Genomic DNA, 57671 nt, shown 5'->3' with positions numbered 1-57671 from the left:
AGGCATTGATTTTTGCGGCAAATAGGAATAGAGTAAAGATAAGTTAATAAATTGCTGTGGAGACCGTGGAGACAGCCAGTATCAAAAGGGCAATGGACAATTTTTCGTTGCTTCTTTTGGATATTGGCTGTTTTTTGTTTTTTCTTTAAAGAAAAGAAAGGATGAACACAACGATGAACGATCAACGAACATTGTCAGCAAGAACGCGTCAGGCATGTTTGGAAGAAATGGCGGGCAAGCGCTTCGATCTTTTGATTATCGGCGGCGGTGTGACAGGAGCGGGCATCGCGCTGGACGCCGCTTCGCGCGGTTTGAGTGTAGGGCTGGTGGAAAAGCAGGACTTCGCCGCAGGCACGAGCAGCCGCTCGACGAAGCTCGTCCACGGAGGCCTGCGCTATTTGAAGCAGGGCGACGTACAGCTCGTGCGGGAAGTCGGCAGGGAGCGGGCGATTTTGTACCGCAACGCTCCGCACATCGTCATTCCGGAAAAAATGATTTTGCCGATTGTGGAAAAAGGCACGTACGGCAAGCTCGCTACCTCCATCGGGTTGTACATTTACGACGTGCTGGCCGGAGTCGAGCGCAAGGAACGCCGCATCATGCTGAACAAAAAGCAGACGATGGAGGCAGAGCCGCTGCTGCGCACGGATATTTTGAAGGGGGGCGGCCTCTACTTCGAATACCGGACGGACGATGCACGCCTGACCATCGAAGTGATGAAGACAGCCCGCGCGCACGGCGCCTTGTGCGTGAACTACACCGAGGCGACGGAGTTTTTGTATGAAAACGGCAAAGTGACAGGGATTCGCGCGAAAGACTTGCTCACAGGCACCGAGTACGCCATGCACGCAAAAAAAATCGTCAACGCTGCAGGTCCTTGGGTCGATCAGCTCAGGGAAAAAGACAAGTCGCTGTACGGCAAAAGACTCCATTTGACAAAAGGCGTCCACCTGGTCGTTCCGTACAATCGCCTGCCGCTCAAGCAGTCTGTGTACTTCGACGTATCCGACGGGCGCATGCTGTTTGCGATTCCGCGAAATAACAGCACGTATATCGGCACGACCGACACGAACTACCACGGTGTGCTGGAGCGTCCGACCGTGACGCGCGAAGATATGGAATACGTGCTGCGGGCCGCCAACGAAATGTTCCCGACAGCAAAGCTGACCGAACAGGATGTCAGCTCAAGCTGGGCAGGACTCAGGCCGCTCATTCACGAGGACGGCAAATCCCCGTCCGAACTGTCGCGCAAGGATGAGATTTTTTACTCGAAAAGCGGACTGATTACGATTGCGGGCGGCAAACTGACAGGCTTCCGCAAGATGGCGGAGCGCATCGTCGACGTCGTGGTCAAACAACTGACAGAAGAAGAAGGCAGATCGTTTTCGCCTTGCCAGACAGACAAGATCGTGCTTGCCGGCGGCAACTTCGCCTCTGCGAGCATGATCCCTGCCTATGTGAAAAAGCAGGCGGAGCGGCTGAGCGCAGCGGGCATTTCCGAGGAACAAATTCGCGTGCTTGTAGGAAAGTTTGGCAGCAATAGCGAAAAGATAGTAACGATGTGTCTGGAATATATGGAGCAAGACCGGACGAAGACGGCGGCAGAGGCGCTGCTTTTGGCGGAGCTGCATTACACATTGGATGAAGAAATGGTCATGACCGCGAGCGACTTTTTGATTCGCCGCACCGGCAGACTGTTTTTTGAACGAGACTCGCTGGAAGCCGTGTATCCGCAGGTGATTAATGAGCTTGCCAAAGAGCTGCATTGGGATAATGAGCGCAAAGACCGTGAATGGAAAGCTTTTGCCGAGGAATACCATCTTGCCAAAACATTTCTATAGGGGTGAGTCCTGATTGGCCAACCAGATTAATCAGCCTATTCTTCCGGCTGCGCGAACACTGAAGGAATTTGATGAACTGATGGAGTCGTGCTACGAGCGCATTATTTTGCTGAATGCCCATATCGCCCAAGTGAAACCGCTGGGAAAACGAGCGCGGGCGTTTGGGAAAAAACTGCTGATTCACGCTGATCTCATCGACGGCTTGAAGTCGGATGAGTACGCGATGGAATTTCTCGCACAGGAAGTAAAGCCTGACGGAATCATCACGACGAGAAACAGTGTGATCTTGGCCGCGAAGAAAAAAGGGCTGATTTCCATCCAACGTCTTTTTCTCATCGATACGATGGCGCTGGACAGCAGCCTGACGCAACTGGAACGGACTAAACCGGACTACGTCGAGGTGCTGCCGGGTATCATTCCGCATCTGATCGAGGAGATTACCGAGCGGACGAAAATTCCGGTCATTGCGGGCGGCTTCATCCGTACGAAGGAAGACGTGGATCGGGCTCTGCAGGCAGGTGCGACTTCTGTCACTACCTCGCGCAGGGAACTGTGGGCAAAATCATAGGAAAACCGGGACGAACAACAGCAAAAGCCGGACATTCCATGAAGGGATGCTCCGGCTTTCCGCTTTTTAACAGGCAGGAAACGATGGGTAGACACCTGATTTTCCGGCGGGCAAGATCATCGTCCATGCGGGGAAATACGCCCCTGCATATATACATAGAGTCATCAAAAATCAAGAGGAAAGAAGGCGACAGCATGTACTATCCAAGCTCAAACTGGACGTCATCGTACTCTTCTTCTGCCTATGGACACTCTTCCTATTATCCTTGGCAGCGGGACGGTCAACGCCCGCCAGGCAGGGATCGCGGCAGAGGGCAGGACTGGCGGCAAAGACGGAGATGCCCCGATCACTGTCGGCATTGTCCGCCGCAATGCTGTGGACGCCGGCATTGGTAATCTCTTGATCGTTTGATACAAAAAAGAGGGCGTTTGCCGATGCCACCTCGCATAACGTGAGGTGGTTTCTTCATTTTGCTGTCTGTTGATCTGCACCACGCCAATCCTTTTTTTCGAACAAACTGTAGCTTTTTGATTGTCAAAAACGTCTATAAGTGTATGAAAAAGTCGAATGAGCTGCAAACGAATTGACTATGGAGGTATTGAGCGAATGAAAACGACGAAGTGCAAGCGATGGCTGCTATCCGCGTGTGCGTTCCTCCTGCTGCTGGTGTGGGGACAAGCGCACCCGGCAATCTCCCTGGCAGAAGGTGCGATCCAGCTGGCCGTAAGCGCAGGAATCGACGGAGTGTACCGGGAAGAGGGGCTGGTGCCAGTCGCGGTGACTGTCACAAACGGGGGCGCCGATGTGGAAGGCAACCTGATGGTGGCGACAGGAGAACGGGGGGCGAATCAGTTTTCTGTCGCCTATTACCAGCCTGTGTCGATAGCCAGGGGAACGACCAAGCAGGTGACGATTATGGTCCCAGGCTCGGAGATTACCGGCAGTACATACGTGGCACTCATGGAAAAAGACAATATCGTGGCGCAAGCCCCCTTGGGCGGCAAACCGTACAGCAACCACACGCTGATGATCGGGGTGCTCGCGCAAAACGCAGACACGGCCAATTTTTTGGGGACGCTGCCCAAGGATTCTTTTCCCGACGACGTCAAAACAGTGGCGATGAAGCCGGAGCATATCCCGACATCCGGTGTGCAACTGCAAATGCTCAACATGCTGGTGCTGAACAATTTCGCCCTGGATTCCCTGAATGAACAGCAGATTCAGGCGATACGCGACTGGACAAAAGCGGGCGGCAAACTCGTTCTGGCAGGCGGTGCCCATTACCGGAAAACAGCCGGGGCGCTGGCCGACCTGTCTCCAGTCGAAGTGAATCAGGTGACGAGCGTGAAGACGCTGGCCAGCATGAAGGCCGAGAAAACGAATCCGATCAGCTTGACGGCTCCGTTTACTGTCAGCAGCGGTACGGTAAAGGCAGGCAAAGTGCTGTACAGCGAAGGGGCGATTCCGCTGTTTGCCGTCCACAGCGTCGGGGAAGGCAAGGTGCTGTACGTCGCCTACGACCTGGCAGAAGAGCCTGTCGCAAGCTGGGCGGGGAATGGCCGATTCTGGTCAGACCTTTTGCACAAAGCGTTCGGTTCCTCGCTTTTCGACTCCAAACGTTCAACGATTGATCGTATCTGGCCGCTGCAGGAAGCAGCTGCCATGAATCCTGCCCTGAAAATTCCCGATGTAAGCTGGTTTGTGCTGTTTTTTGTCGTGTACGCCCTGATCGCCGGACCGATCCTGTTTTTCATTTTGCGGGCATGGCGCAAGCAAAGCTACATGTGGGTCATCGTACCGTCGCTGTCGATCATTACGGGAATCGGGATTTTTTCCTTTGGTGCCATGCAGCGCGGCGCAGGCGTGCTGGTTCATCAGACGAGCTTCGTCCAACTGCAAAATGACGGACAAGCAAAGGTAAACGGCGTGACCTCGTTTTTTGTCCCCAACAATGGCGATTACCGTCTGATCGTAAAAGGGCAAGGCCAAGCCCGGCCGCTGCGGGAGCAAGAGCGGGGGGACCAGATCCCGAAAATATGGGCCTCCATGCAAGCCGACCAAACCGAAGTGGAGTTTCGCGACGTAGAGTTCTGGTCGACGCGCAAGGTGGCGACAGAGCATACGATTTTTGACGCGGGCAGCTTCGAATCGAACCTGTCCTATACGGAAGGCGCGTTGAAAGGAACCGTTACGAACAAGACCAGGTTCGCCCTGCGCGATGTGACGATTTTCTCCGGAAGGCAGATGCAGGAAATTCCGGAGCTGGCTCCGGGTGCAACTGTAGAGGTCAATTTGCCCTTCCAGCCGTCCGCACAGGCAAGATACGGGAGTCGACAGTCGTATGCCATGCAGGCGCTGCCTGCGCATCTGCGCTCTCTCCAAGACGAGCAGGTGCGAGAGCAGATTATGATCGAAATGCTGGAAGTGACTGGACGCACAAGCAATCAGTCGGAAATCGTGCGGATCGTAGGCTGGACCGATCAGCCGGTTGTCGATGCCGCCGTGCAAAGTGAAGACGTCAAGACAAACAGTATCGCCCTGGTCACTTCGGGATTGAAGGTTCAGCCGTCCAAGGACGGGCATGTGTACTATCCGACCGGGACGTTTGATGTCACGATGGTGGGCAGCTCAGTTCCTGTAGATGAGGGGGGCGACGGCTACTTCTTGACGGCAGGAGACATCACGTTTGACATCAATCTGAGCCAGGAAGGCAAAAAACTGGAAATTGCCAATGTGTACCTGTACACCTGGTCCGATGACGGTACGTCGTTTGCCAAGGAAGTGTACAACTGGCAGACAAAGACGTATGAGCCGTATGAAAAAGCGTTCAACAACAATGTGATGACAGGCGACAAGGCCGCCCACTATGTATCGGCCGACGGCATGCTGCGGATCAAGTTTTCCCATCAACTGCCTGAGATGCGCCATATCGGGATTCCGAACGTCAGCGTGGAAGGGAAGGTGAGCCAACTGTGATTCAAATTCGCAATTTGTGCAAGAGCTACGGGAAAATGCAGGCGTTGAAGGGCCTGACGATGGATATTGAAAAAGGCACGGTGTTCGGCTTCGTCGGTCCGAACGGGGCGGGAAAATCGACAACGATGTCCATTTTGGCCACCTTGCTTGCCCCGACGAGCGGCAAAGCGTACGTAGGCGGCTACGAGGTGACGAGCCATCCGAAGGAAGTGCGCAAGCTGATCGGCTACATGCCGGACTTTTTCGGCGTCTACGACAATTTGACGGCAGAGGAGTACCTTGATTTTTACGGGGCGAACTACGATATTCCGTCCGCACAGCGAAAGCAGATCATTCCCCAGCTGCTCGATCTGGTCAATCTCAGCCACAAGCGGGATGCTTACGTCGATTCCTTGTCGCGGGGGATGAAGCAGCGGCTCGGACTCGCCCGGTCGCTTGTGCACAACCCGGAGGTGCTGATTTTGGATGAGCCTGCCTCCGGGTTGGACCCGCGGGCGCGGATTGAGCTGCGGGAGATTTTGAAAGAACTGCGCGACATGGGCAAGACGATCATCATCAGCTCGCATATTTTGCCGGAGCTGGCCGAGATGTGCGACGTCATCGGAGTGATTGAGGAAGGCAACCTGGTGGCGTTTGGCCGGGTGGATGAGATTTATGCCAAAATGCAGGAGCAGCGAGTGCTGCGCATCCGTCTGACCGGACGGATCGAGGAAGCGATGACCCGACTGCGCGAAATGCCTGTGATTACGAGCGTGACGCGGGAGGGCAGCTGGGTTGTCGCCAACTTTTCGGGACAAGACGAGCAGCAGGTGGAGCTGTTGCGGGAGCTTGCGGTTGCAGGCTTTCCGGTAGCTGCCTTCAATGAGACGGTTGGCGATCTGGAAGACATCTTTTTGGAAATTACGAAAGGGGTAGGCTCATGAACGTTTTGCGACGATTGCGCAACCCTGTCCTGTTCAACGAGTGGAAAATGCGGATGCGGTCGAACCGCTCGCCGTGGCTCATTCTCTTTTACCTGCTGGTGATGGGAAGTATGACGCTGCTCGCGGTCTTTTTCATGACAAACGGCGGCAGCTACTACAACCCTGGCGAGACGCGGGAGTTGTTCATGCTGCTGTCGATGATGCAGCTTGGCATGATCGGCTTCGTCGTTCCGGGGCTGACGGCGGGTGTGATCTCGGGAGAGCGTGAGCGGCAGACGCTGAGCATCCTGTTGACGACAAACGTGAGCGCCACGCGGTTGATTTTGGGAAAATGGCTGGCCTCGCTCAGCTTCATGACCTTTCTTGTCTTTGCTACGATCCCGCTGTACGCCATCGTGTTTTTGTACGGGGGGGTTTCGCCGCTTCAACTCGTCAAGGTATTCGGCTTTTATGTGGTGACGATGTTTGCTGCGGGCAGCATCGGCGTGCTCATGTCGACGCTCATCAAGCGCACGGGAATTGCCACGGTCGTCACCTATGCGCTGGCGTTCGGAATTGCCATCGGGACCAGTGTGCTGGCGGAAATCATTCGCGAGTTTATTCGCTATCAGAATCGGCTGAACCAGGTCGCTTCTTCACCTATGCCGATCTGGCCTGATCTTTTGCACAGCCTCAATCCGGTGCTGGCCATGCTGAACATTTTTGGCGAGGGGCCATACGGGAGCTTGCGAGGCCTCGTCAACAGACAAAGCCTCTGGGCAAACATTGATCCGTTCTGGTTTTACTGCATCATCTACGGGGCGCTGACGGTCGTGTGCCTGCTGCTGGCGATTTACTTCATCCAGCCTGTGCGGGGCAGGCTGCGCAAGACGGCAGCAGAGGAGCAGTAAACCATGTTTACGCCAAAGGCAGACAACGAACTGAGGTCACTGCTTGAGCCTGTGCGCAGACAACTGCAAAAACGGGTGCTGCTTCAACAGATAACACAGTACGGCTTGTGGGGAGCGGGGGGGAGCGCACTGCTTCTCCTCGCTGCCCGTTTGTGGCCGATCCCCTACTACTCCTGGCTTGCGGCCGCGCTGATTCCGTTGGCCTTGCTTCTTGGCGGACTGGTTGCGCTCCGCAAAAAAGCGACGCTTTTGCAAAGTGCGCAGGCGGCTGATGGAAACGGCCTGGCCCAGCGGGTCGAGACGGCGTGGGAGCATCGTGACAGCACGTCGTCCGTCGCTGTCATGCAACGGGAAGACGCCCTGCGGCATTTGCGCCAAAACTTGCCGTGCATTATCGAGAGCATTCACATCTGGAGTGGTTTGCAAAAAAAGCTGTACGCTGCGGGTGGCCTTCTGTTGGCGAGCCTGCTCTTGATGATTTGGCCGAATCCGCAGGACGGGCGACTCGCCCAGATGGCGCTGGAAAAACAGGCGATTGCCCAGGCGGAAAAAGAAATCGAGGAAATCAAGCAGGAGACAAAAGCGGCCAAAGGCTTGAGCGAAGCACAGAAGAAGCAGCTTGAGGAAATGCTGGAGCAGGCGAAAAAGGCCATGGCAAAAGCAACCGATCCCGCCGAGCGGCTCAATGCGCTGCGGGCAGCGGAAAAACAGCTGGAAAAGTTGCGGGCAGCCGCACAGAACAAGGCGGCGTCTTTGCACAGCTTGCAGCGCAGTCTGGGCAGCCAGCAATCGACCAAATCGCTCGCGGATGCACTGGCAAAAAGCGACCGCGAAGCGTTGACGGCGGCGCTTGCGCAGATGGCAAAAGCGATGGAGAAGATGCCGGAAAAAGAGCGGACCGAGCTGGCCCGTGAACTGGAAAAAGCGGCAGAGCAGTTAAAAAAAGATGCGGCGGCAGCAAACGCAGAGGAACTGAAAAAGGCCGCCGACCAATTGGCACAGGCTGCCCGGGAGATTGCCGCCGGACAAGACCAGCAAGCGCTGGCTGCGCTGCAAGCGAGCATGCTGCAAGCATTGGCAGAAGCGCAGCAGTCACAGCAGGCGATGCTTGCGCTTGCCCAGGCGGCAGCCTCGCTCCATCAGTCGCAGATGACGCTGGCGAGTGCCGGGGCTTTCGGCAATAACGGAGCGGGGAACATTACGCCCGGGGCAGGACAGTCCGTGCCTGCTGCCACGACACCAGGCGGCAGCCCGGCAGCGTCCGGTACGGGCACAACAGCAAATGCGAATCCGAATCCGGCGGGGAACCAGCAAACCCCGCCTGCAAACGGCAACACAGGTGCCGGGCAAGGAAACGGCTCGACGAATGGCACAGGCAACGCGGCAGGAAATGGTTCCATGAGCGGTTTGCCCAATGGCACTGGCAAAGGGACGAGCGGCACGGGAAACGCCAACGGAGGCAATCAGGGCTCGGGCGCAGGACTCGCCGAAGGAAAACACGAGCTTGTCACTGTCCCGTCCGGCCGCATCGGCACAGACAACGGACCAGCCGAAACAGTAGGAGGCCCGCTCGGCGCGGGACCATCCCAGTCGCAGCAAAGCGGCAACACGCAAGTAACCGCGGGAGGAACGCTGCCGTACGAGGAAGTGTTCGGCCAGTACGAGCAATTCGCCCGCGAAAGCATGGAAAAGGGAAGTATTCCGGGCGATTATCAGGATATTGTCAAAGACTATTTCAGCAAAATCGAGCCATAGGAAGGGGAGGACGCGGCTGTGGCACAGCAAACAATCGAGGATTGTCTGGAGCGGGTAGAGCTGGTCAGGCAGGAAATCGGAAAAGTATTGGTGGGACAAAAGGACGTCGTCGAGCAGCTATTGTGGGCGGTGTTCGCAGGCGGGCATGCGCTGTTGGAGGGCGTGCCCGGACTGGGGAAAACGCTGTTGGTGAAAACATTGTCCCAAGCCTTCGAGCTTTCATTTCAGCGCATCCAGTTTACACCTGACCTGATGCCGACCGATATTACCGGGACGAACATTCTTTTGGTAGACGAGACAGGACAGCAGTCGTTCCAGTTCCAGCACGGGCCGATTTTCGCCCATGTCGTGCTCGCCGACGAGATCAACCGGGCCACGCCCAAGACGCAGAGCGCGCTGCTTGAGGCGATGCAGGAGCGCACTGTTTCGGCAGGGGGCGTCACCCGTCCGCTGCCTTCGCCGTTTTTCGTGCTGGCGACGCAAAACCCGCTGGAGCAGGAAGGCACCTATCCGCTGCCGGAAGCGCAGATGGACCGCTTTTTGTTGAAAATCGACGTGCCGTACCCGACCGCAGATGAGCTGAAGGCCATCGTGACCCGGACGACGACCGGGCAGACTGTGCAGGTGGAAAAAGTCGCTTCGGGCGAGCAGATTGCTTACATTCAGCAGGCCGCCCGCGAAGTTCTGGTGGCAGATGCGGTGCTCGATTACGCCGTCAAGCTGCTGCTGGCCACCCATCCGGGGGAGCAGGCCATCGCCTCGGTCAACCAGTACGTGAGAAACGGGGCAGGTCCGCGCGGCGTGCAGGCGATTGTCTCCTTGGCAAAAGTGCGCGCGCTTTTGGCAGGACGCTACAATCTCGCCTACGAGGACGTGGAGGCGGTAGCGCTGCCCGCCCTGCGCCATCGGATTTTTCTCAACTTTGAAGGCGAGGCGAGCGGCGTGCGGGCTGACCAGATCGTCCGCGACATATTGAACGCGCTGGCGAGGGAAAAAGCATGAGCCAGCACTTGCTTGACCCGTCGTGGCTGTCCAGACTGGAGCGGCTGCAGCTCGCGACGCGAAAAGCCGTCAGCGGCCGCTACGCGGGGAAAAGACGGGCGAGACAACTCGGCAGCTCGATGGAATTTGCCGATTTTCGGGCGTACGTGCCGGGCGACGATTTGCGGCAACTGGATTGGAATGCGTATGCGCGTTCCGGGAAGCTGTTTTTGAAAAAGTACCTGGACGAAACCGAACTGCACGTGAGCCTGTATATCGATTGCAGCCGCTCGATGAGCTACGGACAGCCGAGCAAGCTGTCGCGCTCGCTCCAGATTGCCGCAGCCCTTGGCTACCTGTCGCTGTGCCAGCTCGATCACGTCTCTGTCTACGCATTCGACAGCCGCATTGTCGCGTCTTTGCGAGACTTGCAGGGAAAAGGCCAGGCGCACAGGCTGCTGCACTTTTTATCAACCGTCCCGGAAGGCGGGGCGGGTGATCTGCATGCCGCGCTTCGCCAACCCGGTGCCGTGCGGGGCAAAGCGGGCATTTCCATCGTGCTGTCCGACTTTTTGTTTCCCGCAGGCTATGCGGATGGACTGGCCTATTTGCAGGCAGCGCGGCAGGAAGTGACGCTGGTGCAGGTGCTGTCCCGGGAAGAGCTGCTGCCGGATTACACGGGAGAGCTGCGTCTGATTGACGCGGAGACGAGCCAGGCAAAAGAAGTGTCGATGACGGGCCTGTTGCTCGCCGAGTACCAGAAAAGCTTGCAGCAGTATCGGCAGGAACTGGCCGCCTTTGCCTACGGAAGAGGAATCGCTTTTACCGGGATTGAGGCGGAGCAATCATTGGAATCCATCGTCTTTCACGTATTTCGGCAGGCGGGCATGATTCGCTAGAGAGGAGGGAGAGGAACAACTATGCAATGGATGGGTTTGGGCAACTTGTGGTTTGCGCTGATAATCCCGGCCATCATCGTCCTCTACCTGCTCAAGCGAAAAGTAGAGGATCGTGTCGTGCCGAGTACGCTGCTCTGGCAGCGCACCTTGCAAAACTGGGAAGCCGTGCGTCCTTGGGAAAAGCTGCGGCGCAACCTGCTTCTCATCCTGCAGCTTCTGGCGGCATGCTTGCTGGTGCTGGCGCTGACCAGACCCGCGCTGCCGACAGAAGGGATTGCGACCGATCATACGGTGCTCGTCATTGATACGTCCGCAAGCATGCTGGCTAAAGAGGGCGAAGCGACCAGGCTGGCGCGGGCTGTATCTGAGGCCAAGGCGCTGGTAGAAAAGCTCGGCAGCGGGCAGACCATGACCTTGATCGCTGCGGGCAGCGAGCCGAATGTGCTGGTGTCCAGAAGCGCTGACCATAAGGAGCTGCTGGCGGCGCTGGAGAAGCTGACAGCCCATTTGGGGACGTCCGATCCGTTGTCTGCGCTTTCGCTGGCGGGAGCCATCGCCGCGAACGAGCCGGGAAGCGGGGTCATCTGGATCGGGGACGGACATGCGGAGCACAAACTTGCTTTGCAGGCGCTTCCCGCTTCGTCTGTGAGCTTCCGCTTCATGCAGATGGGCCGGTCGCGTGAAAATGCGGGCATTGCAGCCTTCGTGACACAGCCCGGACAAGAAGGAGTAGAGGCGCTTTTGCGCGTCGACAACTACGGCAGCGCGCCGTCGCGGGGAACCGTGACCGTTTTTGACGACCAAGGCAAGCTATTGGACACCGATTCTTTTGCAATCGAAGCGTCCGGTTCCCAGACTTTTTCGTTCAAGGAACTGCCGAAGTCGCCAGCCTATCGCGCCGTGATCGAGCCAGAGCAGGATAGTCTGATGGAAGACAATACGATCTGGAGCGTGCCCTTTTCCACGAGCAAAGGAAAAGCTGTTCTCTACTCCCCGGCGGGCAACCGCTTTCTGCATCAAGTCATGCAGACGGTTGGCAGCATGGAGGTGGAAACCATCCAGAAAGCTCCCGGACCGGACGCGGAAGCACGCGATCTGTGGGTGTTTGATGGCGAAGTGCCAGACAAGCTGCCGCCGGGAAACATTCTCGTCATTGCGCCCGATCGGAAAACCGACTGGCTGCCGCTTTCGGGAGAAAAAGAGCTGGAACAGGGGCCGCAGGCAGTGTCGGCAGATGACCCGCTGCTCAAGTACGTGGACTGGCGCGAGGTGCATATTGCCAAAGCACAGGTGCTGGGCGAGATGCCGGGGATGCGCACAGTGGTTCGCGCAGGCGACGTGGAACTGGTCCGGACAGGCGTGATTGACGGCAGACGGGTGGCGATCATTGCCTTCGATTTGCACGATTCTGATTTTCCGCTGCGGCCCGCTTTTCCCATTTTCATGCGGAATGTCGTGAACTGGCTCTCGCCTGCCCAGGCGACGCCAATCGCCGCAAGCCATCCCGGAGATGTATTGTCCATTCCGCTTACACCGGGCGCTTCCGAGCGGCGAGTGACCTACCCGGACGGACAGCAGCAGCCGATTACGGCAGAAGGTACGGTCTGGACGATGCAAGTGCCGGAGCAGCTTGGGCTGTACCGGATTGACGAGACGCTCGATACGGGGCAAGTGAGCCGGTATTTTTCCGTGCGAATCAGCGACGCCGAGTCGGATATTACGCCAAAAGCGCTCAGTGTCTCCGGCGTTTCGACCGGACAGAGCGAAGGAGACAAGCAAGCGGCAAGCGCGACAGGTACGCAGGAGCTGACGTACTGGCTGGCGGCGCTCGTCCTGCTTGTTTTGCTGGTGGAATGGAGGGTGTACCAGCGTGGGTATTAACTTTACACAGCCGTTGTTTCTGCTGCTTTTGCTGCCCGCGGCATACCTCGTGGCAAGCTGGTGGCGGAAGCAAAAGCAGATGCCTGCAAGCCGCAAAGCCGTCATTTCCACGATCCGCCTTGTCCTGTTTGCGCTGCTCGTTCTCGCTTTGGCAGGAACACAGCTGCTCACGCCTGTTCAGGCGAAAACGGTTGTGTTTGTCGTGGACCGTTCCGCCTCGATGAAGGACGATCCGCGCGTCCTCCCCTTTTTGCGTGAGGCCATCGCGCAAAAGCGCCCGGAGGACAAGTACGCCATCGTGGCTGTCGGAGCGGAAGCGGCGGTCGATCAGCCGCTGACGACGCGCGCGGAGCTTGCGTCGCTCGGCGTCGAAGTAAACCGCCAGGCGACCAATCTGGCGGAAGGGATTCGGCTCGCTGCGGCCATGATCGAAAGCAACGCCCGCGGCAAAGTCGTGCTGCTCACGGATGGCATCGCGACGAGCGGGGACGCAGCCAGACAAACGAAACTGGCTGCAGAGCGGGGAATCGGCGTGGAGGCTGTCTCTTTGCAACAGCCGCAAGGAGACGAGGTCGTGCTGTCCTCCGTGCAGGTTCCGCAGCGGCTGTACGCTGGCGAGGAATACGCGATCACGGTCGATGTGGACAGCACACTCGCCACCGAAGCGACGCTGCGGTTGTACGAAGGCAATCGCCAGGCAGGCGAGCAAACCGTTCAGATTGATAAAGGGCACAATCGCTTCGTCTTTTCGCAAAAGGCGATGGAGCAAGGCTTTCACCGCTACCGCGTCGAAATCGAGCCGCGCCGCGATACCGTCCAGGCGAACAACCAGGCGACTGCTTACACGCAGGTGGCAGGCGCTCCGGTCGTCCTCGTCGTGGAGGGACATCCGGGAGCAGCGACAAATCTCATCCAGGCGCTGCAGGCCGGAAACATGCGGGTGGAGTTGCGAGAGCCAGCTATGCTGCCGAAGGAGCTGGAAGGCTACAAGCAGTACGCGACGATTGTTTTGGCTGATTTGCCTGCCACAGAGGTAAGCGATGCCGACATGGAGCGAATTCGGACGGCTGTGCGCGATCTGGGCATTGGCCTTATCATGACAGGGGGCAGCGACAGCTTCGGGATGGGCGGCTGGTTCCAGACGCCGATTGAGGAGGCGCTGCCCGTGCATATGGATTTGCGCGGCAAAGAACAGCTTCCTTCACTGGGGCTGGAGCTGGTGATCGACAAATCGGGCAGCATGAGCGTCGACGCGAAGGGTGCCGACAAAATGGAGTTGGCGAAGGAAGCGGCGATCCGCGCCACGACGATGATGAATCCGCAAGACTACATCGGGGTGATTGCCTTTGACGGCAGCCCGTGGGAAGTGGTTGCGCCCCAGGCCGTCACGAAACAGGAGACGATCCATCAGCAGATCGGCAGCATCAGCGCCGATGGCGGAACAGATATTTACCCGGCGCTGCAACTGGCGTACGAACGGGTAAAAACGATGAACACGCAGCGAAAGCACGTCATTTTGCTGACAGATGGACAGTCTGGCATGCAGGATGACTACCAGGGGCTTTTGCAGCAGATGACAGCCGAGAATATTACGGTTTCCACGGTCGCGGTCGGCGATGATGCCGATACACAACTGCTGGAAATGATTGCGCAAGCCGGAAATGGCCGCTACTACTTCGCCAATGACGCGGAGTCGATTCCGAAAATTTTCAGCAAGGAAACCGCGCTGGCGAGCCGCACGTTTATTGTGGAAAAGCCGCAAATACCCGAAAAGACGGGAGCCGGGATGTGGCCAAGCCTGCAAGACGCGCTGCCGCCGCTGCGGGCGTACGTCGCGACAACCGCCAAACAGACAGCGGAGACATCGCTTGTGAGCGCGGATGACGACCCGATTTTGACCCGCTGGCAATACGGGCTGGGCCGTTCCGTTGCCTGGACGAGCGATCTCGAAGGCAAATGGGCGCCGGACTGGATCGGCAACGGACGGCTCTGGAACGAAGTGGTCGCCTGGACGTTTCCGCAGGTTGCCGAAGGAAAGTGGAAGACGCAAACAAGCATGGACGGAGCGGTGGGCACTGTCAAAGTGACGATGCCTGCCGGGGAAAGCCTGCCGCAAGAGCTGGAGGCGGTTGTGCTCAATCAAAACATGCAGCGCGAAGTCGTCAAGCTGAAGCCGGTTGCGCCCGGTGTCCTGGAAGGCCAGTTTGAGACGGCAGAGCCGGGCACGTACATGATCCAGATTTCGGAAAAAGCCCAAGGACGGGTACTGGCGAGCCAAACGACGGGGCTGACCGTTTCGTACTCGCCTGAATACGGCATGACGCCGGACGGGGAAAAAGAGCTGCGCACATGGCTGCTCGCGGGTGGCGGCAAGCAGATTGCCAAGCCGGAGGAAGTGTTTGGCGGCGAGCTTCCCGCGAAGTGGGATACGCAGCCGATCAGCGAATGGCTGCTGATGCTTGCGGCCTTGCTGTTGCCGGTAGACGTGGCGGTGCGCCGTTTGCAGCTGCCGGATCAATGGTGGGCCAGGCTGTCGAGTCTGTGGCGCAGGCAGTCTGCCCCAGCATCGGCGAATGGACAGCAAGCCGTACTTGACAGGCTTTCCGACAGGCGCGCTGGGCTGACACGCTCTCGGCCGGATGCTGCTTTGCAGGAGCAGGCGGACAAGGCCAAGCCTGCCTCCCATGTACAGACAGCCATGCAGGAGCCGGCAAACAAGCCGGAAGCGTCGGCGCGAAAACAGCAGCAAGCTCGTGCAGAGGGTAAGGACGCAGACGACACGCTGAACAGGCTGCTTGCCGCCAAGAAGCGGCGAAGCAAGCCGTAAGCACATTGTATCCTGAAACATATAAACATATAGAAAAAGGCAGTCTGCTCGCTGACAGGCTGCCTTTTTTCCTGCGGTTATTCCGGATGATTGCGGGTGGCATGACCGACTTCGTAAGGAGAGGTTACTCCTTCGTACAGAAGGTGCATGCTCATGCCGAGCGAGGCGTGATCCTGATTGTGGCAATGATCCATCCACAGACCAGGATTGTCTGCGCGAAACGCCACTTCATACGTTTCGCCCGGCGCTACATTGAGGGTGTCCGTCCACCATGGACTGCCTGTTACGGGCTTGCCGTTGCGCGTGAGCACCAGCATATGATGGCCGTGCAGGTGCATGGGATGATCCATAAAGCTGCGGTTGACGAAGGTTACTTTCACCAGATCGCCTTCTGCGACCATCATCATCGGCGTATCGGGAAACACCTTGCCGTTGATGGTCCACAGGCCCTCAAAGCGGCCATCGTACATCCCGAAGGCGACGTCAAACAGCATCTCGTATTCGCGATCAAAAGGCGTGCGCAAATCAAAGGGCAGCGTCATCGGTGCGCCGTAACGGGCGGGATCGAAAAGCGGCACCCCTTCTTGCAGGGCGGGTACCTCCCCGCTGCCGTCCGGGCTGAGCAGCAGCCCTTTTTCCGCCGTTTTCCCCTTCCCGGCCGAAGCGAACAACACAGGACGGTCCGGCATGGTGAAGTACAGGTCGTATCTGCCGCCAGCCCCCAACTGCAACGCCTGATTGGCGATCAGATTCGGCTCGTTGACATCGTTCCCGTCAATGGCGACAACCTGAAACGGGGTCCCGCAAAGCTGGTAGGTGATCGGCATATTTTCGGCGTTGATAAAGCGAAGTCTTACAGGTGTGCCAGGCGAAACGGTTTGCATCAAAAGCGTGTCAGCTCCGTTGATCGTCGCTCCTTCGCCTTTTGGCTTATGGTGAATGACGGTGAGATCGCGAATGCTGGACTCCGCGCCTTCTGTGCTTGCCGCAGGCTCGACCACCAGCGTGCCAAACAGTCCTTTTCGCACCTGGACGGACGCTTGCTGGTGCGAATGATACCAAAACGTTCCGGCTTGGTTGGCGTAAAACCGATAGACGTGCGTTTCGCCGGGGAGCACGGCGTCCTGTGTCGCGCCTGCCACGCCGTCTTCGGCATTGGGGACGTTCAGCCCGTGCCAGTGGATGGTGACGCCATCGGCAATATCTTTGTTTTCCAGCACGACTTCAACCAGTTCGCCTTGCTTGATGCGCAGCTCCGGACCCGGATATTGCCCGTTAAAGGTCCACGCCTCCATCGTTTTGCCGGAGGACAGCCGCACGGTGGCTTTTTGGGCTGTCAGCGTAAATTGCCGATCCGCTTCACCTTCGCGCGGTCCGGTCAAGTCTGCTACACTCACCGTCTGGATGGCGGAAGCAGTGCGGTCGTGCCCGGCATGGGCCGATTGCGCGCGGGCAAACAGCCCCGTGTCGTGTCCGGTGTCGATGTTCGTATGATCTGTCATTTTGAATTGCGCAGGCAATTTGCTGGCGAGAAGCGCCTGATTGCCCCAGAAAAAGCTGCCTGCTGCCAGGAGCAACAGAACAGCCGTCCCGCGCAAAAACCGAAAAAGAGGCGCAGGCGGCTTCCATTCTGCAGAGCGGGAGCAGCGCTGTTGCTGCCAGGATTGCATGATCCAAAGCGCAGAGGTGCCTGCAACAAGTACGCCCCAGGCGAACAGGAGAGTGGATGGCTCCAGAGTGACGGCGGGAAAGAAAAGTTGCAGGAAGCAGGCCGTCACACTCCCCAGGACCGTCGCTTGCAGCGGGACGATCAGCTCAGGAGCCGACGCGCTCTTTCGCAAATCCGCATCGACCAGCTCAGACTCAGTCGGCTGTGCGTTGTCTTGGTCCAGCAGCCCTGTGATTTCCAAGGTGGCGGCGTTTTCCGAGAGCAGGGACAGATCGGGATTATCCACGATGTACGACGGCTTCTCCTGGGACTTGCCCGGCTTTGCTCCCAGCTGCCACAAGCGGGGCAGCGAAATGCAGACAACCGTGAGCAAAGGGACGACGATCAGGGGCAGAAAGCCGATCGCTTTGTCCTTTAGGAAAAGCCAACCGAACGATTGAAAATACGCCCAGGTGACAAACAGGTGCCCGGCGAAGGCGAGTATGAACAGCCAGACAAAAAACTGCGTCCAGCGTGCCTTTTTTGCCAGCGCCCGTCTGGTTGGCTGATAGATGAGCGCCTTGGCTTTAAGCGCAGGGATCAGTGCAGCGAACACCAAAATGAGAAAAAAGCCTTGATGAATTCCGGCGAGTATTGCAAAATCTGCCATAGAATAATTCCTCCCCTAATCCTTTCCATCATTCATGATAGAGAGGTTCGCAAGCCAGCCAAACGTACCAGGGCAGTATTTTCCCTCCGACTCAGGGCGGATAACCAAAAGGAAAGGGGAACAGACAGCATGTCTTTTGATTTTGTGGAAACATAACAACGCTCTTTTCGCTGCCGCTCTCCGATTTCAGTGTGGAGCAATACGCAGAAGCGTTACTGGACCTGCAAAAGCGAATGGAGCCGCTCGGTTATGTCGACATTCCCAACTATCGCTTCCTGATCGTGGCCGCGCCCGAAGGAAAATATGTTTACAAATAGGCTGCCATTTGTCGATAAAAATACAGGGAGTTTTGGCAAAAGCGCCCTTTGGGGGTGCTTTTTGTTTGAAAAAGTGTCTTACAGGGAATTATCTATCAAATTTCAGGTAAGGTGAAGGAGAGATGAGCAAGGATGAGCAAGAGCCTAGCCAGTCGTGTAGTTGTGCTCGTGGCCGTAATTGTCGTAGTAATGATGGCAGCCAATCTTTTCATGCTGAAATCAAACAGCGCAACTACCGTTGAACGTACGCTTTCTCACTCAAGCATTGACCTGGCGATGCATATTGCTGCGGGCGTAGATGCTGAAACGCTGGCGAGATTTTTGGCCCAGCCAAAGCCGGAAAAGAACGATGATTACCAGTCCCTTCTGGCTACGTTGAAAGACTATTTGGCGAAGACGGGGGCGCTCTATGTGTACATCGTCCTGGCCGATGGCGAAAAGGTCAAGATGATGGTGGACGGATCGGATGGATCGGGGGTTGACTTCGAGGTTGGCCAGCCTACGAGCTCGACCACATTCGCTGACATTTCGCCTGCGCTGCAGGGAGGAACCAACAGTACGCCAATCGTGCAGGACCCGGTGTACGGAGCGTACCTCAGCGCGTTTGCACCGATTCAGGACAAATCCGGAAAAGTCATCGCGGTGCTCGGTGTCGACACAGCCGCGGCAAAGGTTGAGCAAATAAACGGGCAGGTCCTGGCCGAGACGATGCCGGGCATGATTGTCTCCATGGTTGTCGTCACAGTGATTGCGCTTGTGTGCGTATACATTGTGGTGAAACGGATGCTGCGTCCTTTGGGGGTCGTACAGGAGGCGTCCGCGCGCATTGCCGGCGGAGACCTGACGGAGACGCAAATCGCGGTTACGAACAGAAATGATGAAATTGGCCGCATCGTTGTCGCTTTTCGCGAGATGACGACCCAGTTGCGGCAAATCATCGGCGGTGTCAAGGAGACGACGGTGAGCATTGACAATATGGCGGCTTCCATCTGCGAAGGCGCAGCGTCTGTCCGCGAGCAGAACCAGAACATTGCCATCACGAGTCAGGAAATTGCTTCCGGCAACGAGCAAACCGCAACCGCGATGGAAACCGCCGTGCAAACCGTACAGGAGTTTTTAAGCGAGCTGGCCGAGTTGAACCGCGCGATCGAAGCGATGGACGCCGTGTCCAACCAGGTAGCTGACATCGGACAGAGCAGCTATAAGGTACTGCAAGAGTTTCTCGCGGATGGAACGGAAACGAACAAGCAGTTCCATGACGTTCAACATACGATGACGATTCTGGAAGAAAAATCGGCCCGGATCAATGATGTGATTGAAACGATCCAGCAAATCGCCGCACAGACCAACCTGCTTGCCTTGAACGCCGCCATCGAGAGCGCACGCGCTGGAGAGGCGGGGCGCGGATTTGCGGTAGTCGCAGACGAGGTGCGCAAACTGGCCGAGCAGACGGGAACGGCGACACTGGTCATTCAGGAGAGCATCAGGGACATCCAGGATCAGGTGAAGCAGGCGACAGAAAAAACAAATGTGACATTGAACCGTTACAATGCCGGGACAAAGCGTCTCGATTCGGTGGCCAAAGAAATCACAGAGCTGTCCAACATGACAAACACGCTCAAGGCGTCGCTTTCCAACGTCATGTCCACCGTGGAAACGATGAAGCACGAACAAAACAAGGTGAACGAATCGATATTGACGGTCACGGCCATTTCCGAGCAGACAGCAGCCGCCACGGAAGAAGTATCGGCGACCATCCAGGAAGTCAGCAGCAACGTGGATCGGTTTGTCGTCGAGATTCAGGATGTCACAGAAAGCATCCAGGAGCTGCGCAGAAAAGTGGATACGTTCCACCTGTAAGCCCTGCTCGCCACCCTAACTGGCATGTATGAAAAAACAGCCCTTCGAACAGGCTCCAAGTCCTGGTTCGAAGGGCTGTTTCCGCTACCATAAGCTTACGGTGATGTGCACAGCTGCTTGCAGCAGCAGCAAAACCGAGCGCATCCAGACAAATGCACGTCTCTGCGCAGGTGCAGGAACCGGGAAGAGCAGTTCGTTGCTTCGCTTGCCCTGCTGCCGCCACATGCCGTTCAGTTGGCTTGCTGTCATCAGCATCAAGAGCCCGGCCGCAATCGCCTTCGCCAGCAGGCTTGGCAAAAGCAGCACGAGAACGGCGCCGATTACGACCAGCCGCCCGTAGATCCCGGCCAGCTCGCCGGAGCGGAGGAACGTTTTGACGTACAAATGCCTTGCTGTATGCGCCTGACCGTACGGCAAAAGCTGTGTCAGGCCAGTCAGCCAAAAGCGCGGCTTTACCTGGCGCTGCAAGGCAGGAACGTCCCGCACGTTGTTCATGAATTGATAAAAGCGGTGCCGCAAGCGATTTTCCATCGCAAGCAGGCGGTACCATTGCAGCGGCAGTCCGGTGCATACCTTGCGCATTTGTACGTGGAGCCAGACGATGAGAACCGCGCCGATCACGCCGCCAAAAGGCACATGCCCGAAGCTGAGAAACTGCCCTGCGCTGAGCACCCATGCCAGCACGAGATACGACAGGCCGAACCGGGCGAGCGTGTAAAGCCGCTCCGTTTTTTTCGCGGACAGCCGCAAAAATATCCAGCTGCTGTGTACATTCCAGCCTTTCAGCAGAAAAGGCACCAGCCAGTACAGCCACAGTTGCAGTCCGGTTGCCCCGATCACGCCCGTGTACAGGGGCGAGAGCAAAAGCAGCAGCACGAACAGGCCGACGCTCTGTACGGCAAAGTTGTAGACTTGCGCTTTGCGAAAATAGCCGCCCAGCCGCGTCTCGTGCGGAGTGAGAAAGAGCAGGTCCGCTTCCAGCAAAAAAGTGCGATGAGGGGTGCGCGTGACGAAAAGGGCAAGGACCAGCGCCAGGCCATGCGTCAACGGGAACCAGGCCGGAATCATCGCGATGATGCTGCGATAATAAAAGGAAAGCAATCCGGTCAGAAATACAGCAATAAAAAGTACGCCGCCATTGGCCATATACTGTGCATACCTGATGAATTCCGTGGAAAAGGCATGCAGTCTTTTTCGAAACAATTGATCCGCATCAAACTTCACTGTTTTTCATCCTCTACGATCCGCAAATAGATGTCATCCAGGGAGTGGCCGAACAGCCCTGTGAACTGCCGAAGCTCGTCCAGCGTGCCTTGCGCTTTGATTTCCCCTTTGTGCAAAATGATGAAACGGTCGCAATACTTTTCGGCAGTGGCCAAAATATGCGTCGACATCAGGATGCCTGCGCCCTGTTCCTTGCAGCGCTGCAGCCAGGTCAGCAAAGAGCGAATCCCGAGCGGGTCCAGGCCGAGAATCGGCTCGTCCACGATATAGAGCGGCGGCTGTACGAGCAGCGCCATCATAATCATCAGCTTTTGCCGCATTCCTTTGGAAAACTGCTGAGGAAAACGGTTTTTCATCTCTTCCATGCGAAATTCCCTGAGCAGAAGCTCGGCCCGTTTGGACAGTTCTTCTTTCGTCAAGCCGTGACTCATCGCCATCAGCTCGATGTGCTCCCACAGCGTCAACTCCTCGTAGTAAATGGGAGACTCGGGAATGTAGCCGTAAGAGAGTCGATAGCTGTCCGGAGCGGATTGAAACGATTGGCCCGCAATCTTGATCGAGCCGTCCAGCGGTTGCAAAAGGCCGAGAATATGCTTGATCGTCGTACTTTTCCCCGCGCCGTTCAGTCCGATCAATGCGACGATTTCGCGGGGGTGAACGGCAAACGAAATATTTTTGATGACAGCGTGGCTCGGGGAGTAACCCCCTGTCACGTTGTTTACTTCCAGCAAGGCTGCCATGGTTTCCTCCTTCACACCATAACGAATGGCAATCGGTCATCCTCCTATTGTAGCGCATCAGCAAAGATTTGGAAAAACGCAGCGTGCAGCCTTTTTTGCGCGTCGGGGCAAAGGAAGGGATAACCGTACAAGCAATGGCTCTGTGCCTGACATAAACAAGGTATTACAAGGGACGGAGGAGGTGTGACCTATGTCGCCGGGAAAACAGGACAATCAAAGAGACACCGACATACAGATGCAGCGGCTCTATCAGAAACCGGGCAAATTCGAAGAAAGAATCGACCAGCTTGAGGGACAAGTGACAGTCGTAACAAAGTGGTTGGAACGAATCGAACACAGATTGGAACGCATGGAAGACGTACGCATTGATGTGTTGCAAGCGATTGCGAAGCTAGAGACGGAGCTGAAGTTGCGAGAAGAAAAAGCGAGCAAAGAAAAAGATATTATCATGCAGCTATTGGACAACGACAATCGGGACAAGGAAAATCTGACACAGATCATCGAAGGGGACAAAAGCAGGAGACAGGAGCGATTTTTGCAAATATGGGCGGTTTTGGGTCCCGTCCTTGCCTCCGTCCTCACTTCTTTTTTTGCCCGATTTTTTATGTAGCCGCAAAGACTGGCACATAATGATATACGAATGTGGAAAAGTTGTGTAATCCTCATTCCATTTTTCTACCGTATCTCCTGACTATACTGGGTGGGCAGATAACAGAAAGTGAGGATATCCAAGTGAAGAAGTTCGACGTTTCTATTCTTTCGGTTGCCGTTTTGCTGACCGGACTGGCTGTGCTCGGGGTCTACCAGGCAAATGAGGCAGACAGGGACCCGGTTCTGGTCAAGGCTGGTGATACCTCAATTACACAATATCAACTGTACGATGAAATGAAATCGATGTACGGCAAGCAGATGATCCATGAACTGGTCGCACAGTCGCTGATTTCACAGGAAGCCAAGGTGCAAAACGTCACGGTGACCAAGGAAGAAATAGATAAGGAGATCGCCTCGATGAAAGAGCAGGCCGGCTCGGAGGAAGCGTTCCAAAACTACCTCCAGAGCATGGGCATGACCGAACAAAAGCTGCGTGAGAAGCTGACCGTTCTGATGACGCGGGACAAGCTGCTCGACAAGGCTTTTCCGGTGACAGATGAACAGATCAAAAAGTATTACGAGGAAAACAAGCAGCACATGGGATCGCCGGCACCGGAATTGGAAAAGGTGCGGGAGCAGATTAAAACGTTTTTGACCGATCAAAACCGCAGCGAAAACTACAACGATTGGCTCAATCAGATTCAGCAAACACACAAGGTGGAATGGTACGACCCTTCCTTAGACGATCCGGCCCAGCCCGTTGCGGGGTAAGCCGCAGCATCCTCTCTGCATCAGAAAAGACTTTCCTGCTCGGAAGCGACGAGTGGGGAAGTCTTTTTTTGACTGCGCTTTTGCCAGCTCCTGCTGGCTGCGCGGACAAGTGGGACATGGCGGGGATTGTCGGCCAAAAGAGGGGCATACTGAGAAGAACCCGGTCAAAGGAGTGGGAACACACGTGGACGGTCTTTGGATGAAGCTGCTTGTAACTCCGGTTTTGGTTGTTTTGGCCGACGCTCTCTTTCCCGAGGTGAATTTTGCCAACCTGTACCAGTCTGTCGGAGTGGGGTTTGTGCTCGCTCTCGCAGGTTTTTTCCTGGACAGGGCAATACTTGCGCCCGGCAGTCTCTGGCTTTCGACCGCTATTGATTTGATTGTTGGCTTTCTCATCGTCTACGGCAGTGTCGTCTTTTTGCCAGACGCCCAAATTTCCCCGATGGGAGCAGGATTCGTTGCGATTTTCTACGGGGTGGCCGAATACTTGCAGCATACGTGGCTGCTTCGCGCCATCACGTCGGGAAAGGCATAGAGCCTCGCATGATGCAGGACAGGTTCAACGTCTTTTGGAAGACGGGAAGCTGTCCTTTTTGCTTGCTGTTGGCATGATTGCGATTTTGTCAAGGGGGTCTCTTTTTCCCGACCGTGCCTGAAAGCGATTGCGTAAAATCCGGCCTTGACGAATGCCAGGAAAGCGGACGCTTCAAATCCGCCAGAATCATCCAGAAAACAGAAAAACTGGACTTGCTTTCAAGCAAACCCACTCATTTTTACCTAAATTGGATAAAATTTTCAGGAAAGTTCACAAATTTGTTCATAAATTTGTTAACAAAATGATAACAAATAGCCTGTAGATCAAGGAAAATTTATGTATACTTGAATAGTTACCACGCATTGGTAGAAGACTGCTTTCTTGCCTGTGCTCCTTTGTTTGTATGAGGAATGATTGCTAATACTTTTCCAGATTGGGTATGATAGTTGGGGAAGTATAACTAGCTATTCTTGCGCAAATGAAAGAGTATGGGAGCTTCTAGTTGTAAGCGTGGCTAGAACGTTACCAACACGAAGAAAGAGGGGTTCATAGGTATGAAGGGTTGGCAACAGTTTTGGCGTCAGCTTTCTCTTTTTGGTCTGCTGGCGCTGGTGTTAACCGGGTGTGGCAAAGATGAGCTCTCAGCGCTCAAACCTTCCGGCCCGGTGGCTGCGATGCAGTATGACCTGATGAAGCTGTCCTCCGCTATCATGATCGGCGTCTTTATTGTCGTAATGCTGATCTTTACGTACGTCCTTATTCGATATCGTAAGCGTCCAGGACAGCAAGGCATTCCAAAGCAGGTCGAAGGCAACCATGCACTGGAGATTCTTTGGACGGTTATTCCTTTCCTGCTCCTGATTGTCATGGCGGTTCCAACCGTTACGACCGGTTTCGCTCTGCATGAGGAATATCCGAAAGAGGAAGCGCTTCAAGTGAAGGTGACTGCTCACCAGTTCTGGTGGGAATTCGAGTATCCGGATCTGGGAGTAGCAACAGCACAAGACCTGGTTTTGCCAGTTGGCAAAAAGGTTCAGTTCCACCTGACCTCTGCTGACGTTATGCACGCATTCTGGATTCCGGCGTTGGGCGGCAAGATCGACACCAACCCAGGCCAGGAAAACAAAATGTGGCTGCAAGCAGACAAAACAGGCATTTTCTACGGCAAGTGCGCGGAGCTCTGTGGAGCGTCCCATGCCTTGATGGACTTCAAGGTTGAAGTAATGGACCAAGCGGCATTTGACAAATGGATAGACGGCATGAAGGGCGTTCAGTCCAAAGATCCGGCCGTTGCTACATCTCCAGGTGCTGCACAAGGTCAAGAAATCTTCAACAAAAGCTGTCTCGGCTGTCATGCCGTTGCCGGCAAAGGCGGCAAACTGGGTCCAAACCTGACCAACTTCGCGGATCGCGAGCGCGTAGCAGGTATTCTCGAACATACGCCTGAAAATGTAGCGAAGTGGCTGAAAGATCCGCAAAAGGAAAAAACAGGCAACAACATGCCTAACCTCAACCTTGACGATGCACAAGTGAAAGCGCTTGTAGAGTACATGTCTACACTCAGCGTGAAGTAATTACCGTAATGAAATGACAGGATGTCATAGGAAGTTACGCTTAAAAAGGAGGTAAACCTGTGTCTGCACATGCTTCTCACGCACCCGCACCAAAACGTTCAGGGCTGTGGGATTGGCTCACGACGGTGGATCACAAGAAGATTGCGATCCTGTACCTGATTGCCGGCGGTATTTTCTTCCTGGCTGGCGGTTTTGAAGCCCTGCTGATCCGTTTGCAGTTGATGTATCCAGAATCTCAAGTAGTTGGTGCCGGGCTATTTAACGAACTGATTACCATGCACGGCACGACGATGATTTTCCTGGCAGTCATGCCGGTCATCTTCGCGCTGATGAACGCAGTCGTTCCGCTGCAAATCGGCGCACGCGACGTAGCGTTCCCGTTTGTTAACGCTCTCGGTTTCTGGCTCTTCTTCTTCGGAGGACTGCTCCTGAACACCAGCTGGTTCCTTGGCGGAGCGCCAGATGCCGGATGGACATCTTATACAACTTTGGCTTTGAACCAATACAGCGGCCGCGGGGTAGACTTCTACGTTCTCGGTCTGCAAATTGCCGGTCTTGGTACGCTGATCGGTGGTATCAACTTCCTGGTTACCATCATCAACATGCGTGCTCCAGGTATGACATTCATGCGTATGCCAATGTTCACCTGGGCGTCTTTTGTAACATCCGGTCTGATTCTGTTCGCGTTCCCTGCGATTACAGTGGGCCTGGTTCTCTTGATGTTTGACCGTCTGTTTGGCGGTAACTTTTTCAACCCGGATGCCGGCGGTAACGTCATCATTTGGGAGCACTTGTTCTGGATCTTCGGTCACCCCGAAGTATACATCCTGATTCTCCCAGCATTCGGTATCATTTCCGAAGTCGTATCCACATTCTCGAAAAAGCGTCTGTTCGGTTACAGCTCCATGGTATTCGCAACAGCGCTGATCGGCTTCCTTGGCTTCATGGTGTGGGCTCACCACATGTTTACAACCGGTTTGGGCGCGATTGCCAATACGCTGTTCGGTCTGGCCACGATGCTGATTGCGGTGCCAACTGGTATCAAAATCTTCAACTGGCTGCTGACCATGTGGGGCGGACAAATCACCTTCCCTACAGCAAATCTGTGGGCAGTAGGTTTCATCCCGACCTTTACAATCGGTGGTATGACAGGGGTTATGCTTGCGGTTCCGCCAGCTGACTACCAATACCATGACAGCTACTTCGTAGTAGCGCACTTCCACTACGTTATCGTAGGGGGTCTTGTGTCTGGTCTGTTCGCAGGTCTGTACTACTGGTGGCCGAAAATGTTCGGCAAAATGCTCAATGAAAAGCTCGGTAAATGGAACTTCTGGACGTTCTTCATCGGGTTCCACCTTACCTTCTTCCCGCAGCACTTCCTTGGTCTGATGGGGATGCCACGCCGCGTCTACACGTTCCTGAAAGGCCAGGATCTCGACGTAGGGAACTTTATCAGTACCATCGGTGTATTCGGTATGACAATCGGTACGATCCTGTTCCTGGTTAACGTCGTTGTCTCTGCAAAAGGCAAACGCGCTGTAGCAGATCCGTGGGACGGTCGTACACTGGAGTGGACGATTCCGTCGCCGCCACCTGAGTACAACTTTGCGCAAACACCGCTGGTTCGCGGTCTGGATGCATTCTGGATCGAGAAAATGGCTGGCAACAAAGGCATGACACCGGCTGAACCGCTTGGTGACATCCACATGCCGTCGCCATCGTTCCTGCCATTCCTGATGTCTGTAGGCTTGTTCATTGCGGGCTATGGCTTCATGTACCACAACTACGTGGTCGTGGTGATCGGCTTGCTCGTGACATTCGGATGCATGTTCGCTCGTTCTGTCAAGGACGATCCTGGTTATCATATTCATGAGGACGAAATCGAAGAGAAAGGGGTTAAGGCTTAATGGCTACACATCATGCAAATGCAGTATTACCTGATGAACCGGAAAAAGCCACCCTTGAAGGCAAGAACAAGATTCTTGGCTTCTGGCTCTTCCTTGGTGGGGAGACCGTTCTTTTCGGTTCCTTGTTCGCAACATTCATCGCGCTGCGCGATCAGGTAAACGGCGGTCCTACATCCCAGCAGCTGTTCGACATGCCGCTGGTTGCAGCAGCAACGCTCATCCTGCTTACCAGCTCGATGACAAGTGTTATGGCTACACTCGCTTTGCACAAGAAAAACCTGAAAATGATTCAGGTGTGGCTGACCATCACTGTATTGCTCGGTATCGGCTTCCTTGCGCTGGAGATTTACGAGTTTGTGCATTACGTGCATGAAGGACACAAAATTTCCACGAGTGCCTTCGGTTCTGCGTTCTATACGCTGGTTGGCTTCCACGGAGGTCACGTAGCGTTCGGGATTTTGTGGATCATCCTGTTGCAGTTGTCCGCAGTGAAAAAAGGTCTGACCGTAGTAACTGCTCCGAAGTTTTACCTGGCCAGCTTGTACTGGCACTTTATCGACGTAGTGTGGGTGTTCATCTTTACCGTGGTATATCTCATGGGTATGATCGGTGGAAAGGTGGGGTAATCTATGGGAGCACATGCTCACAATGAAGAGGTACGCAAGCCGAAAGTAAAACACGACAGTCCTAAACGACACGTAGTGGCTTTCATCGGATCTCTCGTGTTGACCGCTCTGGCATTTATTGCCGTAGCGTATGAAGTGATTCCGGCAGGGTTCACCGTACCGTTCATCGTCATACTGGCCTTCGTTCAGGCGTTCTTCCAACTGTTTGTTTGGATGCACATGGACCAAAAAGGCCATGAATATGCACGCATCAGCATTTTCGCCGGGCTGTTCTTCATCCTGGCGGCGATTATCGTCTTCATTTTCTGGGTGTGGGTCTAGGACACCGGAATGTGAAAAAAGAGGGCAGACGCAATGTCTGTCCTCTTTTTTTAGGCTGTCAGAAGTCATTTCTGACAGCCATTTTTTTGTACTAATGTAGAAAAACAAAGATAAGCATGAGAGGAGAAATGGCTTTTTTCCAGCGGATTACCGTGACAGAGTTTTCTTGCTTTTTGAAAAATACTTGCACCTGTCCGGAAGGCTTTATATAATAAAAATACAAATATGCGTTAAAATAACGTCATATTATTATCTCGTCACATGTTTTGTGAAATAAACGGATGAAAGCAGGGATCGTAATGGTGAAATTGGTGGCAATTTATCGCAAGCCTGAAAATATCGAGGCTTTTGACAAGCACTATTTCGAGGTACACGCTGCACTTGCAGAAAAAATGCCTGGCCTGGTCAAAATGGAAGTGAGCAAAGTGTACGGCACGCCAATGGGCGAATCCGACCTGCACCTGATCGCAGAGATGTATTTTGAAACCAAAGAGGCTCTTTTGGAAGCGTTGTCATCCCCAGAGGGCCGTGCTGCAGGAAAAGACTTGCGCGGATTTGCCGGTCAAGTGGTATCCATGCATTTTGCAGAAGTGGTCTGATCGATGAGCGGAAAAAAGTATATCGACGAGCGAGAATTGCACCGCAAACACTACGACGAAATTTGCGAAAAGCTGAAGCAAGATCAGTTTGCCCAATTTTTGGGCGTCAAGCTGATTGAGCTTGGGGAGGGGACGGCAACAGCGGAAGTGACCGTGGCCGAACACATGCTGAACGCGCACGGGACAGCGCATGGCGCGATCATTTTCTCCCTGGCTGACTTTGTTTTCGCAGCAGCCTGTAATTCCTACGGCAAAACATCCGTGGCTTTGTCCATGAACATCGGATTTTTGGCCGCAGCCATGAAGGGAAACCGCCTGGTCGCAACTGCAACCGAGGAGAAGAAAAACAACCGCACCGCCTGGTACCGCATCCGTGTAGAAACCGAGCATGGTCTGGTCGCAACACTGGACGCACTGGCGTATCGGAAAAATGAATACTTCATTGCAATCGACGAACCAACATAACCAAATGCGAAAATCCGACAGGGAAAGGAAGCCGAATGCCATACACGCACAAGGCTCCTTTCACTGTTTCATGAGGATACCATACACGGGGGCGAGAAAATGACAGTGGAAATTCGCAATCGATTTAACCACTACCTGGGCATTGAAGTCGTACATCGAGATGAACAGGGCTGCAAGGTAGCGCTGAAAGTTCGCCCTGAACTGTTCAATAGCATCGATGGCGTCGTGCATGGGGGGGTAACGGCGACACTGGCCGACGTGGCAATGGGACATGGAGCCGCTCCTCATGTAGACGGTGTGCAGCAATGTGTCACGGTAGAGAGCAAAATTCAATACTTGTATCCTGCACGCGGAGAGCTGCTGGAAGCCGAGTCACGCGTTTTGAAGCAGGGGAAAAGCCTGATTATTATGGAAGCGCGCGTGACCTGTGACGGAAAGCTGGTTGCTTTTGCGACAGGAACGTATGCACGAGTCAATCCGAATCGCTAGCGGCAAATGAGGAAATGGCTGCACAAGGAGGACAAAAGAGCATGGAAGAAACCGTTCGCTTTGAACGTGACGGTCACGTGGCCATCATCACGCTGAACCGTCCGGATGAGCTGAATGCCTTGAACTACGATACGCTGCAGCGCCTGGGTGATCTGATCGAGCAGGTACGGCTGGAGTCAAAGGACATTCGCGTCCTGTTGATAAAAGGCGAAGGCCGGGCGTTTTGCGCAGGGGCGGATTTGAAAGAACGCCGCACGTTGAATGAGCAGCAAGTACGCCGCAACGTCCGCAAAATTCGCGATGTTTTCACCGCGCTGGAACGGCTGCCGCAGCCGACAATCGCCATGATTAACGGCTTTGCTTTTGGCGGAGGGTTTGAACTCGCGCTAGCCTGTGATTTCCGCTATGCGGTAGAGGAAGCGAAGATGGGGCTGACTGAGGTGAGTCTCGGGATCATTCCGGGGGCAGGAGGCACACAGCGCTTGTCCCGACTGATCGGTCCGTCCAAGGCAAAAGAGCTGATCCTGACCGCTCGCCGCATTCAGGCGACAGAAGCCAGCCGCTTAGGCATCGTGAATGGAATCGCCCGCAATGGGGAAGAATTGCATGAGTTGGCAATGGGACTGGCCAACGAAATTCTCGCCAATGCGCCGCTCGCCGTCTATCAGGCAAAAGCGGCGATCGACCGCGGCAGCAGCGTCGATTTGCAAACAGGGCTCGATGTGGAAACTATGTGCTACGAGGTTATTATTCCAACAAAAGACCGTCTGGAGGCGCTGGAAGCGTTCCGCGAGAAGCGCAAACCCGTATTCAAGGGAGAGTAGGCAGCAAGCATCTGAAGACATAACGATACGGAATGGGGGAAGCGGCATGATCTTTAATACGGAAATCGAAACGATGTCGAGAGAAAAAATGACTCAGCTCCAGCTGGAGCGCTTGAAGGAAACAGTCGCGCGCGTGTATGAACGAGTGCCGTTTCACAAAAAAGCGTTTGACGAAGCAGGGGTAAAACCGGAGGACATCCAGTCCATCGAGGACATCCGGAAACTGCCGTTCATGAAAAAAAACAGACCTGCGGGAAAATTACCCGTTCAAGCTGTTTGCAGTAGATATGAAGGAAGTCGCCCGCATTCACGGCTCGTCGGGTACAAAAGGCAAACCGACGATTGTCGGCTACACGAAAAAGGACCTGGAAAACTGGGCGGAAATCGTGGCCCGCGCGATCTGCTGTGCTGGCGGCCAGCCGGGAGACATTTTCCACAATGCTTACGGCTACGGCCTGTTCACAGGAGGACTGGGCCTGCATAACGGAATCGAGTATCTCGGTGCAGTAGCGGTTCCTGTGTCCGGCGGCAATACTCCCCGCCAGATCACGCTGATCCAGGACTTCCAGCCGCGCGGGATCGCAGCGACTCCTTCCTACGTGCTCAACATCGTCGAGGAAATGAAAAAGCAAGGGATCAATCCGCGGGAAACGAGCGTCAAATACGGAATTTTCGGGGCAGAACCGTGGTCCGAGGAAATGCGTGTACAGCTTGAAGAAGCGCTCGATATTAAAGCAGTGGACATTTACGGCCTGAGCGAAGTCATGGGTCCAGGCGTGTCCATCGAATGCCATGAAGCGCAGGATGGCCTGCATATCGCAGAAGACCATTTCTACGCCGAAATTATCGATCCGAAAACAGGCGAAGTGCTGCCTTACGGACAGGAAGGCGAGCTTGTCTTCACCTCTTTGACCAAAGAAGCGTTTCCTGTAATCCGCTATCGTACAGGAGACATTGCTTCGCTCAATCCGGAGCCTTGCAAGTGTGGCCGCACGACCATGCGCATGTCCCGGATCAAAGGCCGCGTAGACGATATGCTGATTATTCGCGGCGTCAATGTGTTCCCGACAGAGATCGAGTCAGTTTTGCTCACCTTCCATCAACTGGCACCGCACTATCAGGTTGTGATTGAACGCGACGGTGCGCTTGATCGGTTTGAGGTGCACTGCGAGCTGACACCAGAGTACGCGAGCGAGATCAGCGGAAACGAAAGCACTGCTTTGTCCCATCTCGTCAAAGAGATTGGCCATATGATTAAAAATACGTTGGGCGTATCCGTTGTGCTGCGCATCCAACCGCCAAATTCCCTGACGCGCAGCGAAGGAAAAGCAATCCGCATCGTAGACAATCGGGGCAAGGCGCAAGCAGCGATTTAACTTGCGAATAGCGGATCGACTACCTGCGAAAAAGGGTGTGAAAACGCATGGCTTATGAATACATCCTGACAGCCAGCGAGGATGGAATCGGAATTATTACGCTGAATCGACCGAAGATTCTTAATGCACTGAATTTGCAATTGGTGGATGAGCTGGTGGCCGAACTGGAGCGGATGGATCGGGACCCGGACATTCGCGTCATAATTTTGACGGGCAATGACAAGGCATTTGCCGCCGGAGCCGACATCAACGAGATGGCCGAGGCGTCCGCAATCGAGATCATGAAGCGGGACCAATTCGCCGTCTGGGACCGGATGTCGCTCATTTCCAAGCCGATTATCGGCGCAGTCAGCGGCTTCGTGCTCGGCGGCGGCTGCGAGCTGATGATGAACTGCGACATCGTCATCGCATCGGAGACAGCCGTAATCGGGCAGCCGGAGATCAAGCTGGGCGTCATGCCGGGAGCAGGCGGCACACAGCGGCTGACCCGTGCGGTCGGCTTGCGCAAGGCGATGGAAATGCTGCTCACGGGCGAGCCGATCTCGGCGAAAGAAGCGCTGCGCTACGGGCTGGTCAATCGGGTCGTGCCTGTAGAGGCGTACTTTCAGGAGGCGCGCAAGCTGGCGAAGCAGATTGCCGCGCAGCCGCCGCTCGCCGTGCAGGTGATTAAAAAGGCGGTGCACAAGGCAGACGATTTGCCGCTCGGAGAAGGCATGGATTACGAGCGCAACGGCTTTTATCTGTTGCTCGCAAGCGAGGATCGCAAGGAAGGCATGCAAGCTTTCCTGGAAAAGCGCAAACCCCGGTTTACGGGTAATTAGGAGGCGGCCATGTACGAGACCATTCTTTACGAAGTATCGGAAGGCGTAGCAGTCGTGACCTTGAACCGGCCGGACAAGTTCAACGCCTTTACCGAGCTGATGCACAAGGAAATCATTGCAGCGCTCAAAGACGCGCAAAAGGATGACGCTGTGCGCTGCATTCTCCTGACGGGAGCGGGTCGGGCATTCAATGCCGGACAGGACCTTGGCGAAGTGTCTGGCGGCGAGGTGGACTTTGGCGGATTTTTGCGCAAGCGCTACAACCCGATGATCCTCCAGTTGCAAAAGACGGAGAAACCGATTGTCGCCGCGGTAAACGGTGTGGCAGCCGGAGCAGGCATGAGTCTGGCGCTCGCCTGCGACATTCGTTTGGCGTCGGAAAAGGCGTCTTTTGTCAACGCATTTGTCAGCATCGGGCTTGTCCCCGACTCGGGCGGCTGCTACTTCCTGCCGCGTATCGTCGGCATCGGCAAGGCGCTGGAACTGGCGATGACGGGAGAAAAAGTATCGGCAGAGGAAGCGCTGCGCATCGGACTCGTAAACAAGGTGTATCCGGCGGAGAGCTTCATGGAAGAAGCACTGGCCTATGCGCGCAAGCTCGCTGCCCTGCCGACGCGCGGGATTGGCCTCATCAAGCGCACGATGTACAAAGGGCTGGAAATGGGACTGGAAGAGACATTGGAGTACGAGGCCTATGCACAGGAAGTCGCAGGCAGCACAGCGGACCACAAGGAAGGGGTTGCGGCCTTCATGGAAAAGCGCGCTCCCCGATTTACCGGCCGTTAGGAGCGAAGGGAGGCACAAGCCTAGTGAATACGAAAACAGTAGGCGTCATCGGTGCGGGAACGATGGGAGCGGGCATCGCTCTCGTCTGTATCCGCAAAGGACATCAGGTAGTGCTGTTGGACGCCAATCAGGCGGTTTTGGACAAAGCGCTCGCCTATTTGCAATCCATTTTGGGCAAAGACGTGGAAAAAGGCAAAATCAGCGAGCAGGAGCGGGCAGAGACACTGGAACGAGCAAAGCTGGTATCGGATATGGAGCAGTTGGCGCAGTGTGATATTGTCATCGAAGCCGTGCCGGAGCGCCTCGACTTGAAAAAAACCATTTTCAGCGAGCTTAGCCGGATTTGCCGGGCGGATGCGCTATTACTCACCAATACTTCCTCCATTTCGATTACGCAAATTGCTGGAGGGCTTCCTCATCCCGAGCGTATTCTCGGGTTTCATTTTTTCAACCCTGCGCCTGTCATGCCGCTGGTAGAAGTCATTCGCGGCAAAAAATCGAGCGAGGAAAATGTGCAGGCAGCCTATCGCTTCGCAACGGAGCTGGGCAAGGTGCCTGTGCTGGTGACAGACACGCCCGGCTTTATCGTCAATCGCATCGCGCGTCCTTACTATAATGAGGCGTTGCGCATCCTGGGCGACCACGTCGCAGAGGTAGAGCAGATCGACCGGATCATGAAGCGCGCGGGCGGGTTCAAAATGGGACCGTTTGAGCTGCAGGACATGATCGGCATCGACATCAATTTTGCCACAACCGAATCGGTGTATACCGACTTCTTCCATGAAGGACGATTCAAGCCCAGCCGGATTCAGCAGCGGATGGTTCAGGCCGGCAGCCTGGGCAGAAAGACGGGGGAAGGCTTCTATGAATATGACAAATAAGGCGGTCGTGCTCGCGGGCACAAGCCCGCTTTTTGCAGAGCTTCACCAGCTTTTTACAGAACAAGGATACCAGGTGCTTTCTGTAGCGGACGCTGCGGCAGACCCTGCGGCGGTTTCGCTTGCGGTTGAGGTCAATAGCCTCGATTTGCAGCAAAAGGGAGAGCAGATTCGCGCGCTGGACAGCCTGCTTGCCCCGTCAGTGCCGATCATCACAACCACGCTTGCCGTTACGGCGACAGAGGTGGCTTCCTGGACGCAGCATCCCGAGCGGGTGTGCGGGTTCGGGACGCTCGTGCCGCTGGTGGAGCGGGAGCTGATCGAGATCGCGCCTGCCCTGCAAACAGCGCCAGAGACGCTTCAAGCGACAGAAGCCTTTTTCCAGTCGCTCGGCAAAGAGACGGAAACCGTCACAGACGAGGTAGGGTTGGTTTTCCCGCGCATTCTCTCCCTGATTATTAACGAGGCAGCGTTCACGCTGATGGAAAAAGCGGCGACGGCCAGCGATATTGACATCGCGATGAAAAAAGGCACCAACTACCCGTATGGACCGCTGGAATGGGCGGATCGCATCGGGCTGGACGAAATTTTTGCCATTATTCGAGGCTTGCAGCGCGATCTGGGGGAGGAGCGTTACCGCCCGGCGCCGCTGCTCCGAAAGCTGGTGCTGGCAGGACGTCTCGGCGTGCGCAGCGGGCAAGGCTTTTACACCTATGAGGAAAAGGCAGGTGTGAAGGCATGACGATGAAAAAAAACGACGTATACGTGACGGCTGCCGTGCGTACGCCAATCGGCAAGCTGGGAGGCAGTCTGAAAAATACCCCCATTGATGACCTGACAGCGATTGTGCTGAACGGCGCATTGGCGCAGGCAGGACAAAGCGGCGATGCCGTTGACGGCGTCATTATGGGCAATGTCATCTCGGCGGGACCGTTTATCAATATTGCCCGTGTAGGTCTGCTCAAGGCAGGGCTGCCCGAGACAGTGCCAGGGCTGACGGTGAACCGGGTGTGCGCGTCCGGGCTGGAAGCGGTCAATCTCGCTGCCCAGTCCATCCAGGCAGGACACAGCCAGGTTATGCTCGCAGGCGGGGTAGAAAATTTGACCCGTTCCCCGTACATCATGGAAAAATTCGAGCAGCCGTACCAGCGCGGCAACCAGACGCTGATGGAATCGTTTGGCGGGCCGCGCTCTGCGCCTGTGTCGCTTTACGGCGATCTGACCATGGGCGATACCGCAGAAAATGTGGCGGAGCAGTTTGGCATCAGCCGCGAGGAACAGGACCTGTTTGCAGCCGAAAGCCAGCGCCGCGCGATAGCGGCCATAGACGCCGGACTGTTCAAGGACGAGATCATTCCCGTACTTTTGCGCGGGAAAAAAGGGGAAGAAACGCTGTTTGACACGGATGAGTTTCCGCGCCGCGACTCCACGATTGAGTCGCTGGCCAAGCTGCGTCCTGCCTTCCGCAAAAACGGCAGCGTGACCGCAGGCAACTCCTCGGGGATCAACGATGGCGCGGCGGCTCTTTTGCTCATGAACGAAGAAATGGTAAAGCGGACAGGAGTCACTCCGCTCGGGCGAATCGTGCATTTTGCCTGTGCCGGAGTCGATCCGCGCATCATGGGCATAGGACCAGTCGCCGCCATCCGCAAGCTGCTTTCCGAAGTCAGCATGACGGTAGACGACATCGACCTGTTCGAGCTGAACGAAGCGTTTGCCTCCCAGTCGATCGCCTGCATGCGCGAGCTGGGGCTTGATCCAAAAAAGACGAATGTAAACGGCGGAGCAATCGCTTTGGGCCATCCGCTCGGCATGAGCGGCGCACGGCTGGCAGGCACGATTCTGTACGAGCTGCGCCGCCGTCAGAAAAAATACGGTATCGTCTCGCTGTGCATCGGCGGCGGCCAAGGGCTGGCCACGCTCGTAGAGGCGTTGTAGCGTAAAGACAAGTCCTACTGCATTGGAGGAGTGGAAGATGAAAAACGCTGTCATTATCGATGCTGTGCGGACGCCAATCGGACGGATTGGCGGTGCGTTGAAAGAGGTGCGCCCGGATGATCTGGGGGCATTGGTCATTCAAAAGCTGCTGGAACGAAACGACATAGACCCCAAGACGATAGATGACGTCATCATGGGCTGCGCCAACCAGGCAGGCGAAGACAACCGCAATGTGGCGCGCATGTCTTTGCTGCTGGCGGGCGTGCCTGTCGAAGTGCCGGGCGTGACGGTCAACCGCTTGTGCGGCTCCGGTCTGGAAGCTGTCAATCAGAGTGCCAATGCGATCAAGGCCGGCGCAGGTCAGGTGTACATCGCAGGCGGGCTGGAGAGCATGACGCGCGCTCCGCTTGTGATGATGAAGCCAGGGAACGCTTTTCAGCGCGGAAACCAGCAACTGGTCGACACAACGCTCGGCTGGCGGCTGGTCAACGATAAAATGAAAGAGCTGTACCCGCCGATCAGCCTTGGGGAGACGGCGGAGAAGGTCGCGGAGCAGTACGGCATCAGCCGCGAAGCACAGGATGAGTTCGCGCTGCGCAGCCAGCAAAACTACGCCCGCGCCCTCGCAGAAGGAAAATGGGCGCAGGAGATCGTTCCGGTCGAACTGAAAGGACGCAAAGGGGATGTGACATTGTTTGACCGCGACGAACATCCGCGTCCGGAGACGACGATGGAACAACTGCAAAAGCTGAAGCCCGCTTTTCAGGCAAACGGCACGGTTACTGCCGGCAATTCCAGCGGCTTGAATGACGGGGCAAGCGCTCTGCTCGTCATGGAGCAGGAGGCAGCTTTGGCAGCCGGGTTGAAGCCGCGTGCGCGCATCGTCGCGTCCGCAGTGGCAGGGGTCGATCCGTCCGTCATGGGCATTGGCCCTGTTCCCGCAACTCGCAAGGTGCTGAAACAGGCGGGCCTGACACTTGAACAAATCGAACTGTTCGAATTCAACGAAGCGTTTGCCGCCCAGGCAGTAGCCTGCGTGCGCGAGCTGGGCGTCAACCCGGACCTGGTCAACGTCAACGGCGGAGCGATTGCGCTGGGCCATCCGCTCGGGGCAAGCGGCGCGCGTATCCTCACGACGCTGCTGTACGAGATGGAGCGCCGTGAAGCCCGTTACGGCCTGGCTGCGATGTGCATCGGGGTGGGCCAGGGAATTGCCACCATTATTGAGCGCGTATAGGCTTTTGCGGGAGACGGGAGGCGAACGTGCGTGAAGGAAGGACTGCAACCGGGGACGACTGCCGAGTTTACGGTGGTCGTCACCGAAGACATGCTGCCCAGGTTTGAAGGCGAGGTCGTGCATCCGGTCATGTCGACTGTCAGCATGATCTACTACATGGAGTGGGCAGGACGCCAGGTGATTTTGCCTTATTTGGAAGAGGACGAGGAAGGCTCCGGCTTCGCTGTGGACATCCGTCATGTTGGACCCGCAGTAGTCGGCCAGACAGTGACGTTCAGGGCTGTTTGCCAGGAAGTGACAAAAAAACGGGTGGTGTGCGAGGTGACAGCGGACACCGCTCGCAATCGCGTCGGGGTCGGAACGTTTACCCAGGCGATCTTCAACAAGCACGAAATCAGACGACGGTTTGAGGCGTTGCAAGCGGAGATTGGCGCGGAAAATAAATAGTACAGAATAAATTGACTATTTCAAAATGTTCTAATATAATTACGTTACCAAAACGTAATATAATTTTACCGTCATACTCTCGATCGGTTCACTCACTTGCTAGAGAATATGGTACAATTTCACAGCGAATAGGTATGAATCGATCTGGGGGTTGAAGAAAACGTGAAGCCACAATCCATGCTTTTTACGATCTACGGAGAATATGTCCGACATTACGGAAGCGAAATCTGGATCGGTAGTCTGACACGGCTCATGGGAGAGTTCGGACTGTCCGAGCCTGCTGTTCGCGCAGCGATCTCCCGGATGCTTCGCCAGGGCTGGCTGGAATCGAGAAAAGTAGGCAACAAAAGCTATTACTCGGTATCGGAGCGTGGGAAAAAACGGCTGGAGGAAGCAGCGGCCCGCATTTATAAAGTCGAGACAGATGTTTGGGACGGCAAGTGGTGCATTGCCAGCTACAACATACCGGAGGAGCGCCGCGCTCTGCGGGACCAACTGCGCAAGGAACTGGGCTGGATGGGCTTCGGGATGCTGACGACGAGCACGTGGATCAGCCCCAACAACCTGGCAGACCGGGTGAAAGAGCTGACCGAGGCGCACGGGATCACAGAGCACGTGGAAATTTTCAGCGCAGAGCATCTGGGCTGGAGCGATCCCAAGCAACTGGTGCAAAAATGCTGGAACATTGATGAGATCAACGCGAAGTACAAGGAATTCATCGACACGTACCGCGAGCAGTTCGAGCAGCTGTCGGCGAAGATTCATAGCGGCGAGGGAGTTGCGGACAGCCATTGCTTTGTGGAAAAGACCAAGCTTGTCCACGAGTACCGCAAATTTTTGTTTATCGACCCGGACCTGCCGCAAGAACTGCTGCCAGCGCTGTGGCTAGGCAAAGAAGCCGATCAATTGTTCCAAAACTACTATAAACTTTTGAATCCAGGGGCAGTTCGATTCTTCGAGACGGTGTATGAAGCTGCACCCGTCCTTTAAGCGATTGCTACGAAGAAAGCGCCCTAGTGACCTGCTAGGGCATTTCTTCTGCAATATGTTTTCCAATTTGTAAAATGTAAGCGTTTTAGATGGTAGGTAGGGTTGGACGCGAAACAAAGGGGGTACAGCACGAATATGACGGAACTGTTACAGTATGTCGCAAACGGCCTGGTCAGTGGCGGTATTTATGCGATTGTCGCGGTCGGATTCATCACGATTTACAATGTGAGCAAGGTCATCAATCTCGCACAGGGAGAATTTTTGATGCTGGGCGGCATGGTGACAGTTGCCTTGATCGGGATGAATCTGCCGTACGGACTTGCAGCGCTGCTCGCCATCTTGGCAGTGACAGTAATCGGTATCATCATGCAGAAGTATATTATCGCGTATGTGAAAAAAGCTAATCCGATTAGTTTGATAATTTTGACAATTGGCATTTCCACCTTGATACGAGGTATCGCCAGCTTTATTTGGGGAAAGGACGCTTTTTCGCTCGCACCGATCACAACAAACGAGCCAATCTCATTCGGCGGTGTGACGATCGCGACGCAAAGCGTGTGGATTTTGGCTGCTGTCCTTATCGTTTTGTTGCTTCTCTGGTACTTGATGGAAAAGACGATTTTAGGGAAAAAAATCAACGCCTGTTCGATCAATCCGATGGCGGCGCGCCTGATGGGGATTTCTCCCACGAAGATGAGCATGCTCGCCTTTGCCATCAGCGGGGCCACCGGAGCGATTGCAGGGATCGTGATTGCGCCGCTTAACGTGACCTCCTACGACATCGGTGTGCTGCTCGGAATCAAAGGATTTTCCGCAGCCATTCTGGGCGGTTTGGGCAATCCGCTCGGCGCAGCGGTTGCCGCCTTTTTGCTCGGGATCGTCGAGTCGCTCGGAGCAGGATACGTCAGCTCCGGCATGAAGGACGCAATTGCGTTTCTCGTCTTGATTGGCATGCTGCTGGTGAAGCCATCCGGCCTCTTTGGAGAACGCAGTGTAGGAAAAGGAGGGCTGTAGATGAAGCAGTTGTTGGAGAAATGGGGAAAAGGCATCGGCATTTATCTGGCCTTGATGATTGTGTTCCCGTTCGTGATGCCGGATGAGTATTACCGCTCGGTCGGGATTATTATCGGGCTGCATGCCATCGTGACCATCGGGCTGTGCCTGTTGATGGGGCTTGCCGGACAGATTTCGCTCGGACAAGCAGCCTTCTGGGGACTCGGCGCTTACACGTCCGCTGTCCTGACGACGAAGTACGGGCTGTCGCCGTTTGTCGGCCTCGTCGCCTCGGCAATCGTTCCCGGCTTGTTCGCTTTCCTTCTCGGCAGGGCAATCGCCGGACTGCAAGGCTACTATCTCGCCATGGCGACCTTGGCTTTCGGCTATATCGTCCAGATTGGCATTACCGAATGGGAGCCCGTTACTGGCGGGGCAAGCGGGATGATTAGCATTCCGCAGGTGCCGTTCTTCGGCGACAGCGAGCTGTCCATGTACTATCTGATCTGGGCGATTGTCACCTGTGTGCTGGTGTTTTCGCTCAACCTCATGCATTCGCGGGTCGGCAGAGCTTTTCGGGCGATTCACAAAAGCGAGATTGCCGCTACCTCGATGGGCGTTGACGTGCGCAAGTTCAAGCTGAACGCCTTCGTGGTCAGCGGGATGTTCGCCGGAATTTCCGGAGGCCTGTACGCCCACTACATGGGAATTCTCGATCCGCAGCCGTTCGGACTGCACGAATCGATCAAGTTTCTCACGATGGTCGTCATCGGGGGGATGACCAGCATTTGGGGCGCGTTGATCGGTACTGTGCTGATCGGTTTTATCAGCGAAGGATTGATTCTGCTCAGCGAAGTCATTCCAGGCTTGCAAGGCGACGTCGATACGATTGTCTTCGGCGGCATTCTCGTTTTGATCGTCATGTTTATGCCGGAGGGGCTTGTGCCGCGTATCCGTTCCGCCTATGAAAAAGCGCAGGCCAAAAAGGCAAAAGAAACAGCCGCGAAGACGCAGTCTGGCGAGCGGGTAGAAAGGAAGGCGGCAACATGACTACTTTGCTGGAAGTGCAAGAGCTGTCCCGCGACTTTGGCGGGGTACGAGCAGTCAACCAGGTGAATTTTCAGGTGCAGGAAGGCGAGATTCTGGCGCTGATCGGCCCGAACGGCGCGGGGAAAAGCACCGTGCTGAACATGGTGTCGGGTGTCATTCCGCCCTCCGAAGGCGAGATTCGCTTCCAGGGCAGGCCGATGGCGCGGGTACCCGGCTACGAATACGCCGGAATGGGAATTACCCGTACCTTTCAAAACCTCCAGACATTTGACGATATGACCGTACTGGAAAACGTCATGGTGGGGATGCATACGAAGACGCGCGCAAGCCTGTTCGCGTGCGGCATGAGCCTGGGCAGCGCGAAAAGAGAAGAAAAAATGATGGAACAAAAAGCGCACGCCTGGCTCGGACTTGTCGGGCTGGCGTCGGAATCCCGGCAGCTCGCGGGAAGCCTGCCGTACGGAAAGCTGAGACTGATGGAGATTGCGAGAGCGATGGTCGCGGAGCCGAAGCTGCTTTTGCTCGACGAGCCGGCAGCAGGCTTGAACCATACAGAGACAGCGGAGATGAGCCGGATGTTTTGCGATATTCGCGACAGCGGCACGGCGATTTTGCTGGTAGAGCATGACATGGACATGATTATGACGATTGCAGACCGCATCGTCGTCCTCGATCAGGGGACGAAAATTGCGGAAGGAACCCCGCGTGAAATCCAGGAGAACCCGCGCGTCATTGCGGCCTATTTGGGAACGGAAGAAGAGTAGGGGGAAGACAGATGGAGAAAGCGATTTTGAAAGTGGACAACATCACGGCTCGCTACGGTCCCGTAGAAGTGCTGCACGGCATTACAATGCAGGTCAACGAAGGGGAGATCGTCTCGCTGCTCGGCGCAAACGGCGCAGGCAAAACGACGCTGCTGAACTGCATCTGCGGACTGCACAGCGCAAAGCAAGGGAAAATCTGGTTCCGCGACACAGACATTACGGGGATTCCGGCCGAGCTTGTGGTGCCGCGCGGGATGGCGCACGTGCCGGAGCGCAGGCAAATTTTTTCCACGCTGACCGTAGAGGACAACTTGTGGCTCGGCGCTTCTCATCGCATGCCGAAGACGAGCAAAAAAGAAATCGCCAAAGAAATGCAGACAGTTTACGAGCGCTTTCCGATCCTGGCGGAGCGGAAGTGGCAACTAGGGGGAACGCTTTCAGGGGGGCAGCAGCAAATGCTCGCGATTGGCCGGGCGCTTTTATCCAGACCGCAGCTTTTGCTGCTGGACGAGCCGTCGCTTGGCCTCGCTCCGCTGATTGCCAAGGAAATTTTGACGATTGTGCAGGAGATTCGCTCCCAATGGGGCACGACGGTGTTGCTGGTCGAGCAAAACGCTCGCGCTGCGCTGGCCATCTCCGACAGGGCCTACGTCCTGAGTACGGGAGAGGTCATGCTGGAAGGTACCGCCGAAGAGATCAGCAACGATCCGCGAGTGCAATCCGCTTATTTGGGTCATTCCCACAAAGCGGTTTGACATTATAAAGAAGACAGAAAATCGAAGGGGGCTTTACGATGAAAAAACGAATCGTCAGCAAGTGGCTGTATCCGGTTGCGATTGCTTCTCTTGTCATGCTCAGCGCCTGTGGCGGCGGGCAGCAAGCGCAGCCATCCGGCGGCGAGCAGCCTGCAGCGACAGGGGCAGAGAGCAAAGAACCGATCAAGGTAGGGGCGATTTTCTCCCTGACTGGCCCGAACAGCCCGCTCGGTGTACCGGAAAAGCAGGCGGTTGAGCTGCTGGTCAAGGAAATCAACGGAGCCGGCGGTGTGGACGGCCGTCCGCTGGAAGTGGTGTTCGAAGACGACAAGTCGGATAACACCGAAGCGGTCAAAGCGATCAAAAAGCTTGTTTCCAAAGAAAAAGTAGTCGCTATGCTCGGTTCATCAGGCACCGGTCCTTCCCTGGGGATGGCGGAGTTTGCCGCAGCCGAGAAGCTGCCGCTGATCTCGATGGCAGCAGCCGACCAGATTACCAACCCTGTGCGTGCGGGCATTTTCAAAACACCGCATACCGATGTGCATGGCACAAAGCGCGTGTTTAAATATCTGAAAGAAAAAGGCATTACGAAAATCGCCATGCTCAACGACAGCAACCCGTACGGAAGCGGCTGGACAACCCAACTGAAAAAGTATGCGCCGGAGTACGGCATTACTGTTGTGGCCGAAGAGAAGTACGGCACGAAGGACCCGTCCATGAGCTCCCAGTTGACCAAGATCAAGGGCACGGATGCACAGGTGCTGATCGTGGCAGGTACCAACCCTGGCCCGGCGACGATTGTAAAAGAAGCGAAGCAGTTGAACCTTGGCATTCCGATCATCAGCAGCCACGGTTCGGCGAACAGCAAGTTTCTTGAGCTGGTTGGCGATGCGGGCGAAGGCGTCCTGATGGTAGCGGGCAAGCTGCTGGTGCCAGATCAGATCGATGCGAACGATCCGCAAGCGGCTATCATCAAAAAATTCTCGGAAGGCTACAAGGCTGCGTACAACGAGCTGCCGGACGGCTTTGCCGGATACGGCTACGACGGCTTGAACCTGCTCGTGGAAGGCTTGAAGCAGGCGGGCGGCGATGCTTCCAAGCTCGGTGAAGTTTTGGAAAAAGTGAAGTACGTGGGTGTTACAGGGGAGTTTACTTTCTCTGCTGACGATCACAACGGCTTGACGGAAGACAGCATGATTATGGTCGAAGTGAAAGATGGCAAGTTCCAGATTTTGAAATAACAAAATTGATGAAACAGTAGGCGACGATGGCTGTTCTTTCCGCAGATGTGACAGTTGCGGGGGGAATAGCCGTTTTCGTCCCCCGGCGAGGAGGGATAGATGATGTCTCAGCTCTTAAACAGCTTGCTTGCGGTCGCACCCATTTTGCAAAAAGCGTTTTTGTTTGATTGCATGGTCGGGGTTACGGACCGGGAAAAGTTTCTCGCCTACTATCCGGCAAAGGGGCTGAATCTGGGGATCAAAATAGGCGACCCGCTGCGCCCCGGCAGCATCAATGCAACAGCCATCGCCGAAAACAAGCGGGTCGTGAAAAAAATCTCCAAAGAAATTTACGGCATTCCCTATATAGCAGTCGGCTATCCGATTGTCGAAAACGGACAAGTGGTGGGCTGCCTGGCAACAGGGGTGACTACCGACCAGGAAGACCGTTTGCGCAGCCTGGCGGAAAATTTGACGGAAGCGCTGGAAAACATTGCGGCGCATACGGAAAGCCTGGCCAAAGACGCAGACCATCTGGCGCAGGCCAGCCACACCCTGAGCGACGCAGCCAGCCAGATGGAAGTGAAAATCGCAGAGACGACGCAAATCAACAAGCTGATTCGCAACATTTCCACCCGTTCCAACGTGCTCGGCCTGAATGCCGTGCTGGAAGCTGCGCGGGCCGGAGCGGCAGGGCGAGGATTTTCCGTCGTGGCTGAGGAGATTCGCCAGTTGTCGCATACGACTTCGATGTCGGCAAAGGATATTTTTCGCATTTTGGATGAGATGAACGCTCTCGTCGGTACGGTGTCTGCCGAGATGGAAAAGACGCTGAATCACAGTCTGCATCAGTCTACGCGCATACAGGAGCTGGATGCGGTCATGCAGGAGCTGCGGCAAATGGCAGAGCAGCTGAAGAAGGCAGCCGTGCTATCCGGGCGGCAGGAATAGGAATAAGCGGGTTCGGCCGGAAGCGTATTGCAAAAACGTATGACGTTATGTTATTATTACGTTATAAAAACGTAGCATAATTTTATCATAATGGACAACAAGTTAAAGGAGGTTTTCTCCATGCAAACACAGTTGGAACGTTCGAATCTGACGGAAAACGAAAAAATGGAAGCGTTTTTAGCGAGAATCGATCGTGGGGAAAAGATCGAAGCGGACGACTGGATGCCGGACGATTACCGGAACCAACTGATTAAGCTGATTTCGATGCACGGGATCAGTGAGATCATGGGCGCTTTGCCGGAAAAGGAATGGGTTCCAAAGGCACCGACATTGCGCCGCAAGCTGGCGATCATGGCCAAGGTGCAGGACGAGATGGGGCACGGACAGCTTTTGCTGCGCGTAGCAGAAGATTTGCTTGCACCGCTCGGCAAGACGCGCGAAGACTTGATGCAAGATTTGTTTGCGAAAAGACTGAAATTTCACAATGTATTTCACATGGAAGCGCCGACATGGGCAGATGCCGGGGTGATCGGCTGGCTGGTCGACGGAGCCGCGATCATTACGCAATCCATGTCGCTCGATACATCGTATGCGCCGTATGCGCGGGCTTTGCACCGCATCTGTGCCGAGGAAAAATTCCATGCGCAGCATGGCGAGAGCATCGTTCTGGAGCTGGCAGAAGGTACGGAGGAACAGCGTAAGATGCTGCAGGAAGCGATTACGCGCTGGTGGCCATCGCTGCTGATGTTTTTCGGACCGCCGGAGAACGGCACGATCACGAGCAACCAATCGACCAACATGCGCTACAAGATTCGCACGCAGACCAACGAAGAGCTGCGGCAGGCATTTTTGAAAAAGTATTTGCCGCGCATTTTCCACCTGGGCTTCACCGTTCCGGACGATACGATCTACTTCGACGAAGCAAAAGATCAGTGGGTGTACCAGCAGCCTGACTGGGAAGCGTTCAAAGAGATCGTCAAAGGCAACGGCCCTCGCTCTGCTCATCGTCTGAACCTTCGGGAAACATCGTATACAGAAACAAAATGGGTGCGCGACGCGATCATGGCGTACGGCCGCCACGTAGGGTAGGTGAATGGATATGAACAAAGAGACAGAAGCCAATAACAACTTTTTCATCTATGAGGTATTCAGCCAAAAAAGCGTAAACGCTTCGTTTGTCCACCAGTTCAGCCTCCTGGCTCCGAACAAGGAAGTGGCCCTGGCGATGGCGCGAGAGAACTTCCTGCGCCGAGAGAGTTGTTTTAATATCTGGGTGGTCAAGCGGGATGACATTTACAGCTTGTCGCCGGAGGAACGCCCGTTTCTGGAGCGGATCGACAACAAGAGCTACCGGGAGACGAAAGGCTACGGGGATTTGCAGGCGAGATGGCGCTATCATCGGGAGCAGTACGAAGCAAAACAAAAGCAAGCAGAAAGTGGCAGCTAAGCAGGGGGGATACAATCATGGGCGACTTTTCACGGGTAGAAACAGTAGAAGCGGCAAAGCAAAACCACGAATACACGCAAGCCTTGACTGACCTGTTGTTCCAACTGGCTGACGACGATTTCATTCTCGCCTACCGGGGCTCGGAATGGCTCGGGCTTGCCCCGCATATCGAAGAGGACGTCGCGTTTTCTTCCATGTCGCAGGATATGATGGGCCATGCCGTGATGTTTTACGAAATGCTGGAGCAGCTTGGCGTGGGCAAGGCAGACGACCTCGCGCAGCTTCGCGCCGCAGATGCGTTCCGCAATGCGATTCTGGTCGAGCGCAAAAACGGGGAAGGCGACTACAACAACGATCCTCACTACGACTGGGCGTATGCAATCGTCCGCAGCTACGTGTACGGCTTGCACAAGCAAGTGCGCCTGGAGGCTTTGCTCCAATCCTCCTACGTGCCGCTTACACTGGTCAGCCGCAAAATGCTGACGGAGCATCGCTACCATCTGATGCACTGGCAAGTATGGCTGAAACAGCTTGCGAACAGCACGCCTGAAGCGCGGCAAAGGCTGGAAGCGGCGATTGAAAAAGTTTGGAAGGATGCGGGAGAGCTTAGCCAGCTTGGCCCGAACGCCGACAGCATCGCCCGCTACGGCTTGATTGCTGCCGAGGACGAGCTGAAACAGAAGTGGCTCACACTTGCGCAGGAAAATTTCGAAAAAGTGGGACTTGTCTGGCCGGGAGAGCCTGGAGTACCAGCGGAGCGCGGCCGCCATGGCCAGCATACGGCTGAGCTTGTACAGGCTCTGGCTACCTTGTCGGAAGTGTATCGCATCGACCCGGCTGCGAGCTGGTAAAAGGGGTGATCTGCATGGCGCAGGAAGGAATGCACGTACACGATGGACTGGAAGCGACATGCTGGGAACTGCTGCAACAGGTGACTGATCCGGAGATTCCGGTCATAAGCATGGTAGAGATGGGGATGATCCACCAGGTGCGGGTAGAGGATGGTGTCGCGCATGTCGACGTGCTCCCTACCTTCGTCGGCTGTCCCGCGCTTGAGATCATGAAAAAGAACATCGCTGAAAAACTGACAGAGGTGGAGGGCATCAGCAAAGTCGAGGTTCAGTTTGTCTACGACCCTGCCTGGACGTCTGATCGCATCGCGCCAGAGGCGAGAGGCAAGCTGAAAAGCTTTGGCATTGCCCCGCCGCCAATCGATTTCAAACCGGGAGATATCTGGGAGGTAGCCTGTCCTTACTGCGATTCCCCGTATACACAGATTGACAACTTGTTTGGCCCCGCTGCATGCCGCAGCATTTTGTACTGCCGGCATTGCAAAAATCCGTTTGAGGCCTTAAAGCCAATCTATTGAAAAGAGATTGAGAGGAGCGATAGTCTTGGGAGAGTACAAACAAATGTATATCAATGGAGAATGGGTTTCCGCCGAGAGCGGGGAAACGATTCAGATCGTCAATCCGGCTACTGGCGAAGTCGTGGGCAGCGCCGCTTTTGGGGATGACCGCGATGCCAAAAAAGCGATTGAAGCTGCGCATGAAGCGTTCGGGAGCTGGTCCCGCCTGACTGCCCGCGAGCGCTCCAAATACTTGTACACCTTGTCCGAACTGGTTAAAAAGAGCCGCGACGAGCTGGCTGGCATCATTTCTGCCGAGATGGGCAAGCCGCTGGGCGAGGCAAAAGGCGAAGTGCTGGGAGCAGCGGACAATTTTGTCTGGTACGCGGAAGAAGCGAAGCGTGTCTACGGGGAGACGATTCCTTCGTCCGTGCCAAACAAGCGGATCATGGTGCTCCGTCAGCCGGTAGGCGTGGTCGGGGCGATTACGCCATGGAACTTCCCGGTGAACATGGTCGCCCGCAAAATCGCTCCGGCACTGGCAGCAGGCTGCACAGTCGTGCTGAAGCCGGCAGAGGCAACCCCGCTGTCTGCAATTCGGCTGTTTGAGCTGATCGAGCAAGCCGGCTTCCCGAAAGGCGTCGTCAACCTCGTCATCGGCAAGCCGGAATTGATTGGCCAGGAATTTATCGAAAATCCAAAGCTGAGCAAAATTGGCTTTACAGGCTCCACTCGCGTCGGCAAGCTGCTGATGGAGGGCGCAGCGAAGCAGGTGAAGCGCGTCAGCATGGAGCTGGGCGGACATGCGCCGTTCATCGTGTTCCCGGACGCGGACCTGGATGCGGCGGTAAAAGGGCTGTTTGAGAGCAAGTTCCGCAACTCCGGGCAAATGTGCATTTGTACCAACCGTCTGTACGTCCACGAGGATGTGGCAGATGCCTTTACCGAAAAGCTGGTCGAGCGCCTGAAACGGGCAAAAGTAGGGGACGGACGCCTCAAAGAGACGGAAATCGGTCCGCTGGTGAACGAGCGCGCGCTGAACAAAGTGCTGGAGCATATTGCAGACGCCAAGGAAAAAGGCGGACAGGTCGTCTACGGCGGCAGCCGCCTGACCGAGGGCGAATACGCGAACGGCTTCTATTGCGAACCGACAGTCATCACAGGCGTGACAGAAGCGATGAAGATTTCGCAGGAAGAAACGTTTGGACCTGTCGTTCCGCTCGTTCGCTTCACAGACGAAGCAGAAGTGGTGCGCCAAGCGAACAACACGCGCTACGGTCTGGCTGCCTACGTGTACACACGTGACAACCAGCGCTGCTTCCGGATGGCAGAGCAGCTGGAGTACGGGATTGTCGGCATCAATGACGGCGCACCGACCCAGACGCAAGCGCCGTTTGGCGGATTCAAGGAAAGCGGCATCGGCCGCGAAGGCGGCCGCTACGGCATGGATGAGTATCTGGAAACGAAATTTGTTTCTTTCGGAATATAGGCCAAACGAGCTTTTTCAAAGGGACCAGAGAGAATCTGGTCTCTTTTTTTGCCAGCGCATTTGTCAATACTTTGTTCATTTTTATTATCAAAGAGAAGAGAATCAACGGTATAATGGAAATTGTATAGAGGGCACCCTTAATAGAGCGATGTCCCGCAACGACTGACGTAGCGAAGCCCCAGGCTTTACTATTAGGAAGGGAGGATTTGAATGGGTCAGCATCAACACGAGCTGTCAGCCATGAACGGGACGGCATCCTTTTCAGATTTGTGGAGTCCCGATGTGATGCTATTCACTCTGCTTATCGCTACGGTATATTTCCTGGTGACAGGTCCCATGCATAAACGTTTTGAAAATGCCACGATGGCAACCACGAGGCAAAAGCTGCTGTTTGTTTTTGCCCTGCTGCTGTTTTACGCAGCACAAGGGAGCCCGATCAGCTATTACGGCCATCATTACTTGTTCAGCTTGCACATGCTGCAGCAATCGATCCTATATTTTGCCCTGCCTCCCATCGTACTTTTGGCGATGCCTGAGTGGCTTTTGGAAAAAATCTTTCAGCCAAGACCGCTCAAGGCAATGCTGCGATTCTTTACTCATCCGTTGGTGGCAGCGCTTGTGTTCAATACGCTGTTTTCGTTTTACCACATCCCGTTTATTTTTGACGCGGCGGCCCTTCATCATCAATGGATGACGGCCTACCATGTTGTTTTGATCCTGGCTGCCTTTGCCATGTGGTGGCCGATTGTCAGCCCGCTGTCCGACAGCAAGAGACAGCTTGCCGGATTGAAAAAGCTGGCGTACATCTTCATCAACGGCGTGCTGATTACGCCTGCCTGTGCGCTGATTATTTTTGCGTCCGATCCGTTGTATGCGACGTACATTTCGGCTCCGCAGCTGTTCCCGAGCCTCAGCACCTTCAGCGACCAGCGGCTTGGCGGAATCATCATGAAGCTGATGCAGGAGCTTGTGTACGGCTCTGTACTCGCCTATGTCTTCTACCACTGGTATAAGCAGGAGAAGCAGGACGACCTGCCGATGGATGAGCAGCCGGCCAGTCTGCTGATGAAATCGCCGCCAACGGAAGAAGGCAGGGCATAGAAAATAGATAGATTATTTGAATGAGGTGTAGAAATGTCCATCTTGCTGCCTACGATAAGCACATCGTTTATCGTCATCAGCGGTATTCTTGTCGCTTGTGGCTGGTATGCGGTCGCGAAGAAACAAATTGACAAACATATGAAGATCATGAAGTGGGCTGCCATCTGTGCAACGATCTTCTTCATCACGTATGTATCCAGAACGGCTTTTGTCGGAAACACGCATTTTGGTGGACCTGACAGCTTGAAGCCGATCTACCAGACGTTTTTGGTCTTTCACATCGTGCTGGCTACAGTTGGGGGAGTAATGGGGCTGGTGACGCTCAGACACGCCTACAAGAACAACATTGCCGCCCATCGAAAAATCGGGCCGTGGACGTCGATCGTCTGGTTTGTTACTGCCATTACAGGAGTTACGGTGTATACCTTGCTCTACATCATTTATCCAGGCGGCGAAACAGCCGGAGTTCTGGACGTAATTTTTGGCAAGTAGGGTGTGCGCTTTTCAAGTTGACTAGCTTCTTTTGCTTTCGATACAATGAAAGTTAGTTCTTTCAATTGAAATTCACACGTTCAGATAGATTCAGACAGGAGGTACAAAACGTGGACCAGCAAGTGACAATGCAGGAATCGCTTGATAGTGAGACGCCCCTGCAGGCACAACCGGGAGAACCGGCAACTTTTCGGGACTACGTAGAACTGACAAAGCCTGGAATTACCATGTCCAACCTGATGACCACCTTCGCTGCTTTATGGCTGGCATCTTACGGTTATCCAGACTGGAAACTGGCGATTTTTACCATGCTCGGTACTGCTTTGGTGATTATGTCGGGTGCGACGTTAAACAACTACTATGACCGCGATCTGGACAAAAAAATGAAGCGGACCAGAGGACGCGCGCTCGCAGCCGGGCGGATCTCTCCACGCGTTGCGATTGTTCTGGGAATTGGCTTGCTGCTCGCAGGTTTGGCCGTGCTGGCGGTATTCGCGAATCCGCTGGCTGCTGTCTGGGGACTGATTGGTCATATTTTCTACGTATTGATTTACACGCCGCTCAAGCGTGTGACCACCTTGAACACCGTCGTAGGCGGAATCTCCGGTGCGGCTCCGCCAGTCATCGGCTGGGTAGCCGTAACGAACAGCATGGACCCGGCGGCATGGCTGCTGTTCCTGATTTTGTTCCTGTGGCAGCCGCCGCACTTCCTCGCGCTGGCGATGCTGAAAACAGAAGAATACCGCGCTGGCAATCTGCCGATGCTGCCAGTCGTGAAAGGTTTTGCCGAAACGAAGCGGCAGATGGTGTTGTGGGGCTCTGTCCTGTTCCCGGCTTCGCTTTTGCTCTTTATCCATGGCAGTGTAGGCTACGTCTACCTGATTGTCATGGGCTTGATGGGCATCGTGTACATGGTGCTGCTGTTCCAGGGCTTCAAGGCCAAAGACGATCTCGCCTGGGCACGCAAGCTGTTCGGCTATTCGATTCTGTATTTGACCATCTTTTGTGCCGTCATCGTTATCAGCACAATGGTGAACCATTATTGACACGAAACACTCACCAAATGTTCACGGAACATCCCTTGCTTGGCAGGGGATGTTTCATTAATGTTAGAGAGGGCAACAGTTAAGAGGCTGCTTTACCGAGAGTCTCAAACATCACAGGAAACAGGGTGTATTCACTATGGAAAAATGGCTGAAACCTCTAGCCGTTCTTGCTACTCTCGTCATGTTTATCGTCATGTTCGCCGGGTCGCTTGTGACCAAAACAGATTCCGGTCTGGGCTGTGGAAACGACTGGCCGCTCTGTAATGGCAAATGGGTCCCGGAGTATACCTTGGCTTCAATTATTGAGTACATGCACCGCCTGATTACAGGCGTAGCCGGCATCGTCGTGGTTCTTTTCTCCGTGCTGTGCTGGCGCCACTATCGGGGTAACCGGGAAGTGCGCAATCTCGCCCTGTTCGGTCTGTTTTTTATCGTTCTGGAGTCCATCCTTGGTGCTTCTGCGGTCATCTGGCCGCAATCGTCTTCCGTGCTGGCTCTGCACTTCGGCTTCTCCCTGCTGGCTTTTACCGGTGTGTTTCTGTTGACCGGGTTCGTGCTGCAGCGGGACAAGATGGCGAGCATGGTCCAGGATACGGCTTCGCGGGGCTTTCGCAATTGGATCTGGCTCGTGGCGGCGTATACTTACGGGGTGGTCTATCTCGGAGCGTACGTCCGGCATACCGGATCGAGCATGGGGTGCAGCGACTGGCCGTTGTGCCAGGGGCAGCTGATTCCGCAGCTCTCCGGTCAGACAGGCATTCATTTTGCCCACAGGCTGGGCGCGTTGGTTCTGGTATTTTTGCTGCTCGGCACGATGATTTACGCGATGCGCCACTTCAAGGAAAAGCGCCGCGATCTGTACAGCGCAAGCATTCTCGCTTTCGTGCTCGTCATCCTGCAGGTGTTCAGCGGCGGATTCGTGGTTTTATTCAAGCTTCACCTGTATGCTACGCTGCTGCACTCGATGATTATTACCATTCTTTTTGGCGTTATCAGCTACATGTGCTTGCAGGCGCACAAGTCGCCGCAGGCTGGCAAGTTGAGAAAATAGAAAACAGAGATAGAGACAGTGATTCGCGCTTGAAAAGGCCGCACTCCCGCTTTTGTGCAGGGGGTGCGGCTTTGTGCATGTTGCGCTTACAGTAATAGCTGACTGAGAGTTCACAGTTTTAATCGTTGGATGAAAAACTCTCATCTAACTACTAGCTGGGGTCTTTGACATTTACTTCTGACCCGTACTGATTCATTATAGCTAATTGGTTAGTCGCAGAAGTTTTTTACATATTTAGTTTTTTATAGTAATATATTACACAGAAAATAATTGAATGTCGAAGATTGAGGGTTGGTTCAATTGATAATTAAATTTTTGGGTACAAGTGATGCACAAGGTGTACCTCGGATCAACTGTAACTGTCAAGTTTGTACCGTCGATGATGGATATAATTGGAGAAGACGCCCGAGTGTTCTTATTTCATATGACAATAAAACAGCTTTACTTGATGTTTCACCCGACTTTAAACAACAATACATAATGCATCATAATCATGGACTAATCCCAGATACGGTGCTGTTCACTCATGCACATAATGACCATATTGCAGGATTGGGAGATTATGCAGATCTATGCTTCTGGAATAAGGTGAATTCTAGAATTGTGGGCTCCCCCGAAGTTATCAGCCAACTCGTTCAGCGTTATCCATATTTGGCTAATAGAGACTCAATAAAGTTTTTTGGATGTAAAGAGTTCACATTAGGAGAGTGGTACATTCAATTTGTAAAAGTAAACCATGGGCATAATGGATATTCTTACGGCTTGGTCTTTTCTAAAAAGGACTATAGATGGGCATATGTGTCGGATTCATTTAATATGACTGAAGAACAACTTAGTTATTTTCTGAACCTTGACACATTGATACTTGGTACATCTTATTGGGAGGAAAAGACCCAAAAGGATAAACGCTCAGTTTATAGTGTAACGGAAGCTTTTGAAATTAAAGAAATTTTAAAACCTACAAAAATGGTTTTGACACATCTATCGCATGACATTAATGCCGACATTATGAGTAAACAATTGCCGGAGAATGTTTTTTTTGCATTTGATGGTATGGAGCTTCAATTTTAATATCGAGAGTTAATGAGTAGGAGATAAAATGCATGAAAATACTTTTCATCCTTACAGGCTATCAACTATATCTACCTGAAGATTCATTGGATGAAGATATTGCTATTGCAGACCAGATTTTTTTATAACCATTTCTTAGAGCTGCTTGTTTTACTGCCGGGACGTGTATTGGAAGTCTTAATCCGAATGGAGACTGGCTCCCTGCACGTCTCTTTCCTTGTGCAGTTTTTCTACGGTGTACATAACCAATGGGAGAATACCACACTCTCATTGTCGAAAAGAACCTATTTCGCTGACCGCTAGTGTTGCATTAATTAATCTTCATCATATTTACCCCCGCATGTGCTTAGCAGCCCCTTTACCTCTCCTAAAATTGTCCCATCCGTATACAGTACCTCTTGTTTTAGCAGATTCTTTATTTTCTCCGCAATCAGCGTAAGCCACTTTAATTGTTGGGGTCAACCAGAGCGCAAAAGTTACCGACAAGTACCGTAAATTTCAACCACGCACCGCTCTGTCTTTTGTTACAATAAAAAGCAAACACATGATCGTGGAGAGGATGGGAGTCATGCGCATTTTACATACGGCCGACTGGCATTTCGGGCGGCAGCTCGAAGGCCGCGACCGCCGGGCGGAGCAGACGGCATTTGTGGACGAGCTCTGCCGGATCGCGGAGGAGCGGGAAGTGGATTTGGTGCTGGTGGCAGGAGATGTGTACGATTCTGTAAACCCGCCGGCGTGGGCGGAGGAACTTTTTTACGAGGCGCTGGAACGCTTGTCTGCGGAAGGGCGGCGGGGGGTTATCGTGATTGCGGGCAACCACGACCAGCCGGAGCGGGTCAGGGCAGCATCGCCGCTTGCGGCCAAGCACGGAATTGTGTTGCTCGGCTTGCCGAAGGAAGCGCCGTTGATCGCACAGACGCCGTCCCCGGACAGGGTACAGGTCGTCCAGGGAGGGCCCTCCTGGCTGGAAATGAAAGTGCCGGGCTGCGAGCACCATGCGGTGGTGCTGGCCTTGCCGTACCCTTCCGAATCGCGGCTGAAGGAGCTGCTCAGCGAGAGTTTTACGCAGGAGGAAATGCAGCTCGCCTTTTCGGAACGGATCGCGCGGCTGTTGGCAGATTTGTCCGTTCATTTTCGCGAGGATACCGTGAACCTGATTACGAGCCATCTGTTTGTGATGGGGGGCATGGAGACGGATTCGGAACGGCCGATTCAGATTGGCGGCGCTTTGACGGTGTCTCCGCAGGCTTTTCCGAAAAACGCCGACTACGTGGCGCTCGGCCACCTGCATCGCCTGCAAAAGCTCAGCGACAAGCCGCTCGTGCGCTACAGCGGCTCGCCGCTCTCGTACAGCTTTTCCGAAGCGGGACAGAGCAAGGCGGTCGTGCTGGTCGAAGTGGAGCCGGGGCATGACGTGCGGGAGGAGATTATTTATTTGACGAGCGGCCGTCCGTTGGCGCGCTGGAAGGCGACAGAAGGAATCGCCCAGGTTGAGCGCTGGCTTGCGGAAGGGCGGGACGCAGGCTCCTGGATCGATCTGGAGCTGCATGTGACGGATGTGATCGACCCGGCAGAGTTTCAGCGTGTGCGCAAGCTGTCGGACGACTTTGTGAAAATCCAGCGCGTCGTCATTCGCGAAGAGCGCGACGAGGAAGAAGCGCAGCGGGTGGAATTGACCGAGTTGACATCGGATCAGTTGTTTCGCAGATTTTATGAGCGCAAAAAGGGAGCGGCGCCGGATGAGCGGCTCGTTGCCCTGTTTCAGCGGCTGCTGGCGGAAACCGGGGGAGAGGGGGAGGAAGCGTGAGACCGATTCGCTTGAAGCTGGCAGGGATGCACAGCTATCGGGAAATGCAAGAGGTTGACTTTGAAATGTTGTGCCAGGCAGGACTGTTTGGCATTTTCGGACCGACAGGCAGCGGGAAATCGACCATACTGGATGCGATCACACTGGCGCTGTACGGACAGGTCGTCCGGCTCGGCGGCGGGAACCATCCCAAGGAAGTGCTGAATCAGCTGGAGCAGCGCGTCTTCGTCTCCTTTACGTTCGAGCTGGGCACAGGCGATGAGCGCAAGCGGTATACGATTGAGCGGGAATTCGGTCTGGATAAAAAAGGAAACAAACGCCAGCCGGAGGTGCGACTGATCCAGTCCGGCGCGTTGACCGGAGAGCCGGATGTCGTGCTGGAATCGAAGGCGACGGCTGCTACTGCGGCGATTGAGAAACTGATTGGCCTGACCTTGCAGGATTTTACCCGCGCAGTTGTTTTGCCGCAGGGGCAGTTTTCCCGCTTTTTGACACTTCGCGGCAGTGAGCGCAACGAGATGCTGCAGCGGATGTTCCGGCTACATATTTATGGGGAAAAGCTGAGCGAACGGGTGCGGCATGCTCTCGACCAGACAAAGGAGCAGATGCACCGCCTGCAATTGGAGACGGCGGCACTGGGAGAGGCGGGACCGGAAGCGCTGGAGCTGGCGCGCCAGACTTTTCAGGAAGCGGCGCAAATGGAGCAGGCACTCACCCGGCAAAAGCAGGAGTTGGCTGAAAAGCTCAAGGAGCTGGAGCAGCTTGCCCAGTGGCAGCAGGAGCTGGCGCAAGTTCAGCAGCAGTTGCAAGAGCAGACAGCGAAGGAGGAAGAAATCGCCCGGCTCACCAGCAGCATCCGCGAGTGGGAAGCGAGCATTCGCCTGTGGCCGCTGGTGCAGCAATACGAGCGGCTCGATCAGGAATGGACAGTGACCGGACAGGCACTGGAGCAAAGCAGGAGTCAGCAGGAGGCAGCACGGCTTGCCCTGGAAGCAGCAGAAGCGGAGTACGCGCGGGCACAGGCAGAGCTGACGGCGCAGGAGCCGCAGTTGATCCAGCAAAAAGGACGACTCGTCCAGGCGGAGGAATGGGAAGCGGAGCTGAAAGCGATTCGCGAAGAGCAGTCTGTGCTTGCGCGCGAATGGCAGGAAGTATCGCTTGGGCTGGTGCAGACAGAGGCGCAGCTTGAGCGGGACGAAAGAGCCTTGCAAACGTGGGAGCAGGAGTGGAACAGGCTTGCGGAAGAGAGCAGGCAGGCGATGGTGACTCCGGAGTGGCGAGATCGCGTCGCGCGGGCGCGGGAAGCGAAGCAGCAGTGGGAGCGGGAAAAAAAGAAGCTGCACGAGCTGGAAGCGGAGCAGGCAGAGGCTGTAACTCGTCTGCAAGCGGCGACGGAGAGAGCCAGTGTGGACAAGCGCGAGTGGGAACAGTCCGCAAATCGGTTGGCCGAGCAGAAAGAACGGCTGGCAAAAGCGTTGGAGAAACCACTCATGAGCGACGAGGAATGGGAGCGGTCGCGCCATGTGCTGGCGGAAATGAAACAGGTGGGCCGCAAGTGGCGCGAAGGCTTGACGGCGATTGCTAGCTGGCAGGAAAAGCGGCAGCAGATCGAACAGGAGCAAAAGCAAGCGGCGAAGCGTTACCAGGAGCTAACCGAGGCGGTTCAGGCGTGCGAAGCCGAGGCTCTTGCACAGCTGGCCGACCGCGAAGGGCTGCGTCAGGAGTGGGAGCGCTGGCAGCAGGAAAACATGGCTCGCTACTTGCGCGAGCGGCTGGAAGAAGGCAAGGAATGCCCGGTGTGCGGCTCGCTGCATCATCCGCTGGACGGTCAAGCTCATCCGGCAGACGGAGAAGCAAAAGCGGCGGGCGACGACCTGCGCGCCCGGATCAAAGCGTGCGAAGAAGCCG

53 protein-coding genes and 1 pseudogene (2 of these 54 running past the window's edge) are annotated in these 57671 nt (G+C 55.0%); 51 read left to right on the top strand and 3 right to left on the bottom strand.

What is annotated here, in order from left to right:
* The 12 genes from glpK to EDM57_RS15800 all read left to right on the top strand — a co-directional run.
* A protein-coding gene (glpK, locus tag EDM57_RS15850) for a glycerol kinase GlpK (RefSeq protein WP_122905667.1) crosses the window boundary here: on the top strand, positions 1–9 show its final stretch. It extends 1491 nt beyond the left edge of the window; 9 of the gene's 1500 nt are visible here — the last part of the coding sequence; its start codon lies off the left edge, out of view; it ends in the stop codon at positions 7–9.
* Positions 10–173: 164 nt separating this feature from the next.
* Entirely contained in the window at positions 174–1841 is a 1668-nt protein-coding gene (locus tag EDM57_RS15845; RefSeq protein ID WP_122905666.1) for a glycerol-3-phosphate dehydrogenase/oxidase, read from the top strand.
* A 13-nt stretch (positions 1842–1854) separates the two neighbouring features.
* On the top strand, positions 1855–2409 hold the full coding sequence (locus tag EDM57_RS15840; RefSeq protein WP_122905665.1) for a glycerol-3-phosphate responsive antiterminator: 555 nt from the start codon (positions 1855–1857) through the stop codon (positions 2407–2409).
* Between the two features lie 243 nt (positions 2410–2652).
* Positions 2653–2820: a hypothetical protein gene (locus EDM57_RS23390; protein ID WP_170163458.1), complete on the top strand. Its 168-nt coding sequence runs from the start codon at positions 2653–2655 to the stop codon at positions 2818–2820.
* A gap of 195 nt (positions 2821–3015) precedes the next feature.
* Positions 3016–5385 carry a DUF7408 domain-containing protein gene (locus EDM57_RS15835; protein WP_122905664.1) on the top strand — a complete coding sequence of 790 codons (2370 nt, stop codon included), beginning with the start codon at positions 3016–3018 and terminating at the stop codon, positions 5383–5385.
* A complete protein-coding gene (locus tag EDM57_RS15830) occupies positions 5382–6308 on the top strand; it encodes an ABC transporter ATP-binding protein (RefSeq protein ID WP_122905663.1) in 927 nt (308 codons plus the stop codon). The genes EDM57_RS15835 and EDM57_RS15830 overlap by 4 nt, the downstream gene beginning before the upstream one ends.
* Positions 6305–7198 carry an ABC transporter permease gene (locus tag EDM57_RS15825; RefSeq protein ID WP_122905662.1) on the top strand — a complete coding sequence of 298 codons (894 nt, stop codon included), beginning with the start codon at positions 6305–6307 and terminating at the stop codon, positions 7196–7198. The genes EDM57_RS15830 and EDM57_RS15825 overlap by 4 nt, the downstream gene beginning before the upstream one ends.
* Before the next feature lie 3 nt (positions 7199–7201).
* Positions 7202–8953 (top strand): coiled-coil domain-containing protein, encoded by a 1752-nt coding sequence (locus EDM57_RS15820; protein WP_122905661.1) that lies wholly within the window; start codon positions 7202–7204, stop codon positions 8951–8953.
* An 18-nt stretch (positions 8954–8971) separates the two neighbouring features.
* Complete coding sequence (locus EDM57_RS15815; RefSeq protein WP_122905660.1) at positions 8972–9955, top strand: AAA family ATPase; 984 nt, start codon at positions 8972–8974, stop codon at positions 9953–9955.
* Positions 9952–10833, top strand: a complete 882-nt coding sequence (locus EDM57_RS15810; RefSeq protein ID WP_122905659.1) for a DUF58 domain-containing protein — start codon at positions 9952–9954, stop codon at positions 10831–10833. The genes EDM57_RS15815 and EDM57_RS15810 overlap by 4 nt, the downstream gene beginning before the upstream one ends.
* Before the next feature lie 21 nt (positions 10834–10854).
* Entirely contained in the window at positions 10855–12714 is a 1860-nt protein-coding gene (locus EDM57_RS15805; protein ID WP_122905658.1) for a vWA domain-containing protein, read from the top strand.
* Complete coding sequence (locus tag EDM57_RS15800) at positions 12704–15541, top strand: VWA domain-containing protein (protein ID WP_122905657.1); 2838 nt, start codon at positions 12704–12706, stop codon at positions 15539–15541. Before EDM57_RS15805 ends, EDM57_RS15800 begins: the two co-directional genes overlap by 11 nt.
* Before the next feature lie 77 nt (positions 15542–15618).
* On the opposite strand, the gene EDM57_RS15795 is transcribed toward EDM57_RS15800, so the two are convergent.
* Positions 15619–17859 carry a multicopper oxidase family protein gene (locus tag EDM57_RS15795; RefSeq protein WP_122905656.1) on the bottom strand — a complete coding sequence of 747 codons (2241 nt, stop codon included), beginning with the start codon at positions 17857–17859 and terminating at the stop codon, positions 15619–15621.
* Positions 17860–18308: 449 nt separating this feature from the next.
* Between EDM57_RS15795 and EDM57_RS15785 the strand changes: the two genes are divergently transcribed.
* Positions 18309–20036, top strand: coding sequence for a methyl-accepting chemotaxis protein (locus tag EDM57_RS15785; protein WP_122905655.1), 1728 nt, complete (start codon positions 18309–18311; stop codon positions 20034–20036).
* An 84-nt stretch (positions 20037–20120) separates the two neighbouring features.
* Here the strand turns inward: EDM57_RS15785 and EDM57_RS15780 are convergent, their stop codons facing one another.
* On the bottom strand, positions 20121–21260 hold the full coding sequence (locus EDM57_RS15780; protein WP_122905654.1) for an ABC transporter permease: 1140 nt from the start codon (positions 21258–21260) through the stop codon (positions 20121–20123).
* Positions 21257–22000: an ABC transporter ATP-binding protein gene (locus EDM57_RS15775; protein WP_122905653.1), complete on the bottom strand. Its 744-nt coding sequence runs from the start codon at positions 21998–22000 to the stop codon at positions 21257–21259. The genes EDM57_RS15780 and EDM57_RS15775 overlap by 4 nt, the downstream gene beginning before the upstream one ends.
* A gap of 190 nt (positions 22001–22190) precedes the next feature.
* Here EDM57_RS15775 and EDM57_RS15770 point away from each other — a divergent pair, with 190 nt between their 5' ends.
* From EDM57_RS15770 to EDM57_RS15585, 38 genes and pseudogenes are all read left to right on the top strand, one after another.
* The gene (locus EDM57_RS15770) at positions 22191–22610 is read left to right on the top strand and encodes a hypothetical protein (RefSeq protein WP_211338255.1); all 420 of its coding nucleotides are present in this window, start codon (positions 22191–22193) and stop codon (positions 22608–22610) included.
* Positions 22611–22732: 122 nt separating this feature from the next.
* Positions 22733–23362 (top strand): SurA N-terminal domain-containing protein, encoded by a 630-nt coding sequence (locus tag EDM57_RS15765; RefSeq protein WP_122905652.1) that lies wholly within the window; start codon positions 22733–22735, stop codon positions 23360–23362.
* A gap of 52 nt (positions 23363–23414) precedes the next feature.
* Positions 23415–23897: a DUF2512 family protein gene (locus tag EDM57_RS15760; protein WP_246005825.1), complete on the top strand. Its 483-nt coding sequence runs from the start codon at positions 23415–23417 to the stop codon at positions 23895–23897.
* Between the two features lie 554 nt (positions 23898–24451).
* Positions 24452–25471, top strand: a complete 1020-nt coding sequence (gene coxB, locus EDM57_RS15755; protein WP_122905651.1) for a cytochrome c oxidase subunit II — start codon at positions 24452–24454, stop codon at positions 25469–25471.
* A gap of 59 nt (positions 25472–25530) precedes the next feature.
* Positions 25531–27378: a cytochrome c oxidase subunit I gene (ctaD, locus tag EDM57_RS15750; RefSeq protein ID WP_122905650.1), complete on the top strand. Its 1848-nt coding sequence runs from the start codon at positions 25531–25533 to the stop codon at positions 27376–27378.
* Positions 27378–28004, top strand: coding sequence for a cytochrome (ubi)quinol oxidase subunit III (locus tag EDM57_RS15745; protein WP_122905649.1), 627 nt, complete (start codon positions 27378–27380; stop codon positions 28002–28004). Before ctaD ends, EDM57_RS15745 begins: the two co-directional genes overlap by 1 nt.
* A 3-nt stretch (positions 28005–28007) precedes the next feature.
* On the top strand, positions 28008–28325 hold the full coding sequence (locus EDM57_RS15740; RefSeq protein WP_122905648.1) for a cytochrome C oxidase subunit IV family protein: 318 nt from the start codon (positions 28008–28010) through the stop codon (positions 28323–28325).
* Positions 28326–28624: 299 nt separating this feature from the next.
* On the top strand, positions 28625–28924 hold the full coding sequence (locus EDM57_RS15735) for an EthD family reductase (RefSeq protein ID WP_122905647.1): 300 nt from the start codon (positions 28625–28627) through the stop codon (positions 28922–28924).
* Between the two features lie 3 nt (positions 28925–28927).
* On the top strand, positions 28928–29389 hold the full coding sequence (locus EDM57_RS15730) for a hotdog fold thioesterase (protein WP_122905646.1): 462 nt from the start codon (positions 28928–28930) through the stop codon (positions 29387–29389).
* Positions 29390–29488: 99 nt separating this feature from the next.
* Complete coding sequence (locus EDM57_RS15725) at positions 29489–29878, top strand: PaaI family thioesterase (protein WP_122905645.1); 390 nt, start codon at positions 29489–29491, stop codon at positions 29876–29878.
* 41 nt (positions 29879–29919) lie between these two features.
* Positions 29920–30702, top strand: a complete 783-nt coding sequence (locus EDM57_RS15720; protein WP_122905644.1) for an enoyl-CoA hydratase-related protein — start codon at positions 29920–29922, stop codon at positions 30700–30702.
* Positions 30703–30748: 46 nt separating this feature from the next.
* Positions 30749–32078 (top strand): annotated as a pseudogene (paaK, locus tag EDM57_RS15715) (phenylacetate--CoA ligase PaaK).
* Between the two features lie 47 nt (positions 32079–32125).
* Positions 32126–32899, top strand: a complete 774-nt coding sequence (locus EDM57_RS15710; protein ID WP_122905643.1) for an enoyl-CoA hydratase-related protein — start codon at positions 32126–32128, stop codon at positions 32897–32899.
* A gap of 9 nt (positions 32900–32908) precedes the next feature.
* A complete protein-coding gene (locus EDM57_RS15705) occupies positions 32909–33685 on the top strand; it encodes an enoyl-CoA hydratase-related protein (RefSeq protein WP_122905642.1) in 777 nt (258 codons plus the stop codon).
* 23 nt (positions 33686–33708) lie between these two features.
* Positions 33709–34566 (top strand): 3-hydroxyacyl-CoA dehydrogenase family protein, encoded by an 858-nt coding sequence (locus tag EDM57_RS15700; protein ID WP_122905641.1) that lies wholly within the window; start codon positions 33709–33711, stop codon positions 34564–34566.
* On the top strand, positions 34550–35305 hold the full coding sequence (locus EDM57_RS15695; protein ID WP_122905640.1) for a 3-hydroxyacyl-CoA dehydrogenase family protein: 756 nt from the start codon (positions 34550–34552) through the stop codon (positions 35303–35305). The genes EDM57_RS15700 and EDM57_RS15695 overlap by 17 nt, the downstream gene beginning before the upstream one ends.
* A complete protein-coding gene (locus EDM57_RS15690) occupies positions 35302–36501 on the top strand; it encodes a thiolase family protein (protein WP_122905639.1) in 1200 nt (399 codons plus the stop codon). Before EDM57_RS15695 ends, EDM57_RS15690 begins: the two co-directional genes overlap by 4 nt.
* Before the next feature lie 37 nt (positions 36502–36538).
* Positions 36539–37738 carry a thiolase family protein gene (locus EDM57_RS15685; RefSeq protein WP_122905638.1) on the top strand — a complete coding sequence of 400 codons (1200 nt, stop codon included), beginning with the start codon at positions 36539–36541 and terminating at the stop codon, positions 37736–37738.
* Positions 37739–37768: 30 nt separating this feature from the next.
* The gene (locus EDM57_RS15680) at positions 37769–38185 is read left to right on the top strand and encodes a thioesterase family protein (RefSeq protein ID WP_122905637.1); all 417 of its coding nucleotides are present in this window, start codon (positions 37769–37771) and stop codon (positions 38183–38185) included.
* Between the two features lie 162 nt (positions 38186–38347).
* On the top strand, positions 38348–39175 hold the full coding sequence (gene paaX / locus EDM57_RS15675; protein ID WP_122905636.1) for a phenylacetic acid degradation operon negative regulatory protein PaaX: 828 nt from the start codon (positions 38348–38350) through the stop codon (positions 39173–39175).
* 135 nt (positions 39176–39310) lie between these two features.
* On the top strand, positions 39311–40189 hold the full coding sequence (locus EDM57_RS15670) for a branched-chain amino acid ABC transporter permease (RefSeq protein ID WP_122905635.1): 879 nt from the start codon (positions 39311–39313) through the stop codon (positions 40187–40189).
* Positions 40190–41218, top strand: coding sequence for a branched-chain amino acid ABC transporter permease (locus EDM57_RS15665; protein WP_122905634.1), 1029 nt, complete (start codon positions 40190–40192; stop codon positions 41216–41218). It begins immediately after the preceding gene.
* Positions 41215–41982: an ABC transporter ATP-binding protein gene (locus EDM57_RS15660; protein ID WP_122905633.1), complete on the top strand. Its 768-nt coding sequence runs from the start codon at positions 41215–41217 to the stop codon at positions 41980–41982. The genes EDM57_RS15665 and EDM57_RS15660 overlap by 4 nt, the downstream gene beginning before the upstream one ends.
* Positions 41983–41993: 11 nt before the next feature.
* Positions 41994–42737: an ABC transporter ATP-binding protein gene (locus EDM57_RS15655; RefSeq protein ID WP_122905632.1), complete on the top strand. Its 744-nt coding sequence runs from the start codon at positions 41994–41996 to the stop codon at positions 42735–42737.
* A 38-nt stretch (positions 42738–42775) separates the two neighbouring features.
* Complete coding sequence (locus EDM57_RS15650; RefSeq protein WP_122905631.1) at positions 42776–43978, top strand: ABC transporter substrate-binding protein; 1203 nt, start codon at positions 42776–42778, stop codon at positions 43976–43978.
* A 102-nt stretch (positions 43979–44080) separates the two neighbouring features.
* Positions 44081–44908: a methyl-accepting chemotaxis protein gene (locus tag EDM57_RS15645; protein ID WP_122905630.1), complete on the top strand. Its 828-nt coding sequence runs from the start codon at positions 44081–44083 to the stop codon at positions 44906–44908.
* Between the two features lie 120 nt (positions 44909–45028).
* Positions 45029–45997, top strand: coding sequence for a 1,2-phenylacetyl-CoA epoxidase subunit PaaA (paaA, locus tag EDM57_RS15640; protein WP_122905629.1), 969 nt, complete (start codon positions 45029–45031; stop codon positions 45995–45997).
* A 10-nt stretch (positions 45998–46007) separates the two neighbouring features.
* The gene (gene paaB, locus EDM57_RS15635; protein ID WP_122905628.1) at positions 46008–46355 is read left to right on the top strand and encodes a 1,2-phenylacetyl-CoA epoxidase subunit PaaB; all 348 of its coding nucleotides are present in this window, start codon (positions 46008–46010) and stop codon (positions 46353–46355) included.
* Between the two features lie 17 nt (positions 46356–46372).
* Positions 46373–47206 (top strand): 1,2-phenylacetyl-CoA epoxidase subunit PaaC, encoded by an 834-nt coding sequence (gene paaC / locus EDM57_RS15630; RefSeq protein WP_122905627.1) that lies wholly within the window; start codon positions 46373–46375, stop codon positions 47204–47206.
* 14 nt (positions 47207–47220) lie between these two features.
* Positions 47221–47724: a 1,2-phenylacetyl-CoA epoxidase subunit PaaD gene (gene paaD / locus EDM57_RS15625; RefSeq protein WP_122905626.1), complete on the top strand. Its 504-nt coding sequence runs from the start codon at positions 47221–47223 to the stop codon at positions 47722–47724.
* A gap of 25 nt (positions 47725–47749) precedes the next feature.
* Entirely contained in the window at positions 47750–49192 is a 1443-nt protein-coding gene (locus EDM57_RS15620; protein WP_122905625.1) for an NAD-dependent succinate-semialdehyde dehydrogenase, read from the top strand.
* A 210-nt stretch (positions 49193–49402) separates the two neighbouring features.
* Positions 49403–50293, top strand: coding sequence for a cytochrome c oxidase assembly protein (locus EDM57_RS15615; RefSeq protein ID WP_122905624.1), 891 nt, complete (start codon positions 49403–49405; stop codon positions 50291–50293).
* A gap of 33 nt (positions 50294–50326) precedes the next feature.
* A complete protein-coding gene (locus EDM57_RS15610) occupies positions 50327–50785 on the top strand; it encodes a DUF420 domain-containing protein (RefSeq protein ID WP_122905623.1) in 459 nt (152 codons plus the stop codon).
* A gap of 110 nt (positions 50786–50895) precedes the next feature.
* The gene (gene cyoE, locus EDM57_RS15605) at positions 50896–51831 is read left to right on the top strand and encodes a heme o synthase (protein WP_122905622.1); all 936 of its coding nucleotides are present in this window, start codon (positions 50896–50898) and stop codon (positions 51829–51831) included.
* Between the two features lie 136 nt (positions 51832–51967).
* Positions 51968–52882, top strand: a complete 915-nt coding sequence (locus EDM57_RS15600) for a COX15/CtaA family protein (protein WP_122905621.1) — start codon at positions 51968–51970, stop codon at positions 52880–52882.
* A 300-nt stretch (positions 52883–53182) separates the two neighbouring features.
* Positions 53183–53953, top strand: coding sequence for an MBL fold metallo-hydrolase (locus tag EDM57_RS15595; protein WP_122905620.1), 771 nt, complete (start codon positions 53183–53185; stop codon positions 53951–53953).
* Between the two features lie 568 nt (positions 53954–54521).
* Entirely contained in the window at positions 54522–55763 is a 1242-nt protein-coding gene (locus EDM57_RS15590; protein ID WP_122905619.1) for an exonuclease SbcCD subunit D, read from the top strand.
* Positions 55760–57671, top strand: partial view of an AAA family ATPase gene (locus EDM57_RS15585; RefSeq protein ID WP_122905618.1) — the 5' portion only. The gene runs 1739 nt beyond the window's last position; the window shows 1912 of its 3651 coding nt (coding positions 1–1912); it begins with the start codon at positions 55760–55762; its stop codon lies beyond the right edge, outside the window. Before EDM57_RS15590 ends, EDM57_RS15585 begins: the two co-directional genes overlap by 4 nt.

This window comes from Brevibacillus gelatini (assembly GCF_003710935.1).
In the GTDB taxonomy this organism is placed as follows: domain Bacteria; phylum Bacillota; class Bacilli; order Brevibacillales; family Brevibacillaceae; genus Brevibacillus; species Brevibacillus gelatini.
Note: the sequence above shows the minus strand (reverse complement) of the source record. Positions and strands in the feature narration are given on the sequence as shown.

Excerpts from the sequence above, each read along its gene's own strand:
- EDM57_RS15845 (WP_122905666.1), top strand. The coding sequence starts at position 174 with ATGAACGATCAACGAACATTGTCAGCAAGAACGCGTCAGGCATGTTTG.
- EDM57_RS23390 (WP_170163458.1), top strand. The coding sequence starts at position 2,653 with ATGGACACTCTTCCTATTATCCTTGGCAGCGGGACGGTCAACGCCCGC.
- EDM57_RS15835 (WP_122905664.1), top strand. The coding sequence starts at position 3,016 with ATGAAAACGACGAAGTGCAAGCGATGGCTGCTATCCGCGTGTGCGTTC.
- EDM57_RS15825 (WP_122905662.1), top strand. The coding sequence starts at position 6,305 with ATGAACGTTTTGCGACGATTGCGCAACCCTGTCCTGTTCAACGAGTGG.
- EDM57_RS15820 (WP_122905661.1), top strand. The coding sequence starts at position 7,202 with ATGTTTACGCCAAAGGCAGACAACGAACTGAGGTCACTGCTTGAGCCT.
- EDM57_RS15810 (WP_122905659.1), top strand. The coding sequence starts at position 9,952 with ATGAGCCAGCACTTGCTTGACCCGTCGTGGCTGTCCAGACTGGAGCGG.
- EDM57_RS15805 (WP_122905658.1), top strand. The coding sequence starts at position 10,855 with ATGCAATGGATGGGTTTGGGCAACTTGTGGTTTGCGCTGATAATCCCG.
- EDM57_RS15795 (WP_122905656.1), bottom strand. The coding sequence starts at position 17,859 with ATGGCAGATTTTGCAATACTCGCCGGAATTCATCAAGGCTTTTTTCTC.
- EDM57_RS15785 (WP_122905655.1), top strand. The coding sequence starts at position 18,309 with ATGAGCAAGAGCCTAGCCAGTCGTGTAGTTGTGCTCGTGGCCGTAATT.
- EDM57_RS15775 (WP_122905653.1), bottom strand. The coding sequence starts at position 22,000 with ATGGCAGCCTTGCTGGAAGTAAACAACGTGACAGGGGGTTACTCCCCG.
- EDM57_RS15770 (WP_211338255.1), top strand. The coding sequence starts at position 22,191 with ATGTCGCCGGGAAAACAGGACAATCAAAGAGACACCGACATACAGATG.
- coxB (WP_122905651.1), top strand. The coding sequence starts at position 24,452 with ATGAAGGGTTGGCAACAGTTTTGGCGTCAGCTTTCTCTTTTTGGTCTG.
- EDM57_RS15745 (WP_122905649.1), top strand. The coding sequence starts at position 27,378 with ATGGCTACACATCATGCAAATGCAGTATTACCTGATGAACCGGAAAAA.
- EDM57_RS15740 (WP_122905648.1), top strand. The coding sequence starts at position 28,008 with ATGGGAGCACATGCTCACAATGAAGAGGTACGCAAGCCGAAAGTAAAA.
- EDM57_RS15735 (WP_122905647.1), top strand. The coding sequence starts at position 28,625 with ATGGTGAAATTGGTGGCAATTTATCGCAAGCCTGAAAATATCGAGGCT.
- EDM57_RS15730 (WP_122905646.1), top strand. The coding sequence starts at position 28,928 with ATGAGCGGAAAAAAGTATATCGACGAGCGAGAATTGCACCGCAAACAC.
- EDM57_RS15725 (WP_122905645.1), top strand. The coding sequence starts at position 29,489 with ATGACAGTGGAAATTCGCAATCGATTTAACCACTACCTGGGCATTGAA.
- EDM57_RS15720 (WP_122905644.1), top strand. The coding sequence starts at position 29,920 with ATGGAAGAAACCGTTCGCTTTGAACGTGACGGTCACGTGGCCATCATC.
- EDM57_RS15710 (WP_122905643.1), top strand. The coding sequence starts at position 32,126 with ATGGCTTATGAATACATCCTGACAGCCAGCGAGGATGGAATCGGAATT.
- EDM57_RS15705 (WP_122905642.1), top strand. The coding sequence starts at position 32,909 with ATGTACGAGACCATTCTTTACGAAGTATCGGAAGGCGTAGCAGTCGTG.
- EDM57_RS15695 (WP_122905640.1), top strand. The coding sequence starts at position 34,550 with ATGAATATGACAAATAAGGCGGTCGTGCTCGCGGGCACAAGCCCGCTT.
- EDM57_RS15690 (WP_122905639.1), top strand. The coding sequence starts at position 35,302 with ATGACGATGAAAAAAAACGACGTATACGTGACGGCTGCCGTGCGTACG.
- EDM57_RS15685 (WP_122905638.1), top strand. The coding sequence starts at position 36,539 with ATGAAAAACGCTGTCATTATCGATGCTGTGCGGACGCCAATCGGACGG.
- EDM57_RS15670 (WP_122905635.1), top strand. The coding sequence starts at position 39,311 with ATGACGGAACTGTTACAGTATGTCGCAAACGGCCTGGTCAGTGGCGGT.
- EDM57_RS15665 (WP_122905634.1), top strand. The coding sequence starts at position 40,190 with ATGAAGCAGTTGTTGGAGAAATGGGGAAAAGGCATCGGCATTTATCTG.
- EDM57_RS15660 (WP_122905633.1), top strand. The coding sequence starts at position 41,215 with ATGACTACTTTGCTGGAAGTGCAAGAGCTGTCCCGCGACTTTGGCGGG.
- EDM57_RS15655 (WP_122905632.1), top strand. The coding sequence starts at position 41,994 with ATGGAGAAAGCGATTTTGAAAGTGGACAACATCACGGCTCGCTACGGT.
- EDM57_RS15650 (WP_122905631.1), top strand. The coding sequence starts at position 42,776 with ATGAAAAAACGAATCGTCAGCAAGTGGCTGTATCCGGTTGCGATTGCT.
- EDM57_RS15645 (WP_122905630.1), top strand. The coding sequence starts at position 44,081 with ATGTCTCAGCTCTTAAACAGCTTGCTTGCGGTCGCACCCATTTTGCAA.
- paaA (WP_122905629.1), top strand. The coding sequence starts at position 45,029 with ATGCAAACACAGTTGGAACGTTCGAATCTGACGGAAAACGAAAAAATG.
- paaB (WP_122905628.1), top strand. The coding sequence starts at position 46,008 with ATGAACAAAGAGACAGAAGCCAATAACAACTTTTTCATCTATGAGGTA.
- paaC (WP_122905627.1), top strand. The coding sequence starts at position 46,373 with ATGGGCGACTTTTCACGGGTAGAAACAGTAGAAGCGGCAAAGCAAAAC.
- paaD (WP_122905626.1), top strand. The coding sequence starts at position 47,221 with ATGGCGCAGGAAGGAATGCACGTACACGATGGACTGGAAGCGACATGC.
- EDM57_RS15615 (WP_122905624.1), top strand. The coding sequence starts at position 49,403 with ATGGGTCAGCATCAACACGAGCTGTCAGCCATGAACGGGACGGCATCC.
- EDM57_RS15610 (WP_122905623.1), top strand. The coding sequence starts at position 50,327 with ATGTCCATCTTGCTGCCTACGATAAGCACATCGTTTATCGTCATCAGC.
- EDM57_RS15600 (WP_122905621.1), top strand. The coding sequence starts at position 51,968 with ATGGAAAAATGGCTGAAACCTCTAGCCGTTCTTGCTACTCTCGTCATG.
- EDM57_RS15590 (WP_122905619.1), top strand. The coding sequence starts at position 54,522 with ATGCGCATTTTACATACGGCCGACTGGCATTTCGGGCGGCAGCTCGAA.